This is a genomic window from Pseudonocardia sp. Cha107L01, from assembly GCF_052566575.1.
Map to the genome: position 1 here is coordinate 9803710 of NZ_CP199579.1, position 55201 is coordinate 9858910.

The 55201-nt window shown below is 71.9% G+C and carries 55 protein-coding genes (1 of these 55 cut by a window edge); 16 read left to right on the forward strand and 39 right to left on the reverse strand.

Going from position 1 to position 55201, the window contains the following annotated elements; genetic code table 11:
- The 4 genes from nirB to ACTXG6_RS46205 all read right to left on the reverse strand — a co-directional run.
- A protein-coding gene (gene nirB / locus ACTXG6_RS46190) for a nitrite reductase large subunit NirB (RefSeq protein ID WP_445185628.1) crosses the window boundary here: on the reverse strand, window positions 1-737 show its beginning. 1849 nt of this gene lie to the left of the window's left edge; only the first 737 of its 2586 coding nucleotides appear in the window; it begins with the start codon at window positions 735-737; its stop codon lies beyond the left edge, outside the window.
- Window positions 734-2227 carry an FAD-dependent oxidoreductase gene (locus ACTXG6_RS46195; protein ID WP_445185629.1) on the reverse strand — a complete coding sequence of 498 codons (1494 nt, stop codon included), beginning with the start codon at window positions 2225-2227 and terminating at the stop codon, window positions 734-736. Before ACTXG6_RS46195 ends, nirB begins: the two co-directional genes overlap by 4 nt.
- 181 nt (window positions 2228-2408) lie before the next feature.
- Window positions 2409-4496: a molybdopterin oxidoreductase family protein gene (locus ACTXG6_RS46200; RefSeq protein WP_445190300.1), complete on the reverse strand. Its 2088-nt coding sequence runs from the start codon at window positions 4494-4496 to the stop codon at window positions 2409-2411.
- A 24-nt stretch (window positions 4497-4520) separates the two neighbouring features.
- Complete coding sequence (locus ACTXG6_RS46205) at window positions 4521-4769, reverse strand: hypothetical protein (protein WP_445185630.1); 249 nt, start codon at window positions 4767-4769, stop codon at window positions 4521-4523.
- 137 nt (window positions 4770-4906) lie between these two features.
- Here ACTXG6_RS46205 and ACTXG6_RS46210 point away from each other — a divergent pair, with 137 nt between their 5' ends.
- Window positions 4907-6658 carry a hypothetical protein gene (locus ACTXG6_RS46210; RefSeq protein ID WP_445185631.1) on the forward strand — a complete coding sequence of 584 codons (1752 nt, stop codon included), beginning with the start codon at window positions 4907-4909 and terminating at the stop codon, window positions 6656-6658.
- Here the strand turns inward: ACTXG6_RS46210 and ACTXG6_RS46215 are convergent.
- The 4 genes from ACTXG6_RS46215 to ACTXG6_RS46230 form a co-directional block, all read right to left on the reverse strand.
- A complete protein-coding gene (locus ACTXG6_RS46215; RefSeq protein ID WP_445185632.1) occupies window positions 6579-7961 on the reverse strand; it encodes a nitrate/nitrite transporter in 1383 nt (460 codons plus the stop codon). The two genes, ACTXG6_RS46210 and ACTXG6_RS46215, sit on opposite strands and share 80 nt — an antisense overlap.
- A gap of 108 nt (window positions 7962-8069) precedes the next feature.
- Window positions 8070-8708, reverse strand: coding sequence for a response regulator (locus ACTXG6_RS46220; protein ID WP_445185633.1), 639 nt, complete (start codon window positions 8706-8708; stop codon window positions 8070-8072).
- A gap of 5 nt (window positions 8709-8713) precedes the next feature.
- Entirely contained in the window at window positions 8714-10036 is a 1323-nt protein-coding gene (locus ACTXG6_RS46225) for a sensor histidine kinase (protein ID WP_445185634.1), read from the reverse strand.
- Window positions 10037-10139: 103 nt separating this feature from the next.
- Window positions 10140-11018 (reverse strand): TIGR02569 family protein, encoded by an 879-nt coding sequence (locus ACTXG6_RS46230; protein ID WP_445185635.1) that lies wholly within the window; start codon window positions 11016-11018, stop codon window positions 10140-10142.
- 155 nt (window positions 11019-11173) lie between these two features.
- Here ACTXG6_RS46230 and ACTXG6_RS46235 point away from each other — a divergent pair, with 155 nt between their 5' ends.
- A complete protein-coding gene (locus tag ACTXG6_RS46235; RefSeq protein ID WP_445185636.1) occupies window positions 11174-12313 on the forward strand; it encodes a hypothetical protein in 1140 nt (379 codons plus the stop codon).
- A gap of 99 nt (window positions 12314-12412) precedes the next feature.
- Here ACTXG6_RS46235 and moeZ read toward each other — a convergent pair whose 3' ends face one another.
- Window positions 12413-13612, reverse strand: a complete 1200-nt coding sequence (moeZ, locus tag ACTXG6_RS46240; RefSeq protein WP_445185637.1) for an adenylyltransferase/sulfurtransferase MoeZ — start codon at window positions 13610-13612, stop codon at window positions 12413-12415.
- A gap of 128 nt (window positions 13613-13740) precedes the next feature.
- Window positions 13741-14775, reverse strand: coding sequence for an alpha/beta fold hydrolase (locus ACTXG6_RS46245; RefSeq protein WP_445185638.1), 1035 nt, complete (start codon window positions 14773-14775; stop codon window positions 13741-13743).
- A 145-nt stretch (window positions 14776-14920) separates the two neighbouring features.
- On the opposite strand from ACTXG6_RS46245, the gene ACTXG6_RS46250 reads away from it, so the two are divergent.
- Complete coding sequence (locus ACTXG6_RS46250) at window positions 14921-15556, forward strand: TetR/AcrR family transcriptional regulator (RefSeq protein WP_445185639.1); 636 nt, start codon at window positions 14921-14923, stop codon at window positions 15554-15556.
- Here the strand turns inward: ACTXG6_RS46250 and ACTXG6_RS46255 are convergent.
- Window positions 15501-16556 (reverse strand): alpha/beta fold hydrolase, encoded by a 1056-nt coding sequence (locus ACTXG6_RS46255; RefSeq protein ID WP_445185640.1) that lies wholly within the window; start codon window positions 16554-16556, stop codon window positions 15501-15503. The two genes, ACTXG6_RS46250 and ACTXG6_RS46255, sit on opposite strands and share 56 nt — an antisense overlap.
- Window positions 16556-17467: an AurF N-oxygenase family protein gene (locus tag ACTXG6_RS46260; protein WP_445185641.1), complete on the reverse strand. Its 912-nt coding sequence runs from the start codon at window positions 17465-17467 to the stop codon at window positions 16556-16558. Before ACTXG6_RS46260 ends, ACTXG6_RS46255 begins: the two co-directional genes overlap by 1 nt.
- Before the next feature lie 90 nt (window positions 17468-17557).
- On the opposite strand from ACTXG6_RS46260, the gene ACTXG6_RS46265 reads away from it, so the two are divergent.
- Window positions 17558-18343: a TetR family transcriptional regulator gene (locus ACTXG6_RS46265; protein WP_445185642.1), complete on the forward strand. Its 786-nt coding sequence runs from the start codon at window positions 17558-17560 to the stop codon at window positions 18341-18343.
- An 87-nt stretch (window positions 18344-18430) separates the two neighbouring features.
- Here ACTXG6_RS46265 and ACTXG6_RS46270 read toward each other — a convergent pair whose 3' ends face one another.
- The gene (locus ACTXG6_RS46270; RefSeq protein WP_445185643.1) at window positions 18431-18661 is read right to left on the reverse strand and encodes a DUF3107 domain-containing protein; all 231 of its coding nucleotides are present in this window, start codon (window positions 18659-18661) and stop codon (window positions 18431-18433) included.
- Between the two features lie 469 nt (window positions 18662-19130).
- Window positions 19131-19754: a ferritin-like fold-containing protein gene (locus tag ACTXG6_RS46275; protein ID WP_445190301.1), complete on the reverse strand. Its 624-nt coding sequence runs from the start codon at window positions 19752-19754 to the stop codon at window positions 19131-19133.
- 349 nt (window positions 19755-20103) lie between these two features.
- Here ACTXG6_RS46275 and ACTXG6_RS46280 point away from each other — a divergent pair, with 349 nt between their 5' ends.
- Both ACTXG6_RS46280 and ACTXG6_RS46285 read left to right on the forward strand, forming a co-directional pair.
- Entirely contained in the window at window positions 20104-22002 is a 1899-nt protein-coding gene (locus ACTXG6_RS46280) for a DEAD/DEAH box helicase (protein WP_445185644.1), read from the forward strand.
- A gap of 28 nt (window positions 22003-22030) precedes the next feature.
- On the forward strand, window positions 22031-23245 hold the full coding sequence (locus tag ACTXG6_RS46285) for an Rv3212 family protein (RefSeq protein WP_445185645.1): 1215 nt from the start codon (window positions 22031-22033) through the stop codon (window positions 23243-23245).
- Window positions 23246-23296: 51 nt separating this feature from the next.
- On the opposite strand, the gene ACTXG6_RS46290 is transcribed toward ACTXG6_RS46285, so the two are convergent.
- From ACTXG6_RS46290 to ACTXG6_RS46310, 5 genes are all read right to left on the reverse strand, one after another.
- Window positions 23297-23575 carry a hypothetical protein gene (locus tag ACTXG6_RS46290; protein ID WP_445185646.1) on the reverse strand — a complete coding sequence of 93 codons (279 nt, stop codon included), beginning with the start codon at window positions 23573-23575 and terminating at the stop codon, window positions 23297-23299.
- A gap of 10 nt (window positions 23576-23585) precedes the next feature.
- Window positions 23586-24392 carry a RecB family exonuclease gene (locus ACTXG6_RS46295; RefSeq protein WP_445190302.1) on the reverse strand — a complete coding sequence of 269 codons (807 nt, stop codon included), beginning with the start codon at window positions 24390-24392 and terminating at the stop codon, window positions 23586-23588.
- A gap of 97 nt (window positions 24393-24489) precedes the next feature.
- Window positions 24490-25347 carry a PHP domain-containing protein gene (locus ACTXG6_RS46300; RefSeq protein WP_445185647.1) on the reverse strand — a complete coding sequence of 286 codons (858 nt, stop codon included), beginning with the start codon at window positions 25345-25347 and terminating at the stop codon, window positions 24490-24492.
- A 9-nt stretch (window positions 25348-25356) separates the two neighbouring features.
- A complete protein-coding gene (locus tag ACTXG6_RS46305; RefSeq protein WP_445185648.1) occupies window positions 25357-25887 on the reverse strand; it encodes a PH domain-containing protein in 531 nt (176 codons plus the stop codon).
- A 36-nt stretch (window positions 25888-25923) separates the two neighbouring features.
- Window positions 25924-26142, reverse strand: a complete 219-nt coding sequence (locus ACTXG6_RS46310) for a hypothetical protein (RefSeq protein WP_445185649.1) — start codon at window positions 26140-26142, stop codon at window positions 25924-25926.
- Window positions 26143-26204: 62 nt separating this feature from the next.
- Here ACTXG6_RS46310 and ACTXG6_RS46315 point away from each other — a divergent pair, with 62 nt between their 5' ends.
- Entirely contained in the window at window positions 26205-26621 is a 417-nt protein-coding gene (locus ACTXG6_RS46315) for an NUDIX hydrolase (RefSeq protein WP_445185650.1), read from the forward strand.
- Between the two features lie 64 nt (window positions 26622-26685).
- On the opposite strand, the gene ACTXG6_RS46320 is transcribed toward ACTXG6_RS46315, so the two are convergent.
- Window positions 26686-27630, reverse strand: coding sequence for an aldo/keto reductase (locus ACTXG6_RS46320; RefSeq protein WP_445185651.1), 945 nt, complete (start codon window positions 27628-27630; stop codon window positions 26686-26688).
- Window positions 27631-28134 (reverse strand): MaoC family dehydratase, encoded by a 504-nt coding sequence (locus ACTXG6_RS46325; protein ID WP_445185652.1) that lies wholly within the window; start codon window positions 28132-28134, stop codon window positions 27631-27633.
- Between the two features lie 283 nt (window positions 28135-28417).
- On the opposite strand from ACTXG6_RS46325, the gene corA reads away from it, so the two are divergent.
- Window positions 28418-29473 carry a magnesium/cobalt transporter CorA gene (gene corA / locus ACTXG6_RS46330; protein WP_445190303.1) on the forward strand — a complete coding sequence of 352 codons (1056 nt, stop codon included), beginning with the start codon at window positions 28418-28420 and terminating at the stop codon, window positions 29471-29473.
- Window positions 29474-29496: 23 nt separating this feature from the next.
- Window positions 29497-30486, forward strand: a complete 990-nt coding sequence (locus ACTXG6_RS46335; protein WP_445185653.1) for a DUF5914 domain-containing protein — start codon at window positions 29497-29499, stop codon at window positions 30484-30486.
- On the opposite strand, the gene ACTXG6_RS46340 is transcribed toward ACTXG6_RS46335, so the two are convergent.
- The 4 genes from ACTXG6_RS46340 to ACTXG6_RS46355 all read right to left on the reverse strand — a co-directional run bounded on the left by ACTXG6_RS46340 (window position 30487) and on the right by ACTXG6_RS46355 (window position 34066).
- The gene (locus ACTXG6_RS46340; protein ID WP_445185654.1) at window positions 30487-31278 is read right to left on the reverse strand and encodes a class I SAM-dependent methyltransferase; all 792 of its coding nucleotides are present in this window, start codon (window positions 31276-31278) and stop codon (window positions 30487-30489) included.
- Window positions 31275-31790: a general stress protein gene (locus ACTXG6_RS46345; RefSeq protein WP_445185655.1), complete on the reverse strand. Its 516-nt coding sequence runs from the start codon at window positions 31788-31790 to the stop codon at window positions 31275-31277. The genes ACTXG6_RS46340 and ACTXG6_RS46345 overlap by 4 nt, the downstream gene beginning before the upstream one ends.
- Window positions 31791-31825: 35 nt before the next feature.
- Window positions 31826-33019 carry an acyl-CoA dehydrogenase family protein gene (locus ACTXG6_RS46350; protein WP_445185656.1) on the reverse strand — a complete coding sequence of 398 codons (1194 nt, stop codon included), beginning with the start codon at window positions 33017-33019 and terminating at the stop codon, window positions 31826-31828.
- Window positions 33020-33094: 75 nt separating this feature from the next.
- Window positions 33095-34066, reverse strand: a complete 972-nt coding sequence (locus tag ACTXG6_RS46355) for an HpcH/HpaI aldolase/citrate lyase family protein (RefSeq protein ID WP_445185657.1) — start codon at window positions 34064-34066, stop codon at window positions 33095-33097.
- A 366-nt stretch (window positions 34067-34432) separates the two neighbouring features.
- Here ACTXG6_RS46355 and ACTXG6_RS46360 point away from each other — a divergent pair, with 366 nt between their 5' ends.
- On the forward strand, window positions 34433-35278 hold the full coding sequence (locus ACTXG6_RS46360) for an endonuclease domain-containing protein (protein WP_445185658.1): 846 nt from the start codon (window positions 34433-34435) through the stop codon (window positions 35276-35278).
- 188 nt (window positions 35279-35466) lie between these two features.
- Here ACTXG6_RS46360 and ACTXG6_RS46365 read toward each other — a convergent pair whose 3' ends face one another.
- On the reverse strand, window positions 35467-36360 hold the full coding sequence (locus ACTXG6_RS46365) for a PhzF family phenazine biosynthesis protein (protein ID WP_445185659.1): 894 nt from the start codon (window positions 36358-36360) through the stop codon (window positions 35467-35469).
- 54 nt (window positions 36361-36414) lie between these two features.
- On the opposite strand from ACTXG6_RS46365, the gene ACTXG6_RS46370 reads away from it, so the two are divergent.
- Both ACTXG6_RS46370 and ACTXG6_RS46375 read left to right on the forward strand, forming a co-directional pair.
- Entirely contained in the window at window positions 36415-37695 is a 1281-nt protein-coding gene (locus ACTXG6_RS46370; RefSeq protein ID WP_445190304.1) for a magnesium transporter MgtE N-terminal domain-containing protein, read from the forward strand.
- Window positions 37688-38236: a DUF1003 domain-containing protein gene (locus ACTXG6_RS46375; protein WP_445185660.1), complete on the forward strand. Its 549-nt coding sequence runs from the start codon at window positions 37688-37690 to the stop codon at window positions 38234-38236. Before ACTXG6_RS46370 ends, ACTXG6_RS46375 begins: the two co-directional genes overlap by 8 nt.
- Here the strand turns inward: ACTXG6_RS46375 and ACTXG6_RS46380 are convergent.
- Complete coding sequence (locus tag ACTXG6_RS46380; protein ID WP_445185661.1) at window positions 38233-38877, reverse strand: MarR family winged helix-turn-helix transcriptional regulator; 645 nt, start codon at window positions 38875-38877, stop codon at window positions 38233-38235. The two genes, ACTXG6_RS46375 and ACTXG6_RS46380, sit on opposite strands and share 4 nt — an antisense overlap.
- 173 nt (window positions 38878-39050) lie before the next feature.
- On the opposite strand from ACTXG6_RS46380, the gene ACTXG6_RS46385 reads away from it, so the two are divergent.
- Complete coding sequence (locus ACTXG6_RS46385) at window positions 39051-40214, forward strand: Mrp/NBP35 family ATP-binding protein (RefSeq protein ID WP_445185662.1); 1164 nt, start codon at window positions 39051-39053, stop codon at window positions 40212-40214.
- Window positions 40215-40273: 59 nt separating this feature from the next.
- Here ACTXG6_RS46385 and ACTXG6_RS46390 read toward each other — a convergent pair whose 3' ends face one another.
- From ACTXG6_RS46390 to ACTXG6_RS46400, 3 genes are all read right to left on the reverse strand, one after another.
- Entirely contained in the window at window positions 40274-40660 is a 387-nt protein-coding gene (locus ACTXG6_RS46390) for a DUF2784 domain-containing protein (RefSeq protein WP_445185663.1), read from the reverse strand.
- 71 nt (window positions 40661-40731) lie between these two features.
- Window positions 40732-41454: a GntR family transcriptional regulator gene (locus ACTXG6_RS46395; protein WP_445185664.1), complete on the reverse strand. Its 723-nt coding sequence runs from the start codon at window positions 41452-41454 to the stop codon at window positions 40732-40734.
- The gene (locus tag ACTXG6_RS46400; protein ID WP_445185665.1) at window positions 41451-42233 is read right to left on the reverse strand and encodes a maleate cis-trans isomerase family protein; all 783 of its coding nucleotides are present in this window, start codon (window positions 42231-42233) and stop codon (window positions 41451-41453) included. The genes ACTXG6_RS46395 and ACTXG6_RS46400 overlap by 4 nt, the downstream gene beginning before the upstream one ends.
- A gap of 109 nt (window positions 42234-42342) precedes the next feature.
- On the opposite strand from ACTXG6_RS46400, the gene ACTXG6_RS46405 reads away from it, so the two are divergent.
- A complete protein-coding gene (locus ACTXG6_RS46405) occupies window positions 42343-43056 on the forward strand; it encodes a GntR family transcriptional regulator (RefSeq protein WP_445185666.1) in 714 nt (237 codons plus the stop codon).
- Between the two features lie 286 nt (window positions 43057-43342).
- On the opposite strand, the gene ACTXG6_RS46410 is transcribed toward ACTXG6_RS46405, so the two are convergent.
- The 5 genes from ACTXG6_RS46410 to ACTXG6_RS46430 form a co-directional block, all read right to left on the reverse strand.
- The gene (locus ACTXG6_RS46410) at window positions 43343-44272 is read right to left on the reverse strand and encodes a polysaccharide deacetylase family protein (RefSeq protein ID WP_445185667.1); all 930 of its coding nucleotides are present in this window, start codon (window positions 44270-44272) and stop codon (window positions 43343-43345) included.
- Window positions 44269-45816, reverse strand: a complete 1548-nt coding sequence (locus ACTXG6_RS46415; protein ID WP_445185668.1) for an amidohydrolase family protein — start codon at window positions 45814-45816, stop codon at window positions 44269-44271. Before ACTXG6_RS46415 ends, ACTXG6_RS46410 begins: the two co-directional genes overlap by 4 nt.
- A gap of 29 nt (window positions 45817-45845) precedes the next feature.
- Window positions 45846-46568 carry an aspartate/glutamate racemase family protein gene (locus ACTXG6_RS46420; protein ID WP_445185669.1) on the reverse strand — a complete coding sequence of 241 codons (723 nt, stop codon included), beginning with the start codon at window positions 46566-46568 and terminating at the stop codon, window positions 45846-45848.
- Window positions 46569-46697: 129 nt separating this feature from the next.
- Window positions 46698-47459 (reverse strand): maleate cis-trans isomerase family protein, encoded by a 762-nt coding sequence (locus tag ACTXG6_RS46425; protein WP_445185670.1) that lies wholly within the window; start codon window positions 47457-47459, stop codon window positions 46698-46700.
- A gap of 12 nt (window positions 47460-47471) precedes the next feature.
- Window positions 47472-47969 carry a DUF3830 family protein gene (locus tag ACTXG6_RS46430; protein ID WP_445185671.1) on the reverse strand — a complete coding sequence of 166 codons (498 nt, stop codon included), beginning with the start codon at window positions 47967-47969 and terminating at the stop codon, window positions 47472-47474.
- Between the two features lie 205 nt (window positions 47970-48174).
- Here ACTXG6_RS46430 and ACTXG6_RS46435 point away from each other — a divergent pair, with 205 nt between their 5' ends.
- Together ACTXG6_RS46435 and ACTXG6_RS46440 are read left to right on the forward strand one after the other, a co-directional pair.
- Window positions 48175-49122, forward strand: coding sequence for a D-2-hydroxyacid dehydrogenase (locus ACTXG6_RS46435; protein WP_445185672.1), 948 nt, complete (start codon window positions 48175-48177; stop codon window positions 49120-49122).
- Window positions 49123-50553 (forward strand): amidase, encoded by a 1431-nt coding sequence (locus tag ACTXG6_RS46440; RefSeq protein WP_445185673.1) that lies wholly within the window; start codon window positions 49123-49125, stop codon window positions 50551-50553. It abuts the gene before it with no gap.
- 871 nt (window positions 50554-51424) lie between these two features.
- Here ACTXG6_RS46440 and tatB read toward each other — a convergent pair.
- From tatB to sigE, 4 genes are all read right to left on the reverse strand, one after another.
- A complete protein-coding gene (gene tatB, locus ACTXG6_RS46445; RefSeq protein WP_445185674.1) occupies window positions 51425-51871 on the reverse strand; it encodes a Sec-independent protein translocase protein TatB in 447 nt (148 codons plus the stop codon).
- A 46-nt stretch (window positions 51872-51917) separates the two neighbouring features.
- On the reverse strand, window positions 51918-53480 hold the full coding sequence (locus ACTXG6_RS46450) for a trypsin-like peptidase domain-containing protein (protein WP_445185675.1): 1563 nt from the start codon (window positions 53478-53480) through the stop codon (window positions 51918-51920).
- Between the two features lie 152 nt (window positions 53481-53632).
- A complete protein-coding gene (locus ACTXG6_RS46455) occupies window positions 53633-54316 on the reverse strand; it encodes an anti-sigma factor family protein (protein ID WP_445185676.1) in 684 nt (227 codons plus the stop codon).
- Between the two features lie 3 nt (window positions 54317-54319).
- Window positions 54320-54946 (reverse strand): RNA polymerase sigma factor SigE, encoded by a 627-nt coding sequence (sigE, locus tag ACTXG6_RS46460; protein WP_445185677.1) that lies wholly within the window; start codon window positions 54944-54946, stop codon window positions 54320-54322.
- Between the last annotated feature and the right edge of the window lie 255 nt (window positions 54947-55201).

A 55201-nucleotide genomic window follows, 5' to 3' on the forward strand; every position in this document is an offset into this window, starting at 1 on the left:
GAGAACACCACCACGTCGGCGTCCAGCTCGACGCCGTCGGACAGCTTCGCCACCAGCCCCCGCCCGCGCGGCCCCTGCTCGATGCCCTGCACGGACACCCCGCAGCGGACCGCGACGCCGAGGTCGGAGACCAGCCGGCGCAGCAACGCACCGCCGCCTTCGTCCACCTGGACCGGCATCAGCCTCGGCGCGATCTCCACCACCTGCGGCGAGAGCCCGAGCAGCCGCAGCGCGCGCGCCGCCTCCAGCCCGAGCAGCCCCCCGCCGACCACCACCCCGGACCGCCGGCCGGCGCCGTCCGAGGCGGTGGCGGCGACTGCCGCTCTCTTGATCGCGTCCAGGTCGTCCAGGGTGCGGTAGACGAAGCAGCCGTCCAGGTCGCGGCCGGGCACCGGCGGCACGAACGGGTAGGAGCCGGTGGCCAGCACCAGCGCGTCGTAGCCGACTCCTGCGCCGCTCGCGGTGCGCACCGTGCGCGCCGCCAGGTCGACGTGCTCCACCTGCTCGCCGAGGCGCAGGTCGACCATCTCGTCGGCGTGTACCTCGGGGCCGACCAGGCTGAGCGCCTCCGCGTCGACACCCTCGAAGTAGCTGGACAGCGCCACCCGGTCGTAGGCCGGGCGGGTCTCCGCGCCGAGCACCACGATCCGCCAGGTGTTGTCGGTGTCCCGGCTGCGCAGCGCCTCCACGAGCCGGTGACCGACCATCCCGTGGCCGACGACGACGAGTGTCTTCATGCGGCTCCCTCTCCCAGTTCGGCGGGCTCCGCCGCGGCCAACCAGTCACAGATCCCGGACACCGCCGACTGGCAGCTGCCGCAGCCGGTGCCGGCCCTGGTGACCTTGCTGAGCGCGGCGACATCGGTCGCGCCGGCCCGCCAGGCGGTGAGGAGCGCCCCCTTGCTGACCGTGTTGCACCGGCAGATCAGTGCGCCGGACGGCAGCAGCGCCGGCGAGCCGACCGGACCGCCGGCACTGGTGGCCTCGCCGGGCAGTGCCCGACCCAGCAGCAGCGCGAGCCGGTCGGACGGTACCGGCGCGCCGGAGTCGAAGAGCTGGATCACCGAGGCGGCCGCGTCGGGCACCCCGAGCATGATCGCGCCGACCAGCCTGTCGTGACGCAGGACGATCTTGGCGTAGCGGCCGCGGAACGGGTCCTCGAACCGCAGTACCTCAACGGATGCGTCGGCCCACTCCGCGCCGGGCTCCACCAGCGGGTCGCCGACGGCGGCCAGGTCGATGTCGCGGGCCTTGAGCCGGGTGACCAGCGGGGTGCCGAGGTACCGGGCGGCCGGGTCGGCGCCGGTGAGCAGCCCGGCCAGCACCTCGGCCTGCTCGAACCCCGGCTGCACCAGGCCGGACACCGTGCCGGGGTGGCGGGCGCAGTCGCCGATCGCGTGCACCCGGTCGTCCGAGGTGCCCATCCGGTCGTCCACCAGGATGCCCCGGTCCACCGCGATGCCGGCGTCATCGGCCAGGTCGGTCTCCGGCCGGACCCCGGCGGACACGACCACCGCGTCCACCGACAGCGTGGTGCCGTCGTCGCACTCCAGGCCGAGCTCCGGGGTCCAGCGCTTGGCCATGACGTTGAGCCGCACGTCCACCCCGAGCTTGCCGAGCGCGGCGGCCAGCACGCCGGACGCACCCGGGTCGAGCTGGCGCTCCATCAGGTGCGGATGCGGGTGCAGCACGGTGACCCGCACCCCCCGGCCGACCAGCCCCCTGGCCGCCTCCAACCCGAGCAGGCCGCCACCGAGCACCGCGACCCGTCCGCCGGGGCGGCCCAGCTCCAGGATGCGCGCGCAGTCGTCGAGGTCGCGGAAGGTGGCGACGCCGTCGGCCAGCGCACCGTCCTCGGCCAGCAGCCCGTCGGTCGGCGGCACCCAGGCGCGGCTGCCGGTGGCCAGGACCAGTTCGTCGTACGGCTCGCTGGTGCCGTCCGCCAGGAGCACCCGCCGCGCCGGCCGGTCGATGGCGGTGACCGCGACGCCGGTGCGCAGGGTGACCCGCCGCCGTGTCGCCCAGTCCGGGTCGTGCAGCCCGATCGACGCCGCGGTCAGCCCGCCGGCCACCACGGTGGACAGCAGCACCCGGTTGTACGCCGGGTGCGACTCGGCGCCGAACACCGTGAGGCTGGCCCGCTCGCCGGCGGGATCGTGGCGGCGGACCTCTTCCACGAATCGGGCGCCGACCATTCCATGGCCGACGATCACAATGCGGCGGGGCACCCGGTCACGCTAGGAAGCGTGCGTTACGGCCACGCGGCACGGGGTGACGGCAGCGTTACGCTCCCTTCACGCAGCGTCTCTGCCTGCGGTGATGCCGCTGGCGCACACAGACCTGGTGCCGCCGGCACAGACGGTGCAGGGTCTGTGCCGGCGGCACCAGGTCTGTGCCGGCCGAATACAGCTAGGCCGGCTCCAGGCGGACCGCGCAGGCCTTGAACTCGGGCATCCGGCTGATCGGGTCCAGCGCGGGGTTGGTCACCAGGTTGGCCGTCTGCTCGGCGCCGAAGTGGAACGGCAGGAACAGCGTGTCCGGCCGCAGCCCCGACACGTAGCGCACCACCGCCGTGGCCACCCCGCGCCGCGACACCACCCGCGCCGGCGCGCCGTCCACCAGCCCGGCCCGCCCGGCGGTGTCCGGGTCCACCTCGACGAAGGACTCCGGCTCGATCGCCGCCAGCTCCGGGACCCGGCGGGTCTGCGCGCCGGACTGGTAGTGCGCCAGCACCCGCCCGGTGGTGGCCCACAGCGGGAACTCCGCGTCCGGGCGCTCGGCCGGCCCGGTGTACTCGACCGGGATGAACCGGGCGAACCCGTCCGGGTGCGCGAACCGGTCCAGGAACAGCCGAGGCGTGCCCGGGTGCGGTGTCACGCCGTCCGGGACGGCCGGGCACGGCCAGTACAGCGCCTCGCCGGAATCCAGCCGGGCGTAGCTGATGCCGGAGTAGTCGGCCGGCCCCCCGGCGGACGCCCGGCGCAGCTCCTCGAAGACGACCTCCGGCTGCTCCGGGAAGGCGTCCGGCGGGAACCCGCCGTCGAGCGCCGGGAAGAGCCCCGCGACCAGGCCGGACAGCACCTGCAGGTCGGTGCGCACCCCCTCGGGTGGGGCCAGGGCGCGCCGCCGGCGCAGCACCCGGCCCTCCAGGTTGGTCATGGTGCCCTCCTCCTCGGCCCACTGCGCCACCGGCAGCACGACGTCGGCCATCCGGGCGGTCTCGGAGAGGAACAGGTCGGCCACCACCAGCAGGTCCAGTGACTCCAACCGGGTGCGGACCGCGCCCGCGTCCGGCGCCGAGACGACCAGGTTGGAGCCGAACACCAGCAGCGCCTTCGGTCCGCCCGCCTGCCCCAGCGCGTCCAGCAGCTCCACCGCGCTGCGCCCGGGGCCGGGCAGCGACTCCGGCGGCACTCCCCACACCCCGGCGACGTGCGCGCGTGCCGCCGGGTCGTCGATGCGGCGGTACCCGGGCAGCTGGTCGGCCTTCTGGCCGTGCTCGCGGCCACCCTGTCCGTTGCCCTGCCCGGTGATCGTGCCGAACCCGCTGCCCGGTGTGCCCGGCATCCCGAGCGCGAGCGTCAGGTTGATCCACGCCGAGACGGTGTCCACCCCGTGCGCGCTCTGCTCGACACCGCGCGCGGTGAGCAGGTAGCGCCGCCGCGCCGAGGCCAGCAGCCGGACCACCGCGCGCTGGTCGGCGACGGACACCCCGGTGACCCTTTCGGCGCGCTCCGGCCACCAGCCGGCGGCCAGTCGCCACGCCGCGTCGAACCCGGTGGTGCGCTCAGCCACGTACGCCGTGTCCAGGTGCCCCTCGGCCACCGCGATGTGCAGCATGCCCAGTGCCAGCGCCAGGTCGCTGCCGGGCGCCGGCCGCAGGTGCAGGCCGCCCGCTTCCACCGCGGCGCGCGCGGTCGCGCTGTACCGGGGGTCGATCACCACCTGGCGGGCGCCGCGCAGGTGCGACACGAACGGCGGCATCGTCTCGGCCACGTTCGCCCCGGCGAGCACCACCACGTCGGCGACGTCCAGGTCGGTGACCGGGAACGGCAGCCCCCGGTCCAGCCCGAACGCCCGGCTGCCGGCGGCCGCCGCCGAGGACATGCAGAACCGGCCGTTGTAGTCGACCTGCGAGGTACCCAGCGCGACCCTGGCGAACTTGCCGAGCAGGTAGGCCTTCTCGTTCGTCAGCCCGCCGCCGCCGAACACCGCCACCGAGTCCGGCCCGTGTGCGGCGCGCAGCGCGGTCAGCCGGTCGGCGATGTGGCCGAGCGCGGTCTCCCAGCTCACCGGTTCGCCGTGCAGCAGTGGTGTGGTCAGCCGCTCCGGGTGGTGCAGCAGCTCCGCCGAGGTCCAGCCCTTCTGGCACAGCCCGCCCCGGTTCGTCGGGAACTCCCGCGGCGCCACCTCCGGCTTCGCGGCTCCCGGGCCGGTTGTGACGGTCATCCCGCACTGCAGCGCGCAGTACGGGCAGTGCGTCGCGGCGGAGTCCATGCCAGGCATGCTTGCCACCGCCGGTTACCGACGTGTTGCCGAACCATTGCGGCCGCGCGGAATGGCGCTCACCGACCCGGTCCCGCCGGTGTGCGGCAACAGCGACCAGTCCAGCTCCTGATGGGTCTGGATCGCCTGGGTGGTCTGGCGCAGTTCCCGGCGGCCCTGGGCCAGCCGCAGCTCCCGCACCCGCAGGTTCGCCTCCTTGAACCGCGTGCCGGCCGCGAAGCCGACCAGGAAGAGCACTCCGGCGGCCAGAAGTACAACGGTCATGCCCATGATCTCCGACCTGCCTCTCATCCTCTGTTCTCCTCTGTGTCCGTTGACACATTGAGTGCACCATCCACCGCCGGGGGTGATCAGGCCGAAGCTCGGTTGAATGCTGGTCATCGGTTGGGCAACATCAGGTCATGCAGGTCGATGGGGCGGATCCGCACACCGGCCTGCGTGCCGACCTGCGGCTACTGCGCCTGCACGGGATCCCCCGGGCGCGCGGCCTGGAGATCCCCCGGCTGCTGGCCGCGGCGGAGCAGCTCGGCTACCGCGCCGTCGGCACCCCGGTCGACAACGCCGTGACCGAACTGCTGCGCCAGGCGGTGAACCGGCTGGGCGAGAGCCGGGAGGCCACCGCCGCCGAGCGGAGCTTCGGGCTGTCCCCGGGGCACAAGCTGTGGAAGGCCGCCGACCGGCGCCGGGCCGCCGTGCAGGTCCAGGGCGTGAGCATCGAGACGTTCCGCAAGAGCTACGAGGTCACCCTGCTCGACCAGTTGGCCACCGAGATCCTCGGGCTGCTCGACGAGTTGGACGGGGCCCCGACCGCCCAGCCCGCTCCGCCGGACCGGCCGGTGCCGGCGCGGTTCTGGCGGGAGCACCACGTGGCCGACGTGCTGCGCGCCGCGCACGCCAACGCCGACTGGGACCTGGTGGAGGGGGTGTACCTGCAGTGCGTGGACATCGCCCGCAACCACGAGGGTGGGCTCATGCCGGACGCCATCCCGGCGTTCTTCGCCGAGGCGCTCGGCCGGATGTCGGCCAACTACTTCGGCCGGGAGGAACAGCTGATCCAGCACGGCCTCGGCATCCTGGGCAACGCCGAGCACACGAACAAGATCACCCCAGAGTTGTTCCGGCTGCTCTACACCGACGACCGGTTCGACCGGTTCGCGCAGTACGCCGGCGGCCACGACCCGAAGCGGCTGCGCCGCCGCCCGCGCCCGTTCGAGACGCTGGTCGAGACGGCCCGCCGGTTCCGCGATCTGAACCACCTGCGCGCGGCGCTGGACGGCCTGCCCACCTCGTGCGTACTGGGCGGCTCGGTCAACTACTCCCGCTACTTCAATGTGCGTGGCCGCCAGGGTGGGGAGCTGCCCGGGTCCAGCGTGGACATCATGCTGGTGATCCCGGACTTCGACCTGCTGGACGAGGTCATCGCGGGCCTCGGGGCCCTGCCCGGGAGCTCCCGGGCCAGCCTGGCCGCGCTGGCGCAACGGTCCGCCGAGTGGCGGGAGCGGCGCCTGGACGACGGCAACACCCTGTTCAGCCAGCGCATCTGGATGTGGACCGAGGAGGACGACCCGGTGATGGACTGGGCGCCCAACCGCGGCGAGTACCCGATCGACCTGCGGATCGCCTCCACCGACGTGCTGAGCTGGATCCTGGTGGCCGGCAACCCGAAACTGACCTCGAGCTCGGCGGGCAGCTCGAGGTCGGTCCGGGACTTCTGCGAACGACAGACGGTGCCCGATGAGCACCAGCGCAGCTTCAGCGGCCGGGACCTGCTCATCCCGCAGGACGTCACCGAGCTGGGCGCCAGCCGGCTGCGCGTGCACCGGGCATACACGATCCACGGGGAGCGCTACTACCCCGGCTCGGCGCAGAACCTGATCCTGCCCAGGCTCAACACCCGGTGGGAGAACCTGCCGATCCGCAGGCAGCTGGAGATGTTCCGCTGGAAGATGATCGAGCGGCTCCGCCACGAGCGGCGCAACCACCCCTACGAGCTGCTCCGGATGAGCATGTCGCACTCCCGCTCGGAGCTGTTCGCCCCGCACATCCTGCGGTCGGTGACAGCGGCGACGCCACCTAGACCCTGGCATACGCGGGGGCCCCGGCAGGGGAGTCCGCCACCGCCTTGGCACCCCGCAGGTAGACGGCGTAGGTGACGGCGGCGCACACCACGTAGAAGACGAGGAAGCCGTAGAACGCCGGCACCCCGCTCTTGGTCACCGCGAACGACTCGCGGAACGCCATGTTGATCAGCAGGCCGCCGAGCGCACCGACGGCCGAGATGATCCCGATCGCGGCACCACTGACCCGCCGGGCACGCAGCAGCGCGGCTTCCGGGTCCTCGCCGGCGTCGATCGCGGCAAGCGCCTTCGCCCGGAAGATCGCCGGGATCATCTTGTACGTGGAGCCGTTGCCCACCCCGGAGAACACGAACAGGGCGATGAAGCCGACGGTGAACAGGGCCAGCGACGAGGTGTTGGAGGCCAGCACGCAGACCAGCGTGGCGACGCCCATCAGCAGGAAGTTCCAGAAGGTCACCCGGGTGCCGCCGACCCGGTCGGACAGCCAGCCACCGACCGGGCGGATCAGCGAGCCGAGCAGCGGGCCGATGAAGGTGACGGCGGCGGCCTGCAGCGGCGTGCGGTGGAACTCGTTCTGCAGCACCAGGCCGAACGCGAAGCTGTAGCCGATGAACGAGCCGAAGGTGCCGATGTAGAGCAGCGACATGATCCCGGTCTGCGGGTCGGACACGGCCTCCTTGGCGGCGCCGGTGTCGTTGCGCACGGTGGCCAGGTTGTCCATGAACAGCACGGCGCACAGGGACACGATCACGATCAGCGGGATGTACACCGCGAGCATCAGCCGGGGGTGCGCCACCCCGCTCACCCCGATGATCAGCAGCCCGATCAGCTGCACCACGGCCACCCCGAGGTTGCCGCCGCCGGCGTTCAGCCCCAGCGCCAGCCCCTTGCGGCCCTCCGGGAACAGCGTGTTGATGTTCGTCATGGACGAGGCGAAGTTGCCGCCGCCGAAGCCGGCCAGCGCGGCCACCACCATGAACGTGGTGTACGACGTGCCGGGGTGCACCACGAACGCGGCAACCACCGTCGGGATCAACAGCATCAGGCCGCTGAACACGGTGAAGTTCCGGCCGCCGAAGCGGGCCACCCCGAACGTGTAGGGCACCCGCAGGATCGACCCGACCAGCGTCGGGGTGGACACCAGGAAGAACTTGCCGGCCGTGTCGATGTGGTACTCCGGGCCCATGAACAGCACGAACACCGACCACAGGGACCACACCGAGAACCCGACGTGCTCGACGAAGATCGAGAACCACAGGTTGCGGGTGGCCACCTTGCGCCCGATCGTGGCCCAGAACTCCGGGTTCTCCGGTTCCCAGCGTTCGATCCACCGCCCCGCGCGGCGCGGTGGCGAACTACTCAGTTCGTCGGTGCTCATGGCAGGCCTCCAAGATCGCGGGACGCGAATCGGTTGGGCCCGACCGTAGGAACGAACGGTTACCTGGACGTGGCCGTATGTGACGCCCGTGAAAAGTGGTACTCATTCTCAGAGCCGCAGATAGGTGAGCACCGCCATCACCCGGCGATGATCACTGTCCGACGGCGGGAGCCCCAGCTTGCCGAAGATGTTCCCGATGTGCTTCTCCACCGCCCCCTCGCTGACCACCAGGCGGCGGCAGATCGCGGTGTTCGTGCAGCCCTGCGCCATCAGGCCGAGCACCTCGCGTTCCCTCGGGGTCAGCGTGGCCAGCGGGTCCCGGCGGGCCGCGAACAGCTCGGAGACCACCTGCGGGTCCAGCACGGTGCCCCCGGCGGCCACCCGGCGCAGCGCGTCGGTGAGCTCGTCGACGTCGACCACCCGGTCCTTGAGCAGGTAGCCGACCCCGCCGGCGCGGTCGGCGAACAGGTCGCCGGCGTAGGTCACCTCGACGTACTGCGACAGCACCAGGATCTTCGCGCCGGGTGCACGGCGGCGGATCTCGACGGCGGCGCGCAGCCCCTCGTCGGTGTGCGTCGGCGGCATCCGGATGTCCACCACCGAGACGTCCGGCGCGTGCTCGGCCACCGCGGTGACCAGCGAAGGGCCGTCGCCGACCGCCGCGACCACCTGGCACCCGGCCTCCTCGATCAGCCTGATCAGTCCTTCGCGCAGCAGCACCGAGTCCTCGGCGAGCACCACCCGCATGCCGGTCAGCCCCCGCCCGCCGGTCGCACCGGCAGCTCGGCGGCCAGCACGGTCGGCCCACCGGGCGGACTGTCCACCACCAGCTGGCCGTCCAGCGCCCGGACCCGGTCGAGCAGCCCGGCCAGCCCGTGCCCCTTGGCCGGGTGCGCGCCGCCGCGGCCGTTGTCGGTCACGGTGACCCGGACCAGGCGCTCGTCGAGGGTCACCCGCACGCCGCCCTCGGTGGCGCCGCTGTGCTTGACCAGGTTGGCCAGTGCCTCCGCGACCACGAAGTACGCCGCGTTCTCCACCGCCGGCGGCAGCCGGGGCGCCTGAACCTGCTCGGTGTCCAGCTCCACCTGCACCGGGCAGCGCGCGGCCAGCGCGGCGAGCGCGGCGGGTAGTCCCCGGTCGGCCAACACCGGCGGCGCGATCCCCCTGGACAGTGCGCGCAGCTCCTCCAACGTCTCCCTGGTCTGCTCGATCGCGCCACCGATCAGCGGTCCGGCGGACTCGGGGTCGGTGCGCAGCCGGCGCTGTGCGGTGCCCAGATCCATCGCGAGGCGGATCAGCCGCTGCTGCGGGCCGTCGTGCAGGTCACGCTCGAGGCGGCGCAGCGCCGTGGCCTCCGCCGAGACCGCGGCGGCCCGGCTCTCGGTCAGCGCGGACACCCGCTCGGCCAGCACCGAGGCGCGCTGCCGCGTCAGCAGACCCCGGCCGAAGGAGGACAACAGCAGCGCCAGCCCGCGCATCACCAGGGGCAGCGTGAGCGCCGCGACCAGGCCGATGCCGAAGACCAGCCCGACCCGGACCGGCGTCGAGTCACCGAGGCCGACCAGCTGGGCCAGGCTGACGCCGTCCGGACCGAGGGGCAGCGTCCAGTCGTAGAGCGGGTAGAGCAGCCCGGCCAGCGCCACGCACCACCAGGCCAGCCCGATCGGGAACACCAGGAGGCTGGGGATCAGCACCAACACGCCGTAGAGCAGGTCCAACCAACGCCGGCCGTCGCCGAGCAGGCTCAGCACCCGGCGGGCCACCGACCCCTCCGCCACCGTCCGGTACGCCGGGGCCGACACCGGCGCACCGGTCAGCGTCCGGAGCCGGGCCCGCTCCAGTACCGCGAACCCCTGCGCGATGAACAGCATCAACACCAGCACCGGGAACCCGACCACCACGACCACCGTGCCGACTCCGGACGCCAGCAGCGCGACCAGTACCGGGAAACTGATCACCGCGATGATCCAGCCGGTCAGCACGTACGCGGAGTCGGCCGCCAGCACCGCCAGCCGGGACCGGGCCGGGCGCGCCGGATAGCCGGACGACGGCTCGAACACCGTCGGTGCGGACATGAGGTTCATGGTGCCCGACGCTAAGCGGGCCGCCAGTTGTTTCCCATCCGGCGCACCACCGCCGCCGTGGTGGGGCTAGCCCCACCATGCTCCGACTCTCTGACTAGAGCCGCTGCACGATCAGGTCGGCGGCGTAGTCCAGGCCGCGCAGCGACTCCGCCGTGGACGCCGGGTGCTGCGCGTGCAGGGCCACCCGGAACAGCAGCGCGCGCAGCAGTGCCTGCGGCCACCCGTCCAGGTGCGCCCAGGTACCGAGCAGCGCGGGGTCACCGCCGCCCCAGGCCAGCGCGTCGACCACGATCACGGCGGCGGCCCACTCCACCGGCCGCCAGAACGGCACCAGGTCGAGAATTGCCGGCGGCGCGTCACCGTCGAAGAGCACGGTGCCGAACAGGTCCGGGTGCACCACCTGGGCGGGCAGCCGGATCTGGCGGCGGTAGCGGGCCAGGTCGTCGAACAGCAGACCGCCGGCGGTCGGTTCCATCGTGATGGCCCGCTCACCCCAGGCGGCCGCGTCGGCGCGCGCGGTGAGGCCGTCGCGGTCGTCGAGCAGCCGGGGCCGGCGCACGGAGGCGGTCGCGGTGTGCAGCCGCAGCGAGGTGGCGACCAGCTCGTCGTAGCGCGGTTGCGGGGTACCGCTGACGTACTCGCACGCCGAGTAACCCGCCACCACCCAGCGGCCGTCCGAGGAGCGCAGCGGCCGGGCCACCCGCAGCCCGTCGACCGTCAGGGTGTCCAGCACCCGGGCCGACCAGGCTGCCAGCGCGTTGTCGGTGACCGGTCGGATCAGCACGTCGGCGCAGCGCCAGGACGGGATGCCGCCCACCACGACCGGCTGGACATCGGCCTCGCGGACCCCGAATGCGGTGCGCACGTGGTGCGGCAGACCCGCGCCGGAATCGGGCGCCGGGCCCGCCGATGCTCGCGGACTGGGCACCGCGTCCGACGACGAGCCACTGGCACGATCCGTCGCGGTACTCACAATCGGGCACGGTACCGTCGGACCACCCACCATCCCGGCTACGCCACGCCGAGCCGGGAGCCGGTGCCCCCGGTAGGTCTCGGCGACGCCACCAAAAGGCCCCGACCACGGTGAATAGGCTCCCCTGAGACCGGCTTTGCCGCTACCGTCCTGCCATGTCGACGCCCTCACCTCCCGGTCCTGAACCGGAACAGCCTGATCCACACCGGGAGGGGCCGGCCCCGGAGAGCTCTCCTCCCTCGCCCTACCCGAACTACCCGTCGGCGCCGACGCCACGGGAGGGCTATCCGCAACAGGGCGCGGCCGGCAGCTACCAGCCGGACAGCTACCCGCCCCAACAGGACTACCCGCCCCAACAGAGCTACCCGCCGGGTGGTGGGTTCCAGAACTACCCCGCCGGCTACTCGGGGTACCCCGAGACCGGCGGCGGGATGGTGCCGCCGAACGACCCGTTGGTGCCGGCGAACTTCGCCGGCTGGTTCCAGCGCATCGTCGAGGTGATCCGCCGCAGCTTCCAGCAGCTGGCGATGCTCCAGCTGATCGCCGCCCTGGTGAGCGCGGTGGTCGGCGCGGTGCTCGCCGGCGCCAGCCCGGACACGTCCGCGTACAGCGCGCAGGTCGAGGCCGATGCGGCCGCCGGTGCCGCACCGGATCTCGGCGCCCTCGGCGGGGCCGTCGGCACGGTGCTGGTGCTGAGCCTGGTCGGCGGCCTGTTCTCGCTGGTGGCCAACGCGTTCGTGCAGAGCGGCTCGATCTACGTGGCGATCAGGGATGCGGCGGGCCAGCCCGCGACGGCGTCCGAGGGGCTGCGGTTCTCCGTCGGCCGGGCGCTGCCGCTGATCGGCTGGGGACTGCTCGCCGGAGTCATCGTCGCTTTCTTCCTGACTCTCGGCGTGTTCCTCTCCATCACGGTGAACGTGGCGCTGTTCGTGCTGGCCATCCCAGGGCTGTACCTGAGCATCGTGATCTTCTCGTCGCTGTACGGCGTGGTCGTCATCGAGCGCGGCGGCCTCGGCAGGTGCTTCGCGCTGATCAAGGGCCGGTTCTGGGCCACCACCGGCCGGATGGTGGTCGCGGTCCTGCTCGGCGGTATCTACGCCGGTGTGGCGCAGGCGGTCTCGTCCGTCGTCGGCGGCGGCCCGACCGGCGTGTTCAGCGTGATCCTGCACGCCGTCCTGATGATCCCGCTCGGTGTGGCGGCGATCGCCGCGATCGTGGTGACCTACGCCGAGCTGAGGTTCCACGAGAACACCGAGGTGTCCACCCCGGCGCTGGCCGCCGAACTGGCCCGATAGCCGACCGGCCGGCGCCGCCCGGGGTTCCGAGGCGACGCCGGCCGGTTGGTCAGCTCAGTACTTGGTCGATCAGTACTCGGTCGATCAGTACTCGGTCGATCAATAGGTCGGCAGCGAGTTGTCGACCTGGTTCACCCAGGCCAGCACGCCGCCGCCCACGTGCACCGCGTCCTTGAAACCGGCCTTCTGCAACGCGGCCAGTGCCTCCGCGGAGCGCGCCCCGGACTTGCAGTGCAGCACCACCGGCTTGTCCTGCGGGATCTCCGAGAGCGCCTCGCCGGACAGGATGCGGTCCTTCGGGATCAGCACCGCACCGGGGATGCTCACGATCTCGTACTCGTTCTGCTCCCGGACGTCGATCAGCGCGAAGTCCTTGCCCGCGTCGATCATGTCCTTCAGCTCGCGCGCCGTGATGGTGTGGCCGGCGGCGGCACCCTGCGCGTCCTCGGAGACGACGCCGCAGAACGCGTCGTAGTCGATCAGCTCGGTGATCGGCTTTGTCTCCGGGTCCTTGCGGACCTTGATGGTGCGGTAGGTCATGTCCAGTGCGTCGTAGACCATCAGCCGACCCAGCAGCGTCTCGCCGATGCCGGTGATCAGCTTGATCGCCTCGTTCACCATGATCGACCCGATGGAGGCGCACAGCACGCCCAGCACGCCACCCTCGGCGCAGGAGGGCACCATGCCAGGGGGCGGCGGCTCCGGGTAGAGGTCGCGGTAGTTCAGGCCGAGCCCGTTGGGGGCGTCCTCCCAGAACACCGAGGCCTGACCCTCGAAGCGGAAGATCGAACCCCATACGTACGGCTTGCCCAGCAGCACGGCGGCGTCGTTCACCAGGTAACGGGTGGCGAAGTTGTCGGTGCCGTCCAGGATCAGGTCGTAGTCGCGGAAGATGTCCAGCACGTTCGAGGAGTCCAGGTGCACCTGGTGCAGCCGCACCTCGACCAGCGGGTTGACCTCCTTGATGGAGTCCCGCGCCGACTCGGCCTTGGGGCGGCCCACGTCGGACTGGCCGTGGATGATCTGGCGCTGCAGGTTCGAGGTGTCGACCTCGTCGAACTCGACGATGCCGAGCGTGCCGACCCCGGCGGCGGCCAGGTACAGCAGCGCGGGGGAACCCAGCCCGCCGGCGCCGACCACCAGCACCTTGGCGTTCTTCAGCCGCTTCTGGCCGGCCATCCCCACGTCCGGGATGATCAGGTGGCGGCTGTACCGCTCGACCTCTTCCTTGGTCAGCTCGGCGGCCGGCTCCACGAGCGGCGGTAGTGACGTCTGGGGCGCCTTCGGCTCCGCGGCCATGTTCGATCGCTCCTTCACATCTACTTCGGCGTGCGACTCACCAGTACAACGCCCGGCTCGGCCGCTATCTTCCCACCTTCCGGGTCGGCCGGCCCGACTCGGAAGGTGCCGAGCTCACCGCCGCCGGCTCACCACTGCCCGGCGTCGACCGCCCGCCACATGCCCAGCACCGCGCGCGCCACCGTCACCGGGGTCTCGATCTGTGGCACGTGGCCGACCTCGGGCAGCGCGAGCAGCCGCCCGCGCGGCAGGGTGAGAGTGGTCCGCACGGCCAGCCGGGGCGACATCAGCCGGTCCCGGCCGCCCCACACCACCAGCGTCGGCACACTCAGCCGGGCGGCCACCGACCACAGCCGGGGACCGACGAACCAGCTGCGGAACATGCCCTGGGCGGCGCGCAGCAGCGCCTCGCGCGCCCACGGCTGCCGCGACCGGTGGCTGTGCTCCTCGAGCGCCTCCAGGATCCGGTGCTCGGTCACCAGGGACGGATTGCCGAAGCACAGCCGGATCATCTGCTCGACGCCCTCCCTCGGCGTCACCTCGGCCATCTGACGGCCGACCCGGGCCCGCAGCCACGGGACCAGCGCGAGCAGCAAGCGGGGGTCGGACACCCGCCGGGGGTCCGGGCGGCGGTCCGGCATGGCCGGCGCCAGCAGCGTCAGGCTGCGTACCAGCTCCGGTCGGCGGTCGGCCGCCAGCAGCGAGACCGCCCCGCCGAGGGAGTTGCCGAGCAGGTGGACCGGGCGGTCGAGGCCCGCCAGGAAGGACAGCACCGCGTCGGCCTGCGCGGACGGGGAGTAGAGCCCGGAGCTCAGCGGCCGGGAGTGTCCGAAGCCCGGCAGGTCCAGGGCCAGGCCGGGGGCGTGCGGGGCCAACTGGGCGGCCAGGTCGGTCCAGTTGTTCGCCGAGCCGGACAGCCCGTGCACGTAGACCGCCGGGGTCGCACCGGGGTCGGTCGGGGTCCGCCGCACGAACATGGTCACGCCACCGGAGGTGATCTCCTGCCCGGGCCACGGCTGCTGGTGCGGATCCAGCGGCGGGAGCTCGCCGGCATCGGCCAGCGGCGCCACCCGAACGGGCGGCGTGGCAACGGCGGGCAGCGTGTGCGTGGTGCCGCGCCCGGAGCCACTGCCGGCACCGTTCAGCAGGTAAGGAAGGACCATCGCTCCAGAATGCGGGACGCCACCCCGGAATCCCAAGTTCTTCGGACATCTACCGGACACCGCGCGGTCAACTCACAGACACCCGGACATCACCCGTATTTTCAGTGACCCGTATTTTTAGTGACTCGCCGGTAGGGTAGGTGCGGTGACCGAGATCGCGCGCCCACCCGCCGCCTCCGGGCAGCGCGGCGTACGGCTGTCCCGGGGCGCCCGGCGTACCCAGCTGCTCGGTGCGGCGCGGGACGTTTTCGCCGCCCAGGGCTACCACGCCGCCGCCATGGACGACATCGCGGACCGGGCCGGCGTCAGCAAGCCGGTGCTCTACCAGCACTTCCCGAGCAAGCTGGAGCTGTACCGGGCCCTGCTGACCACCTACGCCGACGAGCTGCTCGGCCGGCTGCGCAGCGCGCTCGAGGAGACCTCGAACAACGAACAGCGCCTGCGCGGCGCGATCTCCGCCTACTTCGACTTCGTGGCCAGCGAGGGCCAGGCGTTCCGGCTGGTGTTCGAGTCCGACCTACGCAGTGAGCCGGAGATGGCCGCGGTGCTGGACCGGGCGCTGAGCCAGTGCATCGACGTGGTGGCCGACGCCGTCACCACGGACGCCGGCCTCGACCGGGAACGGGCGCGGCTGCTCGCCGTCGGGCTGGTCGGGCTGAGCCAGGTCACGGCGCAGTACTGGCTGGACTCCGCTCAGGCGGTGCCAAGGGAAGAGGCGGTCGAGCTCATGTGCCGGCTGGCGTGGCGCGGGCTGGGCCACTTCCCGATGATCCACGACTGAGCTGATCGACGACTAGTTCGCGCGCTCCGTCGGCCGCGGTCTCGGCGACTCGCTCGGCGACGGTCTCGACGAGCCCGCGCAACCGGCCAACTACCCCGTCCACCCGCTCCAGCGGCAGCATGTGCCCGGCACCCGGGTACAGCGTCAGCCTGGCCCGGCGCGCGGTGTCCACGATCCGCCGGGACTGGTAGACCGGCGTCAGCTTGTCGCTGGTACCGACCAGAACCTCGGTCGGGATGTGGTCGAACGCGGCCAGCGCGGCGTCCCGGTCGTGTTCGTTCAGCGTCGGCCGGAAGCCCACCATGACGGCCGGCCGGCAGTCGGCGAGGCACCGGGAGGTGATGCGCAGTGCGCCCCGGTCCGCGCCCTTGCCGACCAGCAAAACGCGCATCGCCGGCACCAGCAGCGCCGGCCGCCGGCTCAGCGCCGCGCGGCGGTCCACCCAGGCGGCCTCGGCCAGCTTCGCCTCGCCCTTGCGCACCAGTCCGAGCATCCGCACGGAAAGCCCGAGGTTGGTGTCCGCCAGGCCTCCCGACGCGGTGGAGACCAGGGCCACCCCGGCGACCCGGGAGGCCAGCAGCTCGGGGTGCCGCTCGGCCAGCGCCATGATCGCCATGCCGCCCATGGAGTGCCCGGCGAGCACAACCGGGCCGGTCGGGGCGAACTCGGCGATCAGCTCCGCCAGGTCGTCGGCCAGCCCGTCGATCGTCATGTCCGCGCGGGCCGGGAGCTCACTGCGCCCGTGGCCGCGGTGGTCGTAGCGGATCACCCTCGGCGGCAGCCGGCCGGGCGGGCCCTCGGTCAGCGCCCTGGCGACCGGACCCCAACTGCGCGAGTCCAGGGTCCAGCCGTGCGCCAGGATCACGGTGACCGGCGCGGCCGGCCCCCCGGGAACGTCTCCGCGCCCGGCGCCGGCGCCGTGGATCTCGCCGTCGATCTCACCGTCGATCTGCACGTGCAGCCCGACGCCGGCCGAGGTGCGAAAGCTCCGCGTGCCCATCAGACCAGGAATGCCTTCCGCCAGAGAACCTCGCTCGGGCCACTGATCATGCCCTGCTCACGCAGGAACGGCACCAGCTTGCGGGCCGACCAACGCACGGTCGCCTGGTGGTGCGGGTTCGCCCTGGCCACCTTGCGCGCCTTCTTCGGGTCCAGCCCGACACTGCGGTAGACGTCCGGGTGGATCAGGTTGGTGGCGATCCGGTGCGCGCTGATCGCGGTCAGCCAGCGGCCGACGGTGCGCTGCAGCCGGTTCTCCTGCTTGGTGACCCTGGCCAGCTCCTCGCGGGCGTAGCGGACGTGCCGGGCCTCCTCGGTGACGTGGATCTTGCTGACCATCCGGGTCAGCGGCTGCACCGTGTTGTCCTTCATGCCTTCGCGCTGCAGCTGGTCGGTGATCTCCTCGGCGACCAGGGTGCCGGCGAACATCGCCGAACCGGACGCGATGGCCTTGAACAGCCGACCGGCCTGCTGGGTGTGCCAGCGCGGCTTGTAGTCCGGCACGCCGTAGCGCTCGGTCATCTTGGCGAACATCACCGAGTGCCGGCACTCGTCGGCGATCTCGGTCAGCGCGTACTGGATGTGCTGGGTGCGCGGGTCGCGGTCGTAGGCGTAGCGCAGCAGCATCTGCATCAGGATGATCTCGAACCAGAGACCGACCCTGGCGATGCTGCAGACCTCGTGGATGGACAGCGTGATCCGCTGCTCCTCGGTGAGCTGGTCCCAGAGCTCGGTGCCGTAGAGCGACACCCGGTGCATGGGCATGCCGTAGGCGCCCTCCACCAGGGGGGCGTCCCAGTCGATGTCCAGGTTCGGCTCGTAGGAGTGCTCCAGCGAGCTGCGCAACAGCCGCTTGGCGGTACTTTCGCGGGCCTCATGGTCCGTGCTGACGCTCAACGTCTCGGCGCTCATGCCGTGCTCCTCTCCAAAAGCTTCGGTAAAGCTTGTTCAGGGAGTTATTCAGGCTTGACGTTACCGTCGGTAACTGTTACCAACAGTATCGTGGATAAGGAACCTGTCAAGCCCCGAGCCAGCGGACGTTCGGCACGCTGGGCCGCGCACCGCGCGCAACGCCGGGTGGAGCTGATCGAGGCGGCGGTGGAAGCGATCCGGCAGCACGGCGCCGGAGTGTCGGTCGCGGCGATCGCGGCCGCCGCCGGGGTCACCAAACCGGTGCTCTACCGGCACTTCGCCGACCGTGCCGACCTGCAGCGCGCGGTCAGCGAGCGGGGCGCGCAGATGCTGCTGCACCGACTGGTTCCCGAGCTGATCAACCAGCGCGAGCCGGCGGAGCGGATCCACGCCATCGTGGACGCGTTCCTGGCCGGCGCCGAGGACGAACCGGAGCTGTGGCGGTTCGTGGTGCACAACCCGGGCGGCGACCGGGACGCCAGCGCGGACGTAGTGGCGCACAACATGGCCCTGGTCGCCGGCCTGATCACCACCGCGCTGGTCGACGCACTGCGCCAGCGCGGGCGTGCCGTCGAGGGGGCAGAGGCCTGGGCCTACGGGCTGGCCGGAATGGTCTACACGGCCGGGGACTGGTGGTTGCAGCAGCGCACCATGAGCAGGAACACGCTGACCAGCTATCTGACCAGTCTCATCTGGGGCGGCCTCGCCGGTGTGCTGGACGGCGAACAGGCCGATCCGGCACCGACCGGGACGGCCCTCGCCGGAGCGGGCGGCCCCGCGCTCACCGCGAACCCGGACCAGGCCACCGGGGATCCGGGACAGAACGGCCCGAGCCTGCCACTACGACTGGTGGCCGGACCGGACGAGAAGAAGTAGCCGGCCCTGCCCAGCGCGGTGCAACCACGCAGGGCACGAGCGGGCCCTGCCCAGCGCGGCGTTACCACGCTGGGCGGGGCCCGGAGATCAGCTGCCGACGGCGAAGCCGACCCGGCGGGAGTCCGCCGGCCCGATCTCGACGTAGGACACCCGAGCGGACGGGAGCACGAAGCGGCGGCCCTTGTCGTCCACCAGGCTCAACAGACCGGTGGGGTTCTTCAGCGCGTCACTCACCAGCGCCTCGACCTCGTCCGGCGTCTGTGTGCTGGACACCACGAGTTCGCGCGGGCTCTCCGCGACGCCGATCTTGACCTCCACGCCAAACCTCCAGGCCGAAATTCTCCGAGAACCGCATGTCGAAACCGCGCTGTCGCGGATCCGTAACGCCGGCCAGGCTAGTCGAGCGGCGGGCCCGGCGTGGTGGCGGACCCACCAGCACCCCGCCGAGTTCACCGAGGGCGCAACCGCCGCCGGCGCCGGCTGGTTGTTACCGAGCTGCACACCGGGCAGGTTTCGGGGGCGCAAAACCTGCCTCCTGTGCAGCTCGGTAACAACAGGCACGCCATCGGACGTGGCGGGCCACGGCGGCGCCCACGTCGGGGGCGTCAGCACGCCCGCGCAGGCCACCGACCTCGCCACCGGCCCAAGACACCGGGCCGAAACGGCAGGCGCACGCCCGCGAACGCAAGCCACCCGCGCCCTACGCAACCACTCCCGCCGCCGGCGCCGGACCGCTGAGTCGAGCGCTGAGTCGGGCGCTGAGTCGGGCGCTGGGTCGGGCGCTGGGTCAGGACAGGCCGAGGGCCGCCATCCGCCGGCTGTGCTGGGTCTGCAGCTTCTTGAACAGAGCCGCGACGCCGGACAGGTCGCCGGAGCCGCGCACGAAGAACTCGGCGAGCTCGTCCCGCTCGGCCACCACGTGCTGGGCCTGGCTGATCGCCTCGCCGAGCAGCCGGCGGCCCCACAGCGCCAACCGGTCCCGGACCTGGCGGTTGCGTTCGATCGCGGCGGCGACCTCCCGCTCGGCGAACGCACTGTGCCCGGTGTCGGCCAGCACCTGGCGCACCAGTGAGCTGGTCGGCTCCGGCAGCCAGCCGGCGACCTCCCGGTAGAAGTCGGCGGCGAGCCCGTCGCCGACGTAGGCCTTGACCAGCGACTCCAGCCAGTCGTGCGGCGCGGTGCTCAGGTGGTACGCGTCCACCGCGCGGACGAACGGGGCCATCGCGTCCTCGGCGAGCATGCCGAGGCCGGCCAGGTGCTCCTCGAGCAGCCGGTAGTGGCCGATCTCGGCGGCCGCCATGCTGGCCAGGTCGGCCCGGCCGGCGAGGGTCGGCGCTGTCCGGGAGTCCTCGGAGAGCCGGTCGAACGCGGACAGCTCGCCGTAGGCCAGCGCGCCGAGCAGGTCGACCACCGCCGCGTTCGGCGGACCCCCGGCGTTCCGGGGCCCTTCAGCCTCCGGCGAACCGCCGCCGTTCACCGTCGTCCCGGCACTCACTTTTCGACCCCGCTCGGCCGGTCTGGCGTGCTCATATCCACGAGCCTAGCGACCGAGTTGGCGACGCGAGGCATGTCACGGTGACTGAACTGGGACGTACGCGGTATGATGTTGTTCAACGCAGCGCTGTCAGCCGGCGCGCGTAAGTGCGGACACCCGAAATTCCAGCTGCTGTATGGACAGTCCGGGCCCGCGACAACATTGTGCGCGTGAGCAGCGCCTTGCCGTCTCTCCCGTCCGGCCAGTACCGGGGGCGGTCGACGAGATGGCCCTGGCCTCCGCGCGCAGGAGAGAGGCGATTGTTCTGACCGTAGACAGCGAGACCACCGAGACCACCCCCGACAACTCCACAGCGGCCAGCCCGGGCGCTCCGCCTGCCCCGCTGGATGCGGAACCGTTGCAGGCCGGCGCCCCAGTCCGTTCGGACTCCCCCACCTTCGCTGAGCTGGGTGTGCGCCCCGAGATCGTCCGCGCACTCACCGATGTGGGCATCGAGCGCACGTTCGCCATCCAGGAGCTGACGCTGCCGCTGGCGCTGGCCGGCGAGGACGTCATCGGCCAGGCGCGCACCGGCACCGGAAAGACCCTCGGCTTCGGCGTGCCGCTGCTGCAGCGGTTGCAGCCGAGCCAGGGCGAGAAGGACGTGCCGCAGGCCCTGGTTGTGGTGCCGACCCGCGAGCTGTGCGTGCAGGTCGCCCGCGACCTGGCCGACGCCGGCCGCCACCTCGGCGCCCGGGTCACCGCCATCTACGGCGGCCGCCCCTACGAGCCGCAGGTCGCCGAGCTGCGCCGCGGCGTGGACATCGTGGTCGGCACTCCCGGCCGCCTGCTGGACCTGGCCGAGCAGCGCCACCTGGTGCTGGGTCGGATCAGCGCACTGGTGCTGGACGAGGCCGACGAGATGCTCGACCTCGGCTTCCTGCCGGACGTGGAGCGGATCCTGCGGATGCTGCCCGAGCAGCGCCAGACCATGCTCTTCTCGGCCACCATGCCGGGACCGATCATCACCCTGTCCCGCACCTTCCTGACCCAGCCGACGCACATCCGCGCCGAGGAGTCGGACGCCAGCGCAATCCACGAGCGCACCCGCCAGCTGGTCTACCGGGCGCACGCACTGGACAAGGTCGAGCTGCTGGCCAAGGCGCTGCAGGCGTCCGACCGCGGTCTGACGATGATCTTCACCCGCACCAAGCGGACCGCCCAGCGGGTGGCCGACGACCTGTCCGACCGCGGCTTCGCGGTGGCCGCCGTACACGGCGACCTCGGACAGGGCGCCCGGGAACAGGCGCTGCGCGCGTTCCGCTCGGAGAAGGTCGACGTACTGGTGGCCACCGATGTGGCTGCCCGCGGCATCGACGTCACCGGCGTGACCCACGTGGTCAACTACCAGTGCCCGGAAGACGCCAAGACCTACATCCACCGGATCGGCCGCACCGGCCGGGCCGGGCGTGAGGGCGTGGCGGTCACCCTGGTCGACTGGGACGAGATCCCGCGCTGGAAGACGATCAGCGACGACCTCGGGCTGAACATGCCCGAGCCCGCGGAGACGTACTCCACCTCCGAGCACCTGTTCGCCGAGCTGGGTATCCCGACCGAGGCCGGCAGCCGCCTGCCCCGCGCGAGTCGCACCCGGGCCGGGCTGGACGCCGAGTACATCGAGGACGACGGCCCGCGCGGCCGCCGCGACCGGGGTGCCCGCGGCAGGACCGGGCCCAGCCGGGGCGCCAACAATGGCCGCCGCGGTGGCGAATCGTCCCCCGACGCGGGCGACCGGCCCGATGAGGCACCCCGGGCCGCACGCCCGCCCCGCCAGCGCCGTCGGCGCCGCGCCGGGATGGACGACGGCGTGGCCGGGCAGGAGCAGTCGGACGGCCAGGTCGAGACCGCCAACTCCTCGGCCGACGTCGAGGCGGGTGGCGGCAACGCCACCAACGGCAGCGCCACCAACGGCAGCGTCGCCAACGGCAGCGTCACAAACGGCAACGCCACCAACGGCAGCGTCACCAACGGCCACGTCGCCAATGGCACCAATGGCACCAATGGCGAGGTCAACGAGCTGTCCACCGCCGGCCGGTCCGCCGGTGGTGCCCGCCGCCGGCCGAGGCGCCGCCGCCGCGGTGGCTCGGGCTCGGACTCCGCCGCCCCGGATGCCGCTGCCAGCTGAGCGTTCCGACTGAAGAGACGGACTGAACGTGCTCCGGGCGGAGCGCCGCCGCCGGGGTGACCTGGTGGCGGCCGGCGTTCTGGTGCTGGTCGTCCTACTGGGCATCGTGGTGGTCGTCGCGACCAGTTCGGCCGTGCACACCACGTCGATCCTCGCCACCGGCCCGGTACCCGCCGAGCCGGAGGCCCCGCCGAGGGTGCCGGCGACCCTCACCGAGGCGTGGCGGGCACCCAGCGCGGCCACCCCCACGCCGGTCGCGGTCGGGCCGGTCGTGGTCACCGGCGACGACTCGACGGTGGTCGGCCGCGACCCGATCACCGGCGCGCAGCGGTGGAGCTACCAGCGCGACGTTCCGCTGTGCACCATCGGTGCCGAGTGGGGCCGGGCCATCGCGGTGTTCCGCAACGGCCGGTACTGCAGCGAGGTGACCTCATTGCACGCCGGGACCGGGGCGCGGGGCCCCCAGCGCAACTCCGACGTACCGGTGGGCACCCGGCTGGTCTCCGACGGCTACCTGGTCACCGCGACCGGCTCGAACCACCTCGAGACGTGGCGCTCCGACCTGGTCAAGACCATGGAGTACGGCCAGCTGAGGGCCGACATCCAACCGGGCACCCAGCCCCGCCCGGACTGCCTGCACACCTCGGTGGCGGTCACCGAGGGACGCCTCGGTGTACTGGAGCGCTGCCCGGGCGAGGCCGGCGACCGGCTCACCGTGCTACTGCCGGACGAGACCGAGGCGGACCGGCCCAACCAGGATGTCAGCACCCTGCTGCCCACCAAGGGGGCCCGACTGATCGCGCTCACCGCCGACCGGTCGGCGGTGCTGCTGCCCAACCCGGCCCGGCTGAGCATCCGGGGCCACGACGGCGCCGAGCTCGCGAGCTACCCGCTTGACCTGCCGCCCGGCGACCTGGCCGGCGACCCGCCCGGTGAGGTCGTGCCGACGACCGATATCCCCGGGGCGGTGCTGTGGTGGACCGGGTCCCGCACCATCGCGCTGGACTCCACGGACCTGCACCCGCTGTGGACCGTCCCGGGGGCGCTCGGGCCGGGCACCCTGATGGCCGGCGCGCCGGTGCTGCCGGTGCCGAACGGCCTGGTGGAGCTGAACCCGGCGGACGGTCGCGTGCTGCGCACGGTGGCGGTCAACCGGGGCGACTACCAGGGCCCGGTCATGTTGGCCGCGCTCGGTCCGGTACTGCTCGAGCAGCGCGGCCCGACCGTCGTCGCCCTGCGCTAGCCAGCATCCCGAGGGCGCCGTCCCGGCGGCGGCGACCAGGACCGAGCGGGCTCAGGTCCACCAGAAGACGACGCTGACCACCAGCGCCACCAGCAGTACGCCACCGGCGGCGGCACGGCCGACCCGATCGGCGCGCCGGTCCGCGATCCGCTGCAACAGCACCGCCAGTACCGCCGCCACCAGGTGCGCGACCAGCAGCCGCGCCCTCGGGCCGGGGTCGTCGTTGGAGAACGCGAGCGCCCACACGGCGAGCATGGCCACCGCGAGCACGGTCAGCCCGGCGGCCAGCGCCCCACCGGTCGCGCGCAGCAGCCGCTCCGGTGCCCTCAAAAGGCGGTCCTCACGGAACCAGCAGAGCCCACGGCTCCACCTCCGGGGCGGCCGCCCGCCCCTCGGCGCAGTGCCGCCGGAAGTCGCAGTACGCGCAGCGCGCCGACGGCCGCGGCGGGAAGAGCACCTCCGGGTCCCCGCCGGCGGCCAGGGTGTCGGTGGCCAGCGCCGCGTCGTCGGCGGCCTCCTCCATCCGGACCAGGTGCCGCTGCAGGGACGGCTCGCTGTGCTCCCACGCGGCCACCTCACCCGACGGCAGGTGGTGCAGCTCGACGCGGCGGCAGGGTTTGCGCAGCGTGCGCCGGGCGGCCAGCGCGTACAGCGCGAGTGCCTGCGAGGCGCGGGCGTCGTCCACCGTCAGCGCGTGCCGGCCGGTCTTGTAGTCGACCACCACGAGCTCGCCACCGCGCTGGTCGATCCGGTCCACCCGGCCCTCCGCGACGATCCGCCCGGTGGGTGTGGACACCCAGCGCTCGAGCCCCACCGGGTCGTCCGTCACGTCGAGGTCGGCCACGTAGTCGGCGACCCAGCCCCTGGCACGCTCCCGGTACTTCTCGATCTGCGCGTCGTCCCGGAAACCCTCGCTGACCCAGTGCTTGGTGACCAGCCGGGCACCGTTCTCCGGGGTGCGCTCCTCGACAGGCAGGTCGAACAGGGCGCGCAGCGCGTTGTGCACCACGGCGCCGAGGGTGCTGTGTGCCCAGGCGCCGCCGCGCGGCAGGGCCGGGCGGTCCAGGTAGTTCATCCGGTAGCGCCGAGGACAGTCCAGCCAGGTGGACAGTTTCGACGGGGTGACCTTGAAAAGCTTCCGGGGCATCCCCTCGAGGCTCAGCTGCCCGTTCACGAGAGCTACCGTAACGCCCGGCCCCGACCGTTCTCCCGGCACCGGTCGACGCGGCGCCGTCAGAGCGCTCCTAGTCCAGGACCTCGATCGCGGTGGCGCCGGCCACCAGCCGCTCGAACATCTCCGGGTCGGTGGTCTCGGCGGCGATCGGGGTGGTCTTGTTGGTGCCGTGGTAGTCGCTGGAGCCGGTCGCCACCAGGCCCAGCTCGGCGGCGAGGCCACGCAGCGTGGCGCGGTCCGGGGCGTCGTGGTCGGGATGGTCCACCTCGACGCCGGCCAAGCCCGCCCCGGCCAGGTCGGCGATCACCGAAAGCTCCACCACCCGGCCCCGCCGCCGCGCCAGCGGGTGCGCGAACACGCACACCCCGCCGGCCGAAGTGATCATCTCGATGGCCGCGTCGACCGGGGTGTCCGCCCTGGGCAGGTAGTACCGGCTGGAGTTGTTCAGCAGGCTCTGGAACGCCTCGTTGACGCTGCCGACCACGCCCTCGTCGACCAGTGCCCTGGCCAGGTGCGGGCGGCCGGCCGGCAGGTCGGGTGGGAAGCGGTCCAGGAAGGTCGCCGGGTCCACCGGGTAGCCGTCCTCGGCCATCCGGGTCACCATCTTGACCAGCCGCACCCGCCGCTCCGCCCGCAGCCGGGTCTGCTCGGTGACCACCGCGGCGTGCTCCGGGTCGAACAGGTAGGCCAGCAGGTGCACCGACACCCGGCCGCCGCGCCCGTCCGGACTCACGCAGGACAGCTCCGCGCCGCGGACCAGCCGCAACCCGTCGGGCTTGGCCTTCGTCGCCTCCGCCCAGCCGGCGGTGGTGTCGTGGTCGGTCAGCGCGAGCACGTCGATGCTGGCGTCGGCGGCGATCCGCACCAGGTCGGCCGGGTCGTCCGTGCCGTCGGATCTGCTGGAATGGGTGTGCAGGTCTATCCGCAAGCCGCTGGCCTACCGCCGCCGGGGCTTGGCCAGCAGATGGGACCGGGTCTGCTTCTTGTCACCGAAGATCAGTTCGGTGAGCGCCTCGTAGATCTCCTCCGGCCGGGGCATGTAGTCGATCCGGTTCAGCGCCTGGATCTGCCCGGCGGACTCGATGATCATCGTGCCGTAACCCATCAACCGACCGGTCATCGTCCGCTCGAAGGTGAGGTCGGTGACCTTGCCGAGCGGCATCATGCCGATGTTGTGGGTCAGGATGCCCTTGGAGAGCATCACCCGCTTGTCCGTGATGACGATCCGCTCCACCCACCACAGCGCCACGAAGATGGTCAGCCGGGCCACCACGACGAGCCCGCCGTAGAAGGTCAGGTTGTCGATCACCAGGCTGGCCGGCAGGTACCGCTGGAGCGCGACCAGGATGCCCAACGCGATCGCGGCCTGGGTCATGTCGTTGAGCATCACCGACCAGTGCTGGCGCACCCTGATGACACGACGCTCGGTCGGGAGCAGGTATTCATCGATCTCTCTCGGAGCCAGCACTGCAGGTACCTCACTTGCTAGCGGTGCCTACCGAGGTTAGACCGTGTGGGAGATGAAGGTGACGACCGAGTTGCCCGCATCACGCAGGTTGCCCATGAGGTTGTTGACCGACCCACTCGCGCTGGTCGGCTTGGAAATGATCCAGAAGAGCACAAAGATCACCACGACAAAGCCCACGAGCTTCTTGAGATTCACCGCGAACCACCATCCGAGCGTTGAGGCATTGCCAGCCATGTCGGTCTTGTTGTACAGCACGGAGCGCCAACGTGTGAATACGACAGGCGGGCATACGCCAATAGGGTGAATAGGGTAAAAAAGTGACTGAGGGTGACAACAAGATCGCCTGCGTGGGCGCGGTGATCCACGACCGTCGCGGCAGGTTGCTGCTGATTCAACGCGGGCAGGAGCCCGGGCGCGGTCTGTGGTCGCTGCCCGGCGGGCGGGTCGAGCAGGGTGAGACCGACCACCAGGCGGTTGTCCGGGAGGTCGCGGAGGAGACCGGGCTGCGGGTCCGGCCGGGACGGCTGGTCGGGCGGGTGGAGCGGGCCGCGTCCGCCGGGGCCGTCTATGCCATCGCCGACTACGCCTGCGAGCTCGCCGGCCCGGACCAGCTCGCGCCGGGCACCGACGCCGACGACGCCCGTTGGGTGGACGCCGCCGACTACGCCGGGTTGCCGGTCGTGTTCGGCCTGACCGAGGCGCTGACCGACTGGGACGTACTGCCGTCGGCGTGAGAGACCGGGTGATCGGGACCGCATCGGGACCGCATCGGGACCCACATCGGCAGGGCCGCACCCGCTACGGCACGGGCGCACCCCGGGCGGCGGTGAACAGCCGGTACCACTCGATCCGCGACATCCGGCCGGCCTGTTCGACCGCGTCGCCGCAGGCGCGGATGCGGGCCGGGCTCGCCGTGCCGATCACCGGCTCGATCCCGGCCGGGTGGCGCATCAGCCAGCCCAGCACGATCGCCTCGGGCGTCGTGTCCTTGTCCCGGGCCATCTCCGCGACCAGCGCCGCGGCCTCCCGATCGGGCGGGGTGGGCTGGTGCGAGGTGCTCCCGGAGTAGATCCCCTGGGCCAGCGACCCCCAGGCCTGCAGCCTGACGGCGTGCGTGCGGCAGTACTCCAGGGTGCCCTCCGGGAAGCTGTGCGCCAGCGCTGCCGGCTGGTTGACCAGGATGCCGCTCTCCAGCCAGTCCCGTTTGTACAGGCTCATCTCCAGCTGGTTGACGATCAGCGGCTGCCCGATCTCGGTCCGCAGGAACGCCAGCTGCGCGGCCGACATGTTCGACACCCCGAACGCCCGGACCAGGCCGGCGTCGCTCAGCTCGGTGAACGCCGCCGCGATCTCCGCCGGTTCCAACAGCGGGTCCGGGCGGTGCAGCAGCAGCACGTCGACATGGTCGGTGCGCAACCGCTCGAGGCTGCCCCGGACCCGCTCGAGGATGGCCGCCGCGCTCAGGTCGTAGTGCGCCGCCAACCCGGCCTCGCCCAGCCGGATGCCGCACTTCGTCTGGATGCGGATCCGGTCGCGCAACCCCGGGTCGCGGTCCAGCACCTGACCCATCGCGGCCTCGGACTTGCCCTGGCGGTAGATGTCGGCCTGGTCGAAGGCGGTGATGCCGATCTCCAGCGCCGCGTGGATCGCCTGCTCGGCCGCGTCGACGTCCTCGGCGGTCAGCGCGGCGTCGGACCAGTCGCCGCCCAGGCCCATGCAGCCGTAGACGAGCTCGGCGACCACTCAGCTCACCGGGGTGGGTCGGCCCGGCTGCTCACCGCCCCTGGCCTCACCGTACGAGCGCTTCGGCACCATGACCTTGCGTCGGTACACGCAGACCAGCACGCCGTCCTGGTTGTGTCCCCTGGTCTCCACGTAGACGATGCCCCGGTCGTTCTTGGACTTCGACTCGGTCTTGTCCAGGACCTCGGACTCGCCGTAGATGGTGTCGCCGTGGAACGTCGGCTTGACGTGCTTGAGCGACTCCACCTCCAGGTTGGCGATCGCCTTGCCGGACACGTCGGGCACCGACATGCCGAGCAGCAGCGAGTAGATGTAGTTGCCGACCACCACGTTCTTGCCGAACTCGGTGGTCTCCTCGGCGAAGTGCGCGTCCAGGTGGAGTGGGTGGTGGTTCATCGTCAGCAGGCAGAACAGGTGGTCGTCGTACTCGGTCACCGTCTTGCCCGGCCAGTGCTTGTAGATGGCACCGACCTCGAACTCCTCGAAGTACCGACCGAACTGCACCTCAGACGCCTCCTTGACTCGAACGGGGTGTTTGCGGGGTACATTAGGCAGTGGGATGACCTGAGATCACGTTGGTAGGTGGATCTCACACGGGGAGGTGGAGCCATGGACGCTGCGCCAGGTTGCAGTAGCCGGGTCCCCACCTCGGGAGTCGGCTAGCCGACTCCCGCACGGCGGGGACCACAAGTCCGCCAGCTGCCCGGAACCGCACGGTTCCGGGCCCCCGACCTGGAAGTAGGTCGCCGTGCCCAACCTGCCCTCGATTCGGTCCAGAGGCGCCCGCATCAAGCTCCCGGCGCGCTCCAACGGCATCGCGGTACCGCACATCCCGGTGCCGCTCTCGGCCTACGTGGTCGACTGCGCGGTGTATGTCGACGGGCACCGGCTGCCCGGCCGCTGGAGCCACGACCGGGCCGTGCAGGAGGTGCGCAGCCGCGACGACGCGTTCGTCTGGGTCGGGTTGCACGAGCCGGACGACGAGCAGATCACCGGCATCGCGGAGACCTTCGGACTGCACGAGCTGGCCGTCGAGGACGCGGTGCACGCGCACAACCGGCCCAAGCTCGAGCGCTACGAGGACATGCTGTTCGCGGTGTTCAAGACGGTCTGTTACGTCGGCCACGCGGACCCGACCACCGCCGCCGAGCTGGTCGAGACCGGCGAGGTGATGGCGTTCATCGGGCACGACTTCGTGGTCACCGTCCGGCACGGCAACCACTCCGGCCTGCACGAGGTCCGGATGAAGCTGGAGGAGGACCCGGAGCAGCTCGCGCTCGGGCCGGCCTCGGTGCTGCACGCCATCGCCGACCACGTGGTGGACAGCTACCTGGAGGTCACCGACGCCATCGAGGCCGACATCGACCTGATGGAGAGCCAGGTGTTCGAGCCGCGCTCCAACGTGGACTCCGAGCAGATCTACGTGATGAAGCGCGAGGTGCTGGAGCTGCGCCGGGCGGTGATGCCGCTCGGGCCGCCGCTGCGCCGCCTCGCAGAGGGCTACAGCTCGCTGATCCCGCACGACGTGCGGTCCTACTTCCGCGACGTCGACGACCACCTGACCACCGTGGCGGAGCGGGTCACCGGGTTCGACGAGCTGCTCACCACGCTGGTCGACGCGGTACTCGCCAAGATCACGATGCGGCAGAACGACGACATGCGGAAGATCACCGCGTACGCCGGCATCATCTCGGTGCCGACCATGGTGGCCGGCATCTACGGGATGAACTTCGACCACATGCCCGAGCTGCACTGGACCTACGGCTACGGGATGGTGTGGATGGTGATCCTCGCCGTGTGCACGTTCCTGTACCGCACCTTCCGCCGGAACAAGTGGCTGTGACCGGACTTAGCTAGCCTGCCGCTATGACCCCGCCGCCTCGGTTCAACCCGCTGCGCCGCCTGCGCATCCCGGCGTGGTCGGAGCAGCGGCCCAGCTGGGCCGACGCGAACCCCTCGGTCATCGAGGGCGCGCTGCGCCGGGCCACCGACCGCCCGAGCGGCAACTGGTTCGTGCTCGGCGCCAGTACCCAGCTGCGGCGGGACCGCCCACTGGGCCGGACCGTGGCCGGCGTCGAGCTGGTGGCCTGGCGGGACGCCGACGGCGGCGTGCACGCCGGTCCGGGCGCCTGCCCGCACCTGGGCGCCCCGCTGTGCGACGCGGCGGTAGCGGGCGGGCAGCTGGTCTGCCGGTGGCACGGGCTCACACTGGGCGCCGCCGGGCGGCCCAGCTGGACACCGTGGCCCGCGCACGACGACGGGGTGCTGATCTGGGCCCGGCTGGACGAGGTCGGCGGTGAACCGGCCCTGCCGGCCCCGGTGCTGGCACCCCGGCCGCCGGCGGCGCACAGCGTGGTCGCGGTGGCCACCATGGCCGGGCGCTGCGAGCCGAGTGACGTGGTCGCCAACCGGCTCGACCCGTGGCACGGCTCCTGGTTCCACCCGTACTCGTTCGCCAACCTGCGGGTGATCTCCGCGCCGCCGACCGAGTGCGCCGAGGCCGACGACCGGTTCGTCGTCGAGGTCTCCTACCGGGTCGCCGGCCAGCTCGGCGTGCCGGTGATCGCCGAGTTCAGCTGCCCCGAGCCGCGCACGGTGCTGATGAGGATCGTGGAGGGCGAAGGGGCCGGCAGCGTGGTGGAGACGCACGCCACCCCTCTCGGCACCGGCCCGGACGGCGCGCCCCGCACCGCCGTCATCGAGGCCACCCTGGCGCACTCGGCGCGCACCGGTTTCGCGGTGGCCCGGGCGGCCGCCCCGCTGCTGCGCCCGCTCATCCGCAGGGCCGCCGCCCGGCTGTGGCGCGACGACCTGGCCTACGCCGAGCGCCGGTACGCGCTGCGGGCCAAGGACTGATCAGCCGGCCGGTGGGTCCGGGGCCCGCGCGGCGGGCTCGGCCGCGTGCGGAGCGGGGCGGCGGGCCACCCAGGTGTGCACGATGCCCCGCTGCCAGCCGGGCACGGTCGCCTCGCGCGCGTCGACGAACCCGGCTCCCTCCAGCCGACGCCGGAACTGTCGCGCCCCGTCGAACCCGAGCACGCTGCGCCACAGGTACCGGTACAGCGCACTGCTCCTGGTGACGACCGCGCCGGAGGGGATGATCACGCCCCAGCTGACCGCCGTCCAGACCGCGCGCGCCCGCGCCGAGTCGGCCACCGAGTAGTCGTGCACGGCCAGCGTGGCACCGGGGCGCAGCAGCTCGAACATCGTGCGCAGCCCGGCGTCCGGGTCGGGCAGGTTGCGCACCAGGTAGGCGGCGAACACCGCGTCGAACTGGCCGGTCACCCCCGCCGGCGGCAGCTTCTCCGCGAGCTCCTCGGCCCTGGCGTGCACGAAGCGCACCGACGCCGGCCAGGACTTGGCCTTGGCAACGTCGAGCATCCCGGCGGAGGCGTCCACCGCGACGATCTCGGCCCTGGGCGCGGCGTCCAGCAGCGCGGCGGTGGACGCACCGGTGCCACAGCCCAGGTCGAGCAGCCGCAGCCCGGCGCCCTGAGCGGGCAGCCCGAGGCGGCGCGCCGACATCCGCAGGTGCTCGTGGTACCCGGGGTTCGCGCCGACCAACCGGTCGTATCCCCTGGCGGCCGTGTCGAACGCCGCCGGGACCTCGGCCGACCGCAACCGACCGGGCTCCCGATCGGGCGTCATGTACCCGGAGCGCCGGAACCCATCGCCAGCTTGGCCAGCATCTCCTTGGCCTTCTCCGCGTTGCGCGGCTGGCTGAGCACGTCGTAGCGGCCGGCCACCAGCTGGCTCGACGAGGTGAAGTCGCGCCGGCCCCGGGTCAGCGCGTAGCTCAGTGCGGCGAACACCACGCTGAACAGCACACCGGCCACCAGCCCGATCACCAGCGCGCCGGCCTGGTTGTTGAAGTAGGCCAGCAGCGCGCCGACGAACAGACCCATCCAGACGCCGGACGCCGCGCCGCTGCCCAGCACCCGGCCCCAGGTCAACCGGCCGATAACCCGCTCGACCAGCATCAGGTCCACCCCGACGATCGTCACGTCGCCGACCGGGAACTCGTTGTCGGCGAGGTAGTCGACGGCCTGCTGCGCCTCCTCGTAGGTGGCGAACGAGCCCACCGGCCAGCCGGTCGGCGGGGTGGGCAGGTTGGGCAGCCCGGGACTGTTGCGCCCCGGGGTGCCGAACGGAGTCGTCACGGTGCCATCTCCTCGAGCTCGACGAGTAGATCAAGCTACCGTGAACGGTACTCCCGCAGCAGACCGCGGCTGATGATCGTCTTCTGAATCTCCGATGTACCCTCGCCGATCAGCAGGAACGGCGCCTCGCGCATCAGCCGCTCGATCTCGTACTCCTTGGAGAACCCGTAGCCGCCGTGGATCCGGAACGACTCCTGGGTGACCTCCGAGCAGAACTCGCTGGCGAGCAGTTTGGCCATGCCGGCCTCGACGTCGAAGCGCTCGCCGGAGTCCTTCAGCCGGGCCGCGTTGACCATCATCAGGTGCGCCGCCTCGACCTTGGTGCCCATCTCGGCGAGCTTGAACGCGATGGCCTGGTGCTGCGCGATCGGCTTGCCGAAGGTCTGGCGCGACTGGGCGTAGTCGATGGCCAGCTCGAACGCCCGGATCGCGATGCCGCAGGCGCGGGCGGACACGTTCACCCGGCCGACCTCGACGCCGTCCATCATCTGGGCGAACCCGCCGCCGCGCTTGTCGCCGAGGATCTGGCCGCCACCGATCCGGAAGCCGTCGAACACCGCCTCGGTGGTGTCGACGCCCTTGTAACCCATCTTGTCGAGCTTGCCGGGGATGGTCAGCCCTGGCGACACCTCGCCGAAGCCCTCCGGCTTGTCGACCAGGAAGCAAGTCAGGTTCTGGTACGGCTTCTCGGCACCCTCATCGGTCTTGACCAGCAGCGCGATCAGGTTCGAGCTGCCGCCGTTGGTCAGCCACATCTTGGCGCCGTCGATGACGAAGTCGTCGCCGTCCTGCTTGGCGCGGGTCTTGATCGCCGCCACGTCGGAGCCGAGGTCCGGCTCGGACATCGAGAAGGCACCGCGGATGGCACCCTCGGCCATCTTCGGCAGGTAGTGCTTCTTCTGCTCCTCGGTGCCGTGGTGGCTGATCATGTGCGCCACGATGAAGTGCGTGTTGATCACGCCGGAGACGCTCATCCAGCCGCGGGCGATCTGCTCCACGACCAGCGCGTAGGTGAGCAGCGACTCGCCGAGCCCGCCGTACTCCTCCGCGATGGTGAGCCCGAACAGGCCCATCTCCTTCATCCCGTCCACGATGTCCTGTGGGTAGGTGTCGGAGTGCTCCAGCTCCTGGGCGTGCGGGATGATCTCCTTGTCCACGAACGACTTGACCGTGGACAGGATCTCCTGCTGGACGTCGGTCAGACCGGCGGTCTGGGCAAGCCGGGCCATGGGGTGCCTCCTGGCGTGGTGCGCTGCTCTGCGCTTCTAACGATTCTGCGCTTCTAACGGTGGTGCGCGGGCCGGTCAGCTCTCCGGCGGGGTCCACTTGTCGCCGCGCTGCATGCCGGCCGCGCGACCCTTGCCCGAGATGACCAGCGCCATCTTGCGGGAAGCCTCGTCGATCATCTCGTCGCCGAGCATCGCGGCGCCCCGCTTGCCACCCGCCTCCGAGGTGTACCAGTCGTAGGAGTCCAGGATGTTCTCCGCGTGGTCGAAGTCGGCCTGGCTCGGCGAGTAGGCCTCGTTCGCCGCCTCGATCTGACCGGGGTGCAGCACCCACTTGCCGTCGAAGCCGAGCGCGGCACTGCGGCCGGCCACCCTGCGGAACCCGTCCACGTCCTTGATCTGCAGGTACGGGCCGTCGATGGCCTGCTTGTCGTGCGCCCGGGCGGCCATCAGGATGCTCATCAGGATGTGGTGGTAGGCGTCGCCGACGTCGTAGCCGGGCGGCTGCTCGCCGACCACGAGGCTCTTCATGTTGATGCTGGCCATGAAGTCGGCCGGGCCGAAGATGATGGTCTCCACCCGGGGCGAGGCGGTGGCGATCGCGTTGACGTTGATCAGCCCGAGCGCGTTCTCGATCTGCGCCTCGATGCCGATCTTGCCGACCTCGTAGCCCAGGGTCTTCTCGATCTGGGTCATCAGCAGGTCCAGCGCGACGACCTGCTCGGCGGTCTGCACCTTGGGCAGCATGATGGCGTCCAGGTTGGCGCCGGCGCCCTCGACGACCTCGGTGACGTCGCGGTAGGTCCACTCCGTGGTCCAGTCGTTCACCCGGACCACCCGGGCCTTGCCCTCCCAGCCACCCTCGTTCAGGGCGGCCACGATGGTCTTGCGGGCGCCCGGCTTGGCCAGCGGCGCACAGGCGTCCTCGAGGTCGAGGAAAACCTGGTCGACCGGCAGCGTCCGCGCCTTGTCGATGAACTTCTGGCTGGAGCCGGGCACCGCCAGGCAGGATCGGCGGGGCCGGGGGCTGCTCACGCGCTCCGTGCTCAAGTCGGTCTCCTTGTCCTCTTTGACGCGAATCGTCGGTGATGTTTCCACGACACCGGCGGTTTGGCGCACTCGAGGTGATTGGTTTCTCACCCAACCGAGGTCATCCGGGGAGTACCGACGAGTAACTCGGCCCGATCGTGCGCGGCGCGTCGCGCCCCGGTGCGCTCCCCGGGGCAGTTCCGTGATCATCAGTACCTGAGGGCTGTTTTGAGTCCGGAAAAAAGCCCTCAGGTACTGATGATCACCGAACCCAGCGACGGATCACCGAACCCGGCAACGCGCCGACAACCCTCGATCGTGAACGATTTTCGCGTTCCGCACCGGCGACCAGGTGCGTGCGTCCACTGTGCGGATGTGCTCAGCGGCGTGTTTCGAGGCAGCGAGGCGTTGGCGGCCGGAGCGCTGACCCGAGCCGCGCTGCGCGGCCCGCGCTACCGGCGACTGTTGCCCGACGTGTACACGCCGGCCGCGCTCGAACCTGATCTGGCGCTGCGCTCCCGCGCGGCCTACGTCTGGGCCGGGAACCGGGGTGTACTGACCGGCTACTCGGCGGCCGAGATGCTGTCCGCGGCGTGCGCCCCAGCCGGCGCGCCCGCCGAGCTGGCACTGCCCGGCACGCATCCGAAAGCACCGCCCGGCGTACTCATCCGACAGGTCACGCTGGCGCGGGACGAGCGCCGGACCTACCAGGGCGTCGAGCTGACCACCCCGGTGCGCACCGCGTACGACCTGGCGCGCCGGTGCTCGCTGGCCGAGGCGGTGGTCGCGGTCGACGCGTTGGCCGGGCGCTTCGGGTTCGCGCCGAAGGAGGTGCTGGGGTTGGCGCGGCGGTACCGGGGCGCGCGGCGGACACTCCGGTTGCCCGAGGTGGTCGCGCTGGCCGAGCCACTGGCGGCGTCGGCGATGGAGTCGCGGCTGCGGCTGGTGCTCGTCCTGGGCGGACTGCCCCGGCCGGCGGTGCAGTACCGGGTGCCCGACCGGCGGGCGCACGTGGTGGCCAGCGTCGACCTGGCCTACCCGGAGCAGCTCATCGCCATCGAGTACGAGGGCGCCGACCACTTCGCCGGACACCGGGTGGTCCGCGATGTGCACCGCTACACCCGGCTGGTCGACCTGGGCTGGCGGGTGTACCGCTACACCGCCGACGACGTCTACCAGCGCCCGGCCCGGATGGTCGCCGAGATCACCCGGGCGCTCCGCCACCCCCGCTGACCACCCAGGCGCTCCGCCACCCCCGCTGACCACTACCGTGCGCCGCCGCGGCCCGACCGGCCCGCCGCGGCTCCGGCACCCCCGCTGACCACTACCAACCCGCCGGCCGCCGCCACAGCGGACCGCCGGTCGCTCTCGCCGCCACGGACCACTACCGTGCGGCGCCGCGGCCCGACCGGCCCGCCACATCACTCCCGGAGCGGCACCACAATCTCGCCGGAGGACACCGCGACCACCTGGCCACCCACCGCTGCCCGCACCGCCGCGCCGGCACGCGCGCTCACCGTGACGTCCAGCCGAGAGGGCCGGCCGAGCTCCTCGCCCTGTGCCACGGAGAACGCGGCCTCGCCGTCGGCCGGCAGCAGGCCGCGGTTCACCAGGAACACCGCGAGGGCGACCGCGGCGGAACCCGTCGCCGGGTCCTCGGTAACGCCGACCCCGGGACCGAACATCCGGGCGTGCACCCGCCCGGCGGCCAGGTCCAGCGCGGCCACGTAGACGGTGCCCCGGTTCTCCGTCGCCCGGTTCAACGCGATGGGCTCGGGGGCCACCGCCTTGGCCACCGCATCGGCGCGGACCACCAGGATCGGGAAGTCCAGGCCGGCGCCGCACACCCCGGCCGCCGCGACCGGGTCCACGTCGTCGGCGGTGAGCCCGACCGCTTCCGCCAGTGCCGCCCCGTCCAGCGCGCCCCCCACGTGCGGCCGGCCGGCGTCGACCCGGGCACCGGCGGCATCCACCCACACCGGCAGCAGACCCGCGCCGCACTCCTGGATCGCCTCACCGGTGCCGATCACGCCGTCCCTGGCCAGTACCCAGGCCACCCCGACGCTGGGGTGCCCGGCGAACGGCAGTTCCGCCCCGGGGGTGAAGATCCGGGCCCGGTACGAGGCCTCCACCGGCGCGCTCGGCCGCAGCGGGAACACCGTCTCCGACAGGTTGAACTCGCGGGCGATGGCGGCCAGCTGCGAGGTGTCCAGGCCGTCCGCCCCGTGCACCACGGCGAGTGGGTTGCCGGTGAACGGGCGGTCGGTGAACACGTCGACGACGTCGAACTTGAGCCTCTGCGCGGAGTTGGTCACGCACTCGAAGCTAACCTGATCGCTGTGGGAACAGCGAGGGTGTTCGTGGCACAGATGGCGGGCCTCGCTGTGTTCGGTCCCGACGGCGAACGGATCGGCAAGGTCCGCGACGTGGTCACCGCGCTGCGGGTGGACCAGCTCCCACCTCGCGTGCTCGGCCTGGTCGTCGAGCTGATGACCCGCCAGCGGATCTTCGTCCCGATGTTGCGGGTCACCGCGGTCGATCCCAGCGCGGTGACGTTGACCACCGGGATGGTCAACCTGCGCCGGTTCGCCCAGCGGCCGAACGAGATCCTGGTGCTCGGCGAGCTGCTGGACGCCCGCGTCCGCGTCGCGGAGTCCGGCGCCGAGGTGATCGTGATGGACGCCGCGATCGAGCGCACCCGGGCCCAGGACTGGGTGATCGGCCGGCTCGCGGTGCGGGCGCGGCGCACCCGGCTGGGCCGGCGCAGCCATGTGCAGGTGATGGACTGGTCCGAGCTGACCGGGCTGTCGATCTCCGAGAAGGAGCAGGGCGCCGAGGGTCTGCTCGCGGTGTTCGACGGCATGCGCGCCGCCGACGTGGCCGCCGCGCTGCGTGACCTGCCGCAGAAACGCCGCCACGAGGTGGTCGATGCACTGCACGACGAGCGACTGGCCGACGTGTTCCAGGAGCTGCCCGAGTCCGACCAGCGCGAACTGCTCGCGCACCTGGACGACGACCGTGCGGCGGACATCCTGGAGGCGATGGACCCGGACGACGCGGCCGACCTGCTCGCCGAGCTGCCCTCGGCGGAGTCGGATCGGTTCCTGGAGCTGATGGAGCCGGAGGAGTCCGCCCCGCTGCGCCGGCTGCTGCGCTACTCGGCGGACACGGCGGGTGGCCTGATGACCCCGGAGCCGCTGATCCTGCCGCCGGACGCCACGGTCGCCGAGGCGCTGGCCCGGGTGCGCAACCCGGACGTGCCGCCGGCGCTGGCCAGCATGGTCTTCGTCTGCCGGCCCCCGACCGCCACCCCGACCGGGCGGTACCTGGGCTGCGCGCACCTGCAACGGCTGCTGCGCGAACCGCCGTTCGAGCTGGTCGCGGGGGTACTGGACGCCGAGCTCACCACACTGCACCCGGACGCGCAGCTGTCGCAGGTCACCCGCTACTTCGCCTCCTACAACCTGGTCTGCGGACCCGTGGTGGACGACAACGACCACCTGCTCGGCGCGGTCACCGTCGACGACGTGCTGGACCATCTGCTGCCGTCCGGCTGGCGAGAACGCGAGAGTCCGCCGGAGAACGGCGGGCACGGTGGCAACGGCAGGGACAACGGGTCCTCGATACCGACGGCGGTGAGCGATGCCTGAACTGCACTCGAACCGCCGCCTGGACCAGCCGAGGGGCCGCGCCCACCGGTTCACCCTGGACCCGGACGCGTTCGCCAGGATCTCCGAGCGGATCGCCCGGTTCCTCGGCACCGGCAGGTTCCTCGCCATCCAGACGATCATCGTGGCGATCTGGATCATGTTGAACCTGACCGCGCTGGTCCAGCACTGGGACCCGTACCCGTTCATCCTGCTCAACCTGGCCTTCTCCACCCAGGCCGCGTACGCCGCGCCGCTGATCCTGCTGGCCCAGAACCGGCAGGACGACCGGGACCGGGTGTCGTTGGAGGAGGACCGCAGCCGGGCCGAGCGCACCAAGGCGGACACCGAGTACCTCGCCCGCGAGCTGGCCGCGCTCCGGGTCGCCGTCGGAGAGGTGGCCACCAGGGACTACCTGCGCGGCGAGCTGGACCGGTTGGCCGCGCTGCTGCCGGCCGACCCGAGTGCCCGGCCGGGTAAGTCGGACCGCGCGGGCAAGTCCGACCGGGCCGCGAAGTCGGACCGGGCCGGCCGGATCAGCTAGTCGTGTCGCGGCGAGAGAGCGGTCAGTTCGGCGCTCGTTGCCGCCGGTTCCGGGGCGGCCCCGGCGGTCAGTCGCCGGCTGATCCGCCGCAGATCACGCAGGTCAGTCTCATCGAGGCGGTTGACGAAGTGCCGCTGCACCGCCGCCACGTGGGTCACCGAGGCCCTGTCGAGCTGTTCCTGCCCCTGGTCGGTGAGGGTGGCGGCGATGCCCCGCCCGTCCTCCTCCACCCGTCCCCGGGTGACCAGCCCGAGCCGCTCCAGCCGGTCGACCATCCGGGTGACCCCCGAGCGGGAGAGCAGCACCGCGTCGGCGAGCTCGGTCATCCGCATCCGCCGCTCCGGCGCCTGGGCCAGCTCGGCCAGTACGTCGAAGGCGGCCAGCGACAGCTCCTGCCGCGCGAGCAGCTCTGCTTCCAGCGCCCGGGTGACCGTCGCGTGTCCGCGCAGGTAGTGCCGCCACACCGCATGGCCCTCGCTGTCCTGGGCCCTGATCTCGGTCGTCGCCCCGGTGCAGATCTCGGTGGCGATCTCCGTGCCGATCTCCGTGCCGATCTCGGTGCCGATCTCGGGGCCGATCTTGGCGCCGGCCGGGTCGGGCCTCGGGTGGGCGGCGGAACCCGGGCGAACAGCATCGGTCACCGTGGCGGAGCTCATGTGATCAGATATTACAGTTCCTGCCCCCTCAACACTGCTAATAACGGCTCGAAGGATCAAGGTCTCAAGGGTTGCCGCCCGTTCGTGCGACAAATGTCTAGTTCGAGACCTCGTACCGAGTCGCCGACCTCTCCATATCCGCACGTAGGATGGGACCGATGACCACGACTTCGCACACCCCCTACGCGGGCGCCGGCGTCAGCGACGAGGCCGTGCGCGCCGCGCTGTCCAAGGTCGAGGACCCGGAGATCCATAAGCCGATCACCGAGCTCGGCATGGTCAAGGACGTCGCGATCGCCGCGGACGGCACCGTCAAGGTGGCCGTCTGGCTGACCGTGGCCGGCTGCCCGATGCGCGAGACGATCACCAATCGGGTCCGCGCGGCGGTGTCCGCCGTGGCCGGTGTCCGGGCCGTCGAGGTCGAGCTCGACGTGATGAGCGATGAACAGCGCACCGAGCTGCGCAAGTCGCTGCGCGGCGGATCGGCCGAGCCGACCATCCCGTTCGCCGAACCGGGCTCGCTGACCAGGGTGTACTGCGTCGCGTCCGGCAAGGGCGGAGTCGGCAAGTCCTCGGTGACGGTGAACCTGGCCGCCTCGATGGCCGCGAAGGGCCTGTCCGTCGGCGTGCTGGACGCGGATATCTACGGGCACTCGGTGCCCCGGATGCTCGGCGCCAACACCAGGCCCACCAAGGTCGACGACATGATCATGCCGCCGCAGGCGCACGGCGTGAAGGTCATCTCGATCGGCATGTTCACCCAGGGCAACACCCCGGTGACCTGGCGTGGCCCGATGCTGCACCGCGCGCTGCAGCAGTTCCTCGCCGACGTGTTCTGGGGCGACCTGGACGTACTGCTGCTCGACCTGCCGCCGGGCACCGGTGACATCGCCATCTCCTGCGCCCAGCTGATCCCGAACGCGGAGCTCATGGTGGTGACCACGCCGCAGCAGGCAGCCGCCGAAGTGGCCGAGCGGGCCGGGTCGATTGCGTTGCAGACCCACCAGCGACTGGTCGGTGTGGTCGAGAACATGTCCTGGCTGGAGATGCCGGACGGCAGCCGGATGGAGATCTTCGGCTCCGGAGGCGGCAAGGCGGTCTCCGAGTCGCTGTCCACCGCGCTCGGCGCCTCGGTGCCGCTGCTCGGCCAGGTCCCGCTCGACACCAGGCTGCGCGAGTCCGGCGACAGCGGAACCCCGCTGGTGCTCTCGGCACCGGAGACGGCGGCCGCCAAGGCCCTCGAGGGGATCGCGACGCGGCTGACCACCCGCTCCCGCGGCCTGGCCGGCATGTCGTTGAACATCAGCCCGGTGAAGCACTGAGTCGAGTACTGAGCTGGCCGACCAGCTGCGTTGATCAGGAACGGTTGCGCTCGCTGACCTCAGTTCGCTGATCTCGCTGACGGTGCTCTGGGCCTGGTCCAGCGCACCGCCAGGCCGACCCAGGAGACCAGCACCACGAGCCCGACCAGCACCCGGACCTCGGTCAGGTAGTGCGCGGGGTAGATCACCCCGGTCAGGTACGTGTCCACGAAACCCCGGGCCAGGCCCCGCTGGCCGGCACGCTCACGGGCCCAGTTCTCCAACCAGGTCAGCGGGCAGTCCTGGCCGACGGTCACGATGGAGATCCCCCAGCCGACCACCGCGGCGTGTGCCAGCACGGTCCACCGCCAGCGGGCCGACCAGGCCAGATAGCCGCCGACCAGCAGGTACGCCAGGAACAGGAAGTGCGCCGCCACGGTGGCCTGCGCGAGCACCTGGTACCCCACCCCTCCAGCGTGCCCCCGCCCCAGGCCCGCCGACAACCGCCGGCGGCGGCGACCCCGCGCGGGCCGGGGTGTCAGCCGGCGGTAGGCAGGCCGGGTTCGGGTGCCCCGGGGGCTGAGATCGCCTGTTCGCGGGCGCCCACGATGCGGTCCACCGCGTCGGCCATGTGCTCCTCAAGCACGGCGGCGAGCCGGGCGGCGTCGCCGGCCCGCATGGCGTCCCGCAGCAGCCGGTGCTCGGCGAGCAGGGCGCCGGCCGGCGGCGCGGTCTGCTGCAGCGCGGCCAGGCACATCCGGGTCTCCACCAGCAGCCCGTCGGCCATCCGGCGCAGTCGAGGGCTGCCGGACGCGGCCACCAGGGTGGCGTGGAACGCGTGGTCGGCGTCGGCCAGCGCCACCGCGTCACCGGCGCGGGCGGCGTCCTCCATCGACCGCAGCGCCTCGGTGAGCAGCGCCGCCACCGACGGGCCCGCGCCACTGCTCAGGATCAGCCGCCCGGCCGCCTGCTCCACCGCCAGCCGCGCGGTGTACACGTCCCGCACGTCGTCGGTGTCCAGATCCCGGACGAAGATGCCGCGGTGACGCTGACTGAGCAGCAGCCCCTCGGCGATGAGCCGCTGCATGGCCTCGCGCAGCGGACCGCGACTGACCCCGAGGCGGCTGGCCAGCTCGACCTCGCCGAGCTGCGTGCCAGGGCCCAGGGTTCCGCGCATGATCGCGCGGCGGAGCTGGTCGGCGACCAGGGCGGGGGTGGACTCGCGGTTGACCGGCTCGAGGTCACCGCCGCCCAGGGTCACGCGGGGTTCCCGGGCGAGGAGTCGGCCGGGGGCAGCTCCGCCGGCGGCTCGGTGAACAGCCGGCCGAGGCCGGTCCGGGCGGTTCGGTCGCCGGCCAGGCGCAGGCCCTGCCAGATGCTGACCTGGTTGGCGGTGAGCACCGGCTTGCCGAGGCGCTGCTCCAGCTCGTCCAGCCACGCCATGGTGTGCAGCGCGGTGTCCGGCAGCAGGACGGCCTCGGCGTCCGGGTGGTCACCGGCGGCGGCCACCTCGAGCACCCGGTCGCGGCCCAACGTGCCGACCTCGGCGGCGGTGACGATGCCCAGCGTGGACAGCTGCACCACCGAGATGCCGGCGGTGGCCAGGAACGTCACGAACCGCTCCGCCACGTCGGCCGGGTAGGTGGCGGCCACCGCGACCCGACTGACCCCGAGCCGCCCGCAGGCGTCGGTGAACGCGAACGAGGTGCTCGACGCGGGCGCACCCGCCACTTCTTGCAACGCCGCCACCTGCTCGGACGCGCCGTCCCAGCCGAACACGAAACTACCGGAGGTGCACGCCCAGATGACCGCGTCGCACGCCGGTTCCTCGGCCGGCCCTGCCGAGTCCGCCAGGTCGCGCACTCCGGCGGCCAATACGTCGTCGGAGCCGATGTCCAACAGGGCGTCCACCCGGTGCGCGTCCTCACGCATCTCGGTGTGCACCAGGCGGAGCCGGGGTGAGTCCCCGAGTAACCGCTGCGCGGTCGGGTAGTCGTCCTCGGCGCTGTATCCAGGGTAAAGAAATCCGATGCTTTGCATGATTGTGAACAATCCTAACTGGGGCGGTCGGTCCCCGCATGGCTGCTTCGGCCCGAGTCGTCGGCGTACTGGAGAATTCGTTCACCGGAGCGCGGAGGGAGGATCAGGTATGGCGGAGCCGATCGACCCCACGGTGCCCGATCGGGCGGCGGACCCGTCGGCCCGGCCGGATTCGCTCTCCCGCCAGATCTACGCCGCCCTGCGCGAGGGCATCATCCGCGGGCGCTATCCGCAGGGCTCCCGGCTCACCGAGCAGCGCCTCGCCGAGGAGCTCGCGGTCTCCCGCGTCCCGCTGCGCGAGGCCGTCCCGCTGCTGGAGGTCGACGGGTTCGTCCGCACCCTTCCCCGGCGCGGCGCGATCGTCACCACCTGGACCGCCAAGGCCGCGCACGACCTGTTCGACCTGCGGCTGTGCCTCGAGGTCGGGGCGGCCCGGTTCGCCGCCCGCCAGGTTGCGGCCGGCGCCAGCGTGGCTCCGCTGCGGGAGGTGCTGGAACGCTCCCGGGGCGGCCTGGCCAGCGGCGACCCGTACCGCATCGCCGCCGACAGCACCCGGTTCCACGAGGTCGTGGTCGAGCTGACCGACAACGAGCTGATGGGTTCGCTGATGCGCTCGGTGGCCGGCCGGATGATGTGGCTGTTCTTCATGACCTCCGAGCTCGACCCGGTGGACGCCTACGACGGCCACCGCGAGCTGCTCGAGGCCATCGACTCCGGCAACGAGCGGGTCGCCGAGTCGGTGGCCTACACCCATATCGAGCGGGACCGGCTGGAGTCGCTGCGGGCGCTGCTCACCGTCCGGGGCATCGACGACGCGACCTGACCGGTGTGCTGAGAACCCCGACTCAGTGTGCTGAGAGCCCCGACTCGCGGGGGGTTCCGGGGGTGGCGGGGCGGTGGTGGGCGGGGTGGCGGCGGCGAGGGTGGCGGCGGCGAGGGTGGCCAGGTCGTGGTCCTCCGCACTGGAGGCGCCGGATACCGCGACCGCGCCGACCAGGACGCCGGCCCGGTGGACCGGCACCCCGCCGGGGACGTGAACCCGCCCAAATCCGAGGTAAACGCACTGGTCATCTATGAATCATCGAAGATTCGGTATTCAGAATCGACTTTCAGTCCCGGGCACCGGCCGGCTGGGCGCCGGCGGTCGGCGGCGGCACCAGCTCCGCGAAGGCCCGGTAGATCTCGCCCGGCCGGGTGAACCACACCTGGTCGGCGTGCGCCCGCAGGTGGGCCAGCGCCCTGCTGAGCTGGCGCAGCCGGAACGGCACGCCGGAGATGTAGGAGTGCAGCACCACGCTCATCACCAGCGGCTGCTCCGCCGAGGCGGCCAGCAGCTCGTCGAACTCGTCGATGATCATGTCAGCGAACTCCGCCGCGCTGGCTCCGCGCCCGATCACCGTGCTGCTGTCGTTGAGCTCCAGCGCGTACGGGATCGACAGCAGCGGCGTCGAGGTGGTGGCCAGCCAGACCGGCTGGTCGTCCGGGCGCAGGTCGAGCAGGTAGCGGTAGCCGGCGGCGGCGAGCAGGTCCGGGGTGGCCTCGGTGTGCGCCAGCCACGGACTGGACCAGCCACCTGGCGGCGCACCCTCCTCGACCGTGATCCGCCGGGCGACCGCGGCCAGGTAGGCGCTCTCCCGCTCCTCGGACAGGCCGGCCAGCGAGTCGGAGTTGCTGATGCCGTGCCCGACGATCTCCGCGCCCAGGCGGCGGGCCGCGATCGGGACGTCCGGCGCCGAGTCGTAGACCATGGTGTTGAGCAGCACGGTCGGCGGGATGCCGTGGCCCGCCAGCCGGTCCAGCAGCCGGAACACGCCGACCCGGTTGCCGTAGTCGCGCCACGCGGTGTTCACCAGGTCCGGGAACGCCACGCCGGGCAGCAGGTCCTCGGTGTGCCCGTCGCCGAAGCGGTACTCCTCCACGCCGACGGCGACGTACACCGCGAGGCCCTTGCCGTTCGGCCAGCCGCCGCCGGGGCGTCCCACGATCGGCGCGTACCGGTAGCGGTCGCGCGGCGCGGGCCATGGCATGTCGAGCGTCATCCGGAGGCCACCCAACGGGTCAGGCCGACGTCGGCGGCCGCGGCGGCGCGGACCACCCGCTGGTAGAGCGGGAACAGGCGGCCGGCGTCGGCGTGCGCGGCCTCCAACGCCCGGCGCTTGCCGGCGAACACCTCGCGCACCTCGGCGAGCAGCTGGGCCTCGTCGGCGGTCGTCACCCGGCCGTGCTCGAACACCACCCGCCCGGCCACCATGGTCAGCACCACGCTGGACCCGGTCTCGCAGTACACCAGCTGGCCGGGCACGTCGTTGAGCGGCGTGAACGCGAGGCTGTGCAGGTCCAGCAGCGCCAGGTCGGCCAGCTGCCCCTCGGCCACCGCACCCAGCTCGCCGCCGCGCAGCATGGCCGCCGCACCACCGTGCCACAGGCAGTCCAGCACCTCCGCCGCCGACGGCCACCGGTCGCTGTCCAGGCCGGTGATGTTGTGGATCAGCCCGGCGGTGCGCACCACGCTCCACATGTCGACGGCGTCGTTGCAGATCGCCTCGTCCACCCCGAGCGCGATCGGGATACCCCGGTCCCGGGCGGCCCGGAACGGCATCACGCCGCTGCCCAGGCGCAGGTTGCTCACCGGGTTGTGCACGATCACCGACCCGGCGGCGGCGATCAGGTCCAGGTCGTCCTCGTCGGTCCACACCGCGTGGATCACGTTCAGCCGGTCGCTGAGCAGGCCGAGGTCGGCGGTGTAGCGGACCAGCGAGCGGCCGGCGAACCTGGGCTGCTCGGCGGCGAGCACCCGCTGCGTCTTCGTCTCCAGCAGGTGCGCGAACAGCGGCAGCCGGTGGCGGCGGCTGAGGTCGTCGAGCGCGGCGAAGTACTCCGGGCTGACCCGCTGCGGCGCCGAGATCGACACGGCGGCCCGCAGCCGGCCGTCGGCGGCCCCGTGCCAGTGGGTGATCAGGTGCTCGTACCGCTCGAGCAGTTGACCCGGGGCCATCGGTGCCGGCCGGCGCAGCTCGTCGAGCAGCTCAGCGGGCGCGAGCTGCTCCAGGAACGGCAGCTTGGCCACCTCGGGCAGCTCCGGCTGATCCAGTGCCACGGTGGCCCGGATGCCGAGGTCGGCGTAGGCCTGAAGGATCGCGTCGATCACCGCCGGCTCGGGGTCCGGCATCAGGAAGGCGTCGTCCTGCACGGCGGTGGTGCCCCCGCGCAGCATCTCCAGCACACCGAGCGCGGTGCGCAGGTAGGCCTCCCTCGGCGTCGGCCGCAACGCCTCCGCCGCCGGCGACTCGTAGAGCATGAACAGCTCCAGCGGCAGGCTGGGCAGCGCTCCCTTGAGGTGGTTGGCCGGCGAGTGGAAGTGCGCGTTGACCAGCCCCGGGACCAGCAGGTGGTGACCGTGGCCGGCGATCACCTCGGCACGCGCGGCACGGTGGCGGGCCTCGGCGCCGATGACCGTGATCCGGTCGCCCTCGACGAGTACGTCGGTCGGGCCGAGCACGCCGCCGGGGGCCTCCGCGCGGTACACCAGCACGTCGGTGAACAGCGTCGCCGGGCCGCCGGGCCCAGCCGGCGTGGCGCTCACCGGGCCACCGGGCCCAGCCGCTCCGGCGCTCACCGGGCCACCGGACCCAGCCGCTCCGGCGCCGCGTAGCTGCCCACCCGGGACGTGCTCAGACCCAGGGCGAGCAGGCTCTCGACCAGCCGCACACCGGCGGCGACACCCTCGACGACCGGCACACCGAGCGCGGCGGTCAGCGGCTCGACCAGCTCGGTCAGCCCCGCGCAGCCGAGTACCACCGCCTCGGCGCCGTCCTCGTCCAGCGCGGCGCGGCCCTGCTCGGCGAACACGTCCAGCAGGTGCGCCGAGCCGCCGGCCACCTCGGCCACTCCCACGTCGACGGCCCGGATGGCGCAGCGGTGCTCCAGGCCCAGCGCCCGCACGACCCGGTGCGACTGCTCGCGGGTGCGGCGCGGCATGGTGACGACGGTGAACCGGGTGGCGATCAGCGCCGCGGTGAGCAGCGCGGCCTCGGTCATGCCGACGACGGGCCCGGCGGCCAGCTCCTTCGCGGCGGCCACCCCGGTGTCGCCGAAACAGGCCACCAGGTAGCCGTGCACACCGAGGCGCTCGCCGCGGTGGACCTGTTCGAGCACGCCGACCGAGCCCCAGACCTCGTCGACGTTGCTCTCCACCGCGCTGACCCCGCTCGCCGGGGTCCCGCCGAGGAGCGTGGTGCCCGGCGAGGCCACCCGCCGGGCCGCCGCCACGATCGCCTCGGTCATCGCGGTGGCCGTGTTCGGGTTGACGATCATGATCGTCGACTCGGCCGCCATAAGTTCGAAACGGTATACAGTTTCGGGCGGATCGCCAGCCCTTGGCGGTAAATACGACGTTAATCGCCCGCCACACTTCTCAGCGAGGCGATTTGGTATTCAATCTGACCACTGAGGCCAGCGGCGCTCTCAGGCGGCGGACGCCTCCTCGACGGCCAGCAGGCTCTGCCCGACCCCGACGCCGCGCAGGTCCATCGCGCGCAGCGCGGCCCACATCGTGACCTGGTTCGCGGTGAGCACCGGCTTGCCGAGCGCCTGCTCCAGCGGCTCGATCACGTCGTAGGTGGGCAGGTTGGTGCAGCTGATGAACATCGCGTCCGCGTCCGGCGAGTCGACGGAGCGGACGATGTCGACCACCGTGTGGTACGGCACCCGCCAGATGTGCCCGAGCAGGCCCAGCCCGTCCCTGGACACCGTCTGCACGCCGTTCTCCGCCAGGTAGTGGACCAGCCGGTCGGTCACCGCGTCCACGTACGGGGTGGCAATGGCCAGCTTCCTGATACCGAGCAGGCTCAGTGCGTCGACCAGGGCGCCCGAGGTGGTGCAGGCGGCCGGTGCGCCGGCGTCGACCATGGTGCGCACCAGCAGCCGCTCGCCCAGGATGCCGTTGACGAAGCTGCCCGACGCGCACGCGTAGGTCACCACGTCCGGTTCCGGAGTGAGCACGTCACGGGTCGCGCGGCGGACCACCCCGCGCTCGCTCACCGCCGTGGCCATCTCCACCGTCACCGGGGTGGTGAAGAACGGCATCCGGGTCAGGTACAGCGAGACGTTGTCCGGCACCCAGCGCCAGAGCTCGCGATCCAGTGCGAAGTCGAACGGGGCGACCACGCCGATACCCCGTTGGTTGGTGGTGGCCTCGACAAAGGCCACGGAGAGCTCGGTGGGCATCGGCGGACCGCCTTAGGCCTCAGAGTGCCGTTCGTAAACCAACCGTTCACCGACGCTGCCGGAGCGCCACACGTCATGGCACGCCTGCGCCATCACGTCCAGCCCCTCGGTGATCGTCGCGTAGACATTGCCGGGCACCCAGCCGACATCGCCGTTGAGCAGCAGGTTGTTCCGACCGTAGAAGATGGCCAGATCGATCACGCCGGGCAGCCCGGCGACACCCTTGTCTTGCTTGAACTCCTCGTCGAGCATGCCGCCGGGGAAGGAGAAATAGACCACGTCACCGGGGATCGGGGTGACGGTGGGGTTCTCCAGGCCGACCTCCTGCTCTGCGAACCGCGGCACCATCGTGTAGACCTCGTTGCGGGCGTATTTGGCGTGCTGCGCATCGCCGGCCTGGGGCAACGCCGCCCAGACCGCATCACAGGTGCGCGGTGCCTCTTTCTCCAACAACTCGGCGAGGCAGGACACCCCGCGCTTGGCCAACGTGATGCGCAGCTTTCGAGGCATGCAGTACTCCCCGCGACGAAACTTTGAGCCCCTTACCGAACGACCCACGAGTCAACTGTACCCAGCCAACCGAACCGCGGATTGTTGACAATCATACGAGCGCTTCCTAGCGTGTCAATGGCCCCACCCGTCCGTTAACACCACCGTCATGAGGTATCCCTGAGTGTCCGTTTCACCAGCTCAGCGCACTGATCCGGTGCTGGTCGTGCTCCATTCGACTGATCTTCCACCCGATCTTGAAGCCCGGGTCGCGGCCACAGATCTTGACGCCACGATCCGCTACGCGACGGCCCCCCAGCTGGCCGGTTCGCTGCCCGGCGCGGACGCCCTGCTGGTCTGGGACTTCACCATCGGGGACGTGGTGCGGACCAGCTGGCCGGCCGCCGACAGCCTGCGCTGGGTGCACACCGCGAGCGCCGGGGTGGACCGGCTGATGTTCGACGAGATGCTCACCTCCGACGTGGTGGTCACCAACTCCCGCGGCGTGTTCGACACCCCGATGGCGGAGTACGTGCTGGGCCTGGTGCTGGCCTTCGCGAAGGACCTGCCGCACACGCTGCGGCTGCAGGAACGGGGCGAGTGGCGGCACCGGGAGACCGAGACGGTCGCCGGGTCGACGGCCGTGGTGGTGGGCGGCGGCCCGATCGGCGAGGCCATCGCGGCGCTGCTGGGCGCGGTCGGCATGCGGGTGCGGCTGGTCGGGCGGCGCGCCCGGCCCGGCGTGCACGCCGCCGAGGAGCTGCCGGCACTGCTGGGCGACACCGACTACCTGGTGCTGGCCGCGCCGCTGACCGAGCAGACCAGGGGCATGGTCAACGCCACCTCGCTGGCACTGCTGCCGCCGAGGGCCCGCCTGATCAACGTGGGGCGGGGCGCACTGGTGGTGCAGGACGACGTCGTCGAGGCGATCCGGTCCGGGCGGCTGGCCGGCGCGGCGCTGGACGTGTTCGAGGCCGAGCCGCTGCCCGCCGACTCGCCGCTGTGGACGCTGCCCGGCGTCATCGTCTCGCCGCACATGTCCGGCGACGCGGTCGGCTGGCGGCAGTCACTGGTCGGCCTGTTCACCGACAACCTGGCCCGCTACCGCGCTGGCCAGCCCCTTCGCAACGTGGTCGACAAAACCCACGGATACGTAACCTCAGGGAGCCTGTAGATGACCGCACCGGTGAGCCCGGCGACCGAAGGCTCGACCGCCGACCTCAGCGCGACCGAGCTACTGGCCGCGTACCGGTCCGGCGAGCTGTCCCCGGTGCGCGCCACCCAGGACGCGCTCGACCGGGTGGAGCAGCTCAACACGCAGGTCAACGCCTACTGCCTGCTGGACCCCGCCGGGGCGCTGGACGCCGCGCGGGCCAGCGAGCAGCGGTGGCGGCGGGGCGAGCCGATGGGTGTGCTGGACGGCGTGCCCACCTCGATCAAGGACATCCTGCTGACCAAGGGCTGGCCGACCCTGCGCGGCTCGCACACGGTGGACGAGTCCGGCCCGTGGGAGGTGGACGGACCGCCGGTGGCCCGCGTCAAGGAACAGGGCGCGGTCCTGCTCGGCAAGACCACCACCCCGGAGCTGGCCTGGAAGGGCGTCACCGACTCCCCCCGCTTCGGCGTCACCGGCAACCCGTGGCGGCCGGAGCTCACCGCGGGCGGCTCCAGCGGCGGCAGCGCGGCGGCGGTGGCGCTCGGTATGGGTGCGTTGAGCCTGGGCACCGACGGCGGCGGCTCGGTGCGCATCCCGGCCTCGTTCAGCGGGATCGTGGCGCACAAGCCGACCTACGGACGGGTTCCGCACCACCCCGGCAGCCCGTTCGGCACGCTCGCCCACGTCGGGCCGATGACCAGGACGGCGGCCGACGCGGCGCTGCTGCTGGACGTGGTTGCCGGCTTCGACGCGCGGGACGCCTGGGCGCTGGCCGCGATGGACCGGTCGTGTCTGTCGGCGTTGGGCGACGGCGTCTCCGGGTTGCGCATCGCGGCCAGCCCGACGCTGGGTTTCGTGTCGGTGCACCCCGAGGTTGCGGCCGCGTTCGAGGCCGCCGTCGCGGTGTTCGGCTCGCTCGGTGCCGAGGTCTCCGCTGTCGATCCGGGGTTCACGGACCCGGTCGAGGCGTTCCACGTGCTGTGGTTCGCCGGCGCGGCCAAGTCCACCGAGAACCTGGACGGGGCGGCGCGGGCGAGGCTGGACCCCGGGCTGGCCGAGATCGTGGACGCCGGCGGGCGGTACAGCGCGATCGACTACCTGTCCGCGATGGCGGTGCGCAACGAGCTGGGCACCCGGATGGGCGCGTTCCACCAGGACTACCCGCTGCTGCTCACGCCGACGATGCCGATCGCCGCCTTCGCCGGCGGGGTGGAGGTGCCGCCGGGCTGGGACGGTCGGCGGTGGACCAGCTGGACGCCGTTCACCTACCCGTTCAACATGACCCAGCAGCCGGCCGTCAGCGTGCCCTGCGGGTTCACCTCGGACGGGCTGCCGATCGGGCTGCAGATCGTCGGCCCCCGGCACGCCGACGCCGCTGTCCTGGCCGCCGCGCACGCCTACCAACAGGCCACCGACTGGCACCGACGCCGCCCGCCCCTGCTCGGCTAGCCGGCTCTCCGGCTCACACAGACCGCGTGCAGGCCGCACAGACGCTCCAGAGTCTGTGCGGCCTAGGCGTGGTCTGTGCCGTCGGGCCGGGCACCTACAGCGGCCGCGATCCGATACCGCGCAGCCGGCCACCTCTCACCCCGCCGTGCTGACGCCGCTGCCGGAGCAGACCGGCGAGACATGCACCGGGAATTCCGGGCGGGCGCCAACGATAGAGGCGGGCGCGGCTCGCTGCGCACGTGAACGCGCCGAGTTCACCGCTGAAGGTAACTCCAGTCTTGTCGTAGACAGCAAATACCGTACTGGCGTTACTATGATCTTGAATCGGTGTCGCCTGTCATGATCCGTGCTGTTCTCACCCGGCCGCCGGAGATGCGGCGGTCAGCAGGGTGCGGCGTGCCTGTCGGTCTGTGCGGCGGTAAGCAGAGTGCGGCGCGCCTGACGGTCCGTGTGGCGGCAATAAGCGGCAGACGGTCTGTACGGCGGCACAACGCTCTGTACGGCGGCACAACGCTCTGTGGGCACGGCGCTGCGCGAGCACGGCGCCCTGGATGAGCACAGCGCCCCGGATGAGCACGGCGCCGCGACTGGGCCATCCACCGGCAGGTGCCGGCTCATCCTGTCAACGCCTAGCGCCAGAACTTGGCCGGCACAGACCTGGAACAGCTCGCACAGGCCTTGCAGGGCCTGTGCGAGTCATACGCGGTCTGTGCGAGCCACCCGCGCTCGTGAGACGCGGTACCGGCCGGCACGGCGCCAGTCCTTGCTCGCACAGACCTGCGGCAGCCCCTACCTGCCGTGCACGGTCTGTCCGAGCGGTACCCGGTCTGTGCCAGCTACACGCCGCGGCTCGGCTCAGCGCTCGAACGGGTCAGGTGGCGTCGGGGTCGATGGGCGGGCGTTCACCGGGTGAGAGGGGTCGGACGGGGGGTAGCGCGGCCGGGGGCAGGGCGGCCGGCGGGATGGCTGCCGGCGCCGAGGACGCACCACCGGGACCCGGGGCGAACCCGTTGGGCTTCACGCCCGGCGAGTCGCCGTCGAACAGGGTGCGGACGACCGCGCGGCGCGGGTCGAAGTCACGCAGCCCGCGCAGGTCACGCAGTGGCTCGCGCAGCTCGTCGAGTGGCTTGCGCAGCTCGTCGAACTCCGGTCCGAGCTCGTTGCGCAGCTGGTCGCGCGCGCCGGAGGCGAAGTCCTTCACCTGGCGGATGGTCTTGCCGAGCCAGGCCGCCGCCTCCGGCAGCCGCTCCGGGCCGAGGATGAACAGGCCGGCCACGACCAGTACCAGGATCTCGCCCCAGCCAACGTTCTCGAACACCCTGCCCTGCCCTCAACCTCGCCGAGCCCTGAGTTCGTCCGAGCCGTCAGTCCGAATGCAGCGTCGCGGTCACCACGAGCGGGCGCCCCTGCCGGATCAGCTGGATCGGCACCTGCTCGCCGATCGCGTGCTCCTGCTGAGCCACCTGCAGCTCGTTGGCCGAACCGATGTGCCGGTCCCCGAGCTTCACGATCACGTCGCCCTCCACGATACCCGCCGCGGCGGCCGCGCTGCCCGGGCGCACGTTCTGTACCTGAGCACCGTCGCTGGTGTCGTCGGTGACCGACTTGGCATTCACGCCGAGGTCGGCGTGCTTCACCGAGCCACCCCGGATCAGCTGTTCGGCGATCTGCTTGGCGTAGTCGATGGGGATCGCGAAGCCCAGCCCGATCGAACCACTCTCGCCGGAGCCGAACGTGCTGATCGCGGCGTTCAGCCCGATCACCGCCCCGGTGGAGTCGACCAGCGGGCCACCCGAGTTACCCGGGTTGATCGCCGCGTCGGTCTGGATGGCGTCGATCACCGCGTTGGTGTCCGAGCCCTCCCCGTCCAGTCGCACCGGGCGGTTCAGCGCGCTCACGATGCCGTCGGTGACCGTGCTGGCCAGCCCGAGCGGCGAGCCGATCGCGATCACCCCGTCACCGACCGCCAGGCCGGCCGAGCTGCCGATCGTGGCCACCGTGAGGTTCGGCACATTTACCTTGATCACCGCGAGGTCGGTCTTCGGGTCGCGCCCGACCACCTCGGCCGGCACCTGGGTGTTGTCCGAGAAGATCGCCTTGATCTGCGACCCCGGCACCCCGACCGCCGGCGAGACCACGTGGTTGTTCGTGAGGATGTGGCCTTCCTTGTCCAGCACCACGCCGGACCCGGTACCACCCTGGTCACCGATCCTGATCTGGATGGACACCACGGCGGGTACCACCCGGGCGGCGATGTCGGCCACCGAGCCGGGTGGGCGCTCCTTGCCGGGGGTGGCCGCCGAGATGGTCGCGCCGGGCTCGGTGAGCGAGGACGACGCATCGCTGGCCCACTTGCCGACCAGCCCGCCGACCGCCCCGATGAACAGCGCGATCACCGCGAGCACCGCCAGCGCGGACGGCTTGACCCGGCGGCCGAACAGCAGCTCGCGGGTGCTGAGGCGGGCGCCCTCGGGCCGGGCCAGGGATACCGGTCCGCTCTCCGCCACCGCCGGCGGCCCGAGCCGTACCGAAGCGGCCGGGTCGCGCCACGGGTCCTTGGCGGTGCCACCCTCCCAGAACGGGTCCGGCTCGTCGGCGTCGGTGCGCTCGCCGGGTGGCCGCTGCAGTGGGGTGGCCGCCTCGGGTGGCCGGCTGAAGGCGCTGACCAGCGCATGGTGCGGGGGTGGCCCGGTCTCCACGCGGCGGCCGTTCGAGGAGGAGCCGTTCCGGTCGCCACCGCGATCCGCGCCGCGATCGGCACCGCCGCCGACGGACACCGGTTCGAATGCCCCAGCCACCCCGTTCGGCCGGCCGAACAGCTCCGCCGAGCCGGCGTCCACCGGCGGCCGCAGCAGCGGGCGGGGGGCGAGCCGGGGCGGCTCGTCGCCCTGGTCGGGCTCGCCCTGGTCGGGCTGGTGCTCACTCATCGCCGGCCGAGCTCCTGGGGGTCGTGTAGGAGGGTGCCACGGGCACAGGTCTGCCATTAGCTTGCCCGTGCCGGGGTGAAGCCAGCGTAGGAGGTTGGCGGCCCCGGCTCAAAGCTCAGAAGCGTGCCGCGGCCAGCCAGAAGCGGGCGGGGTCAGCCGTGTGCGTGCCGGACCACGGCGGGCGCCGGGATCGGCGCACTGCTCGGGGCCGGTGTCGGCACCGCGCGCACCAGGGTGCCACCGCCGTACCGCGTCCGGGCATCCCAGACCGGTACCTGTTCCGCGTTGGTCTGTTTGACCGGCCCGAGCCCGGTGACCGGTACCGCACTGTCCAGCGAGCTCACGCCGCCGATCGAGCTGGTGCCGCCGAAGGTCGCGGTGGTGGCCGCGGGCGGGGCGGCCCCGTTGCCGGCGACCATCAGCCCGCCGATGGCGAGACCGGTCACCACGGCGCCGGCGCCCAGCCGCGCTCGGCGGTCCGGCCGGCGGCGGGCACTCGGTACGGCCGGTTCACGCAGGATGGAGACCAGCTCGCCGCTCGGGCCGACCCCGAGACCGGCCGGTGGTGCGGGCAGCTCGGTCTCCTGTGGGATGGCGCGCAGCGAACTCAACAGCGAGGACGGCAGGCTGGGCGCGGCCGAACCACGCAGCGCCAACCTGGCCTGTGTCTGGGCGATGACCTCGGCCGCGCACTCCGGGCACCGGGAAAGGTGCTCCAGCGCGCGTCGCCGCGCTCCCGACGACAGCTCCTCGTCGACGTAGGCAACGATGGCGTCCAGGGCGATGTGTCCGCCCCACGCCGGCCCGGCCGAGGGCTGCCCTCGGAGCTCCGTCATTCGCTAACCTCCCGAAGCCTCCCCGACCAGCTGCCTGCTGGTCGTGTCTCGCACGTCCCCGACCTGGATGTCGGCCCGAGCCGCCCGGTTCCGCTCCAGGGACTCGCGCAGCGCGGCGCGGCCCCGGTGGATCCTGCTCCTCACCGTACCGAGCTTGACGCCGAGGGTGGCGCCGATCTCCTCGTAGGACAGGCCTTCGATGTCGCACAGCACCACCGCCGCCCGGAACTCCGGGGCCAACTCGTCCAGTGAGGCCTGCAGCATCGGGTCCAGGTGGGTCTCGCTGTAGATCTGCTCGGGATCCGGGCCGCCACCGGGGAGCCGGTCGGTGTCGTCGGGAAGTCCCTCCATGCGCAGCCGGCTCCGCCGGCGCACCATGTCCAGGAACAGGTTCGTGGTGATGCGGTGCAGCCAGCCCTCGAACGTGCCTGGCTGGTACGAGGCCAGCGATCGGAACACCCGGATGAAGGTCTCCTGGGTCAGATCCTCCGCGTCGTGGGCGTTGCCGGTGAGCCGGTAGGCAAGGCGGTACACCCGGTCAGCGTGCTCACGCACAACCTCGTCCCAGCTCGGCGGCGTCCAGTTGGACGCGGCGTCGGGCAGCGCGGCAGCGCTCGGTCGGTTGACCATGGTGACGGTTCGCACCTCCTGCGGCGGGTCGTGCCATCAGTATCAACGTTGGTGTCGACCTCTTTGTTCCGGTGGCCGGTCACCTGGGGAGACCTCCGACGACCCCGGCCGTCTCCCCCTGGTACCCCACTACCGTCCCGCATGACCGTGAGGGATCAGTGTGGGACGCCTGAGAGCTGACTAAGAACATGGAGCAGACCCGTCAACAACTCGTCAATGCCAGGTGGACGAGCACTGGCACAGTAACCTCGGCTC

Coding starts and splice junctions, on each gene's coding strand:
- ACTXG6_RS46450 (WP_445185675.1), bottom strand. CDS start 53,480: ATGAGTGAGCACCAGCCCGACCAGGGCGAGCCCGACCAGGGCGACGAG.
- ACTXG6_RS46410 (WP_445185667.1), bottom strand. CDS start 44,272: ATGACGCTCGACATGCCATGGCCCGCGCCGCGCGACCGCTACCGGTAC.
- ACTXG6_RS46220 (WP_445185633.1), bottom strand. CDS start 8,708: ATGCGGGTGGTGCTCGCCGAGGACTCGGTGCTGCTGCGCGAAGGACTG.
- ACTXG6_RS46405 (WP_445185666.1), top strand. CDS start 42,343: ATGGCGGAGCCGATCGACCCCACGGTGCCCGATCGGGCGGCGGACCCG.
- moeZ (WP_445185637.1), bottom strand. CDS start 13,612: ATGGCCGCGGAGCCGAAGGCGCCCCAGACGTCACTACCGCCGCTCGTG.
- ACTXG6_RS46245 (WP_445185638.1), bottom strand. CDS start 14,775: ATGGTCCTTCCTTACCTGCTGAACGGTGCCGGCAGTGGCTCCGGGCGC.
- ACTXG6_RS46425 (WP_445185670.1), bottom strand. CDS start 47,459: ATGCCCACCGAGCTCTCCGTGGCCTTTGTCGAGGCCACCACCAACCAA.
- ACTXG6_RS46280 (WP_445185644.1), top strand. CDS start 20,104: ATGGCCCTGGCCTCCGCGCGCAGGAGAGAGGCGATTGTTCTGACCGTA.
- ACTXG6_RS46370 (WP_445190304.1), top strand. CDS start 36,415: ATGGCGGGCCTCGCTGTGTTCGGTCCCGACGGCGAACGGATCGGCAAG.
- ACTXG6_RS46225 (WP_445185634.1), bottom strand. CDS start 10,036: ATGTCCGCACCGACGGTGTTCGAGCCGTCGTCCGGCTATCCGGCGCGC.
- ACTXG6_RS46340 (WP_445185654.1), bottom strand. CDS start 31,278: ATGACGCCCGATCGGGAGCCCGGTCGGTTGCGGTCGGCCGAGGTCCCG.
- ACTXG6_RS46235 (WP_445185636.1), top strand. CDS start 11,174: ATGTCGACGCCCTCACCTCCCGGTCCTGAACCGGAACAGCCTGATCCA.
- ACTXG6_RS46205 (WP_445185630.1), bottom strand. CDS start 4,769: ATGACCGTTGTACTTCTGGCCGCCGGAGTGCTCTTCCTGGTCGGCTTC.
- ACTXG6_RS46215 (WP_445185632.1), bottom strand. CDS start 7,961: ATGAGCACCGACGAACTGAGTAGTTCGCCACCGCGCCGCGCGGGGCGG.
- ACTXG6_RS46430 (WP_445185671.1), bottom strand. CDS start 47,969: ATGCCTCGAAAGCTGCGCATCACGTTGGCCAAGCGCGGGGTGTCCTGC.
- ACTXG6_RS46375 (WP_445185660.1), top strand. CDS start 37,688: ATGCCTGAACTGCACTCGAACCGCCGCCTGGACCAGCCGAGGGGCCGC.
- ACTXG6_RS46400 (WP_445185665.1), bottom strand. CDS start 42,233: ATGCAAAGCATCGGATTTCTTTACCCTGGATACAGCGCCGAGGACGAC.
- ACTXG6_RS46255 (WP_445185640.1), bottom strand. CDS start 16,556: ATGGGCACGCGGAGCTTTCGCACCTCGGCCGGCGTCGGGCTGCACGTG.
- ACTXG6_RS46335 (WP_445185653.1), top strand. CDS start 29,497: ATGACCCCGCCGCCTCGGTTCAACCCGCTGCGCCGCCTGCGCATCCCG.
- ACTXG6_RS46210 (WP_445185631.1), top strand. CDS start 4,907: ATGCAGGTCGATGGGGCGGATCCGCACACCGGCCTGCGTGCCGACCTG.
- ACTXG6_RS46385 (WP_445185662.1), top strand. CDS start 39,051: ATGACCACGACTTCGCACACCCCCTACGCGGGCGCCGGCGTCAGCGAC.
- ACTXG6_RS46440 (WP_445185673.1), top strand. CDS start 49,123: ATGACCGCACCGGTGAGCCCGGCGACCGAAGGCTCGACCGCCGACCTC.
- sigE (WP_445185677.1), bottom strand. CDS start 54,946: ATGGTCAACCGACCGAGCGCTGCCGCGCTGCCCGACGCCGCGTCCAAC.
- ACTXG6_RS46260 (WP_445185641.1), bottom strand. CDS start 17,467: ATGAGCGCCGAGACGTTGAGCGTCAGCACGGACCATGAGGCCCGCGAA.
- ACTXG6_RS46200 (WP_445190300.1), bottom strand. CDS start 4,496: ATGGACTCCGCCGCGACGCACTGCCCGTACTGCGCGCTGCAGTGCGGG.
- ACTXG6_RS46350 (WP_445185656.1), bottom strand. CDS start 33,019: ATGGCCCGGCTTGCCCAGACCGCCGGTCTGACCGACGTCCAGCAGGAG.
- ACTXG6_RS46455 (WP_445185676.1), bottom strand. CDS start 54,316: ATGACGGAGCTCCGAGGGCAGCCCTCGGCCGGGCCGGCGTGGGGCGGA.
- ACTXG6_RS46420 (WP_445185669.1), bottom strand. CDS start 46,568: ATGGCGGCCGAGTCGACGATCATGATCGTCAACCCGAACACGGCCACC.
- ACTXG6_RS46295 (WP_445190302.1), bottom strand. CDS start 24,392: ATGCCCCGGAAGCTTTTCAAGGTCACCCCGTCGAAACTGTCCACCTGG.